Below are 53,500 nucleotides of genomic sequence, written 5' to 3'. Positions count from 1 at the left end.
GCAGGGGCAGGCTGGGCTCGGCGGGAGGGGTGGCCTTAACGGGAGGGGAGGGCTTGATGGGAACAGCTGGTGGGGCGACCGGTTGCACCGCGATGGGAGTGCGGCCCGGGCCTGGGGCGGGAGAGCGCAGCCTCACAAACGAGGCGATGGCAAGCAGTGCCACCCCGGCTGCCACGGCTACTCCGGTAGTTGTGCGGCGCGACGGCCACTGCCGCTGCCGCTGCCACTGCCACTGAAACTGCCAGTGGGGCATGCGCTCCATCCAGGAGGCAGGACCATGGCTATCCCAGGCTTCCCGCAGGTTCTCTAGCCAGGCCGTCCCGTCCCAGTCCCACTGCTCGTCTTCGTCTTCCTGTTCCAGGAAGCCGCCGCTGGGGCTGGCTGGGGCTGCGCTAACCGGGGCTGAGCCCGTGTCCCAGGCAAAGGCGTTTTCGGCGGTCGCTGGCAATCGCTCTGAAGGGCTGTCGTGCTGCTCGACATAGGCCTGTACGTCGCGGTCGGCGAAGTAGGCCTCCAGATCCGGATCAGCCTCCAGATCGCGGTAGCCGGGCAACACATCACGCGCCAGCCAGTCGCGGCAGTAGGCGCAAAGTTGGGCAAGGGAATCGCTGCTTTGCTGCTCCGCCCAGCGCTTCAGTTCGGGGGTTGCTCCCTGATCGAAGGCGCTGCGGGCTTTGTCCACCTGCCCAAGCAGCAGATGCAGGCAGGCCAGCAGCGGTTGTAGTCCGTCTTGACCGCTGGCCTCCAGCCGCTCGCGGGCCGCGGCGATGCGCTCGGGCTTGCGTTGGGCAAAGCCGGAGGCGGTGAGGGCGGTGCTCGCCAAAAAATCTGCAGCCGCAGAGGCTTCTGCCCAGCGACCGAACAAATCCACTTGCTCCTGCACTGTCAGGAAGGCACGGATCTGCTTAAAAAAGGCTTGAAATTCCTCCGGGCCCATGCTCGGGTCACCGAAACCCTCCAGTCCGCCCCGGCGGGCCACCAGCTCTTCAAGCAGGGTCAGACCCTCGGCTCTTTCCGTTTGGGCCGTGAGGTTGCGGCTGAGTAGGTCCAGCACTCGGTAGGGCCGCAAACCATCGAGCTCGTCGCTGAGTTGCTGGCGAATGGCTGGTAATTGGCCCATCCGCTGCAGCAGGTGCTGGCCCTGCTGCAGGGTCTGGGCGGCGGCCTCGTAGCGCCGCTGCTGGTGCAGGTCGATGGCGGCCGCCAGGCAGGCGAGGCCAGCTAACAGGGCCAGGTCGGCCTCGCGAGTGCTTCCCAGCGCTGGCGTCTGAGGTGGCTGTAGGGCCCGGCAGGCGAGCTCGAAGCTTTCGAAGGCCTGACCCGCTTCGAGCAACAGCAGCAGGCCGCCCACCTCCTTGCTGGTGGGCACATCAAGGGCGGGCATCAGCGTTGGCCCGCTGCCGGCCAGCGCCGTCAGGTCGGATTCGTAGGCCTGGCGCCGGCTGCTGTCGCTGAGTAGGTCGGCGCTGGCGCGCAGTAGTTCCTCACGGGCTAGCAGGGTTTCCTGGGTAAATCCCTGATCTGGCGCCCGGTCGATGCGTTGCTGCAGGGTGCGCAATAGGGACTGCAAGTCCGTGGTCGGGTTGACTCCGAGCAACCGGAAATGATCGATCGGCAGTTCCAATCCTTGCCTTCCACTGGTGGCTGACTGTAGGCAGGGTCAGCGGTTGTGGCACAAATTGTCAGCTGCTGCGGGAACAGACCTCGTACAGTTGGTTAATGACGCAGGCGGACATGGGCCACGACATTGCGGCGGCACCTGGATCAGCCTCCGGAGCACCGACCTGTTCAGCCGACGTCACCAGTTTGGTGGGGGCTCACGCTGAGCGCCTCGAGAACCTTTACCCATCCGTGCCTGCCACGGTGAATCGCGACGAGGGCTTGATGCTCTATCGCGACATGACCCTTGGCCGGCGTTTTGAGGACAAGTGCGCGGAGATGTATTACCGCGGCAAAATGTTTGGCTTTGTGCACCTCTACAACGGCCAGGAAGCCGTGAGCACGGGCGTGATCAAGGCGATGAAGCTGCAGCACGACTGGTTTTGCAGCACCTACCGCGACCACGTTCATGCCCTGAGCTGCGGCGTGCCGGCCCGCGAGGTGATGAGCGAGCTATTCGGCAAGGAAACCGGCTGCAGCAAGGGCCGTGGCGGCTCCATGCACCTTTTTTCCAAGGAGCATCACCTGCTCGGTGGCTACGCCTTCATCGGAGAGGGTATTCCGGTGGCGCTCGGCGCAGCTTTTACCAGCCGCTATAAGCGCGACGCCCTCGGAGATGCCTCCAGCGACTCCGTCACCGCAGCCTTCTTCGGCGACGGCACCTGCAATATTGGCCAGTTTTACGAGTGTTTGAACATGGCGGCGCTGTGGAAGCTGCCGATCCTGTTTGTGGTGGAGAACAACAAGTGGGCCATTGGTATGGACCACAACCGTGCCACCAGCGATCCGGAGATCTGGCGTAAGGCCGCTGCCTTTGGCATGGCTGGTGAGGAGGTGGATGGCATGGACGTGCTGGCAGTGCGTGCCGCCGCCCAGCGCGCCGTTGAGAGGGCCCGGGCCGGAGAGGGCCCCACCCTGCTGGAGTGCCTCACCTATCGCTTCCGCGGCCATTCCCTGGCTGACCCCGACGAGCTGCGCGAAGAGGCTGAAAAGGAGTTTTGGGCCAAGCGAGATCCGATCAAATCCCTTGCCAGCCGCTTGATCGAGCAGGGCTTGACTACGGCCGAGGAGCTCAAGTCGATCGAGAAGGAGATCGATGCCGAAGTGGCAGATTGCGTCGAATTCGCCCTTGCGGCTCCCGAACCCAAGCCGGAAGAGCTCACTCGCTACATCTGGGCGGAAGACTGATACCCGTGCCCTAAAGCCCCGTGCCCTAAAGCGTCGTGGGGGTGCGGCGGGTGAGATTGCGCAGCTTGCGTAGAGCTTTGAGTTCTACCTGGCGCACTCTCTCCCGGGACACATCGAGCCGCCGGCCGATCTCCGCCAGGGTTTGACGCTCCTCTCCTTCCAGCCCGAAGCGCAGTTGCAGCACCTGGCGCTCCTGGTCGCTCAAATGGCTCAGCCAGCGCCCTAGCTGCTCTTGATGGATGCCGCGCTCCACCCGGTCGAGGGGCTCCTCCTCGGAGGAATCGGCGATCAGATCGCCCAGGAAGCTGCGGCCTTCATCACCGTTTACTGGCGCATCCAGGCTCGAGGTGGTGAGGGACTGGCGCAACAGGCCATCAAGCTCTTCGATCGGCATGGCCATGGCCTCGGCGATCTCCTGGCGGCTGGGCATGGCGCCGAGCTTGTGGGCAAGGTCGAGGCTCACCTTGCGAATGGCGGTGAGGCGCTCGCTGAGATGCACCGGCAGTCGAATCGTGCGCGACTGGCAAGCGATCGCTCGGGTCATGCTCTGGCGAATCCACCAGAAGGCATAGGTCGAAAACTTATAACCACGGGTGGGATCAAATTTCTCAACAGCCCGCTCCAGTCCCAGTGAACCTTCCTGGATCAAGTCGAGCAGCTCCAGACCCTTGCATTGATATTTTTTGGCAACACTTACGACTAAGCGCAAATTGGCCTTCATCATGCGCTGCTTAGAGCGCTTGCCGATGCGCATCAATTTCTTTTCCAAGTCGCTGAGCTCCCGATCTCCCTCCTCCGTGAGGCGCATCATTGTTTGCACCTGATTGCCGAGTTCGATCTCTTCAGCTGGCGTCAACAGGGGCTCCCGCCCGATCGTGGCCAGGTACCAAGTAATCGGGTCGCTACTTCTACGGCGGCTGCTTTCGCTGACCCTCGTCGGGGATGAGGTCATTGGTACGCCTATCGAAGGAGTCGACTATCGAGGCAAATTCGGCTATATGAGAGTGTTTTCAGCAACCCTTTAGCTTTCACTTGCAAAACAACACAGAAGCAGCCCTGTCCTGGCCTGACATTTACTGATTTCCGTGTTGTGATAAACACAGCTGAGCCAGGTTTTCTGCCACCTGCATTGGTGTGAAACCGCTCTCGGAGTTTCCCCCCGTCGCCCAGTCTGGGCGTGGGCCAGTGCTGCCGCGGCGAGCCAAGCGGCGTCGGCGTTGCCGCTGGCGGCCAGGGCCTTCGCTCCCAGGCCGGCGGCGTAGCCGGCCAGCACGTCTCCGAGTCCTGTTCTGGCACTACCGGGGCTGGCTTCGAGCAATTGCCAGCGGCGACCATCCGGGGCCGCCACGATGCTGCGGGCCCCTTTGAGCAATACGCAGGCCCCACTGCTCATGGCCGCCTGGGCGGCCGCCTCCAGGGCGGTGCTGCCGGCGAGCTCGGGAAAGAGGCGGGCGAATTCGTCGGGGTGGGGGGTAATCCAGGTAGGCCCCTGTCGCTGCTGGAGCCAGCGGCTTGCCTGCAGACCGAGCCCTTGACTCACTGGCCCCGCCAGGCGGTTGAGGCCTTCTGCATCAAGCACCAGCAGCCCTCGCCAGCTCAGCAGCTCACTCCAACTCGGCGGATTGGGCCAGCAGTTGGCCTCGCCCAGGCCGGGCCCGACCAGCAGGGCATCCAGCCGCTGGGGATCGAGTTCGGCCGGGGGATCGAGGCTCACCACTACCTGTGGGTGTTGCTGCCAGATGGTGCCGGCCAGGGCCTCGGGCAGGGCGGCACGAATACTGCCGCAGCCGCTGCTGCTGGCGCCGGCCAGGGCCAGGCTGGCGGCACCCCGATAGGTATCGCTGCCCGCTACCACCAGCAGTCGGCCGCGCTGATATTTCGATGCCGCCGGGTTGAATTTGGGTTTAGGTCTTGCCGCCAGATCCCGCTCCGCCAGAGCCAGGGGCACTTTGAGGGGAAGCTCCTGCAGCAGCGATGGCGGCAGGCCCAGGTCGACCCAGTGCAGCGACCCCACAGCCTCTAGGGCCGCGTCTTGAACCAGGCCGGTCTTGATGAGGCCGATTGCATAGGTGCTGATGGCCTGGGCCGTGTATGAGCCGGTGGCCTGGCCGCTGTCGGCGCAGAGGCCCGTGGGTACATCAATCGCCACTAGCCCATGTGGCCGCTGGCGCTGGCGCTGGTGCAGCAGGGCTTCGATCGCTTCTCCAGGTGCTCGCCGCTGGCCGATGCCCAGCAGGGCATCGATCCAGAGGGCGGCACCGCTGGGATCGGGGCTTGACTCCAGCCGGGGAATGCCAAGCCAAAGGGCGTGGCGTAGGTGGGCGGCGCTGAGCGGCTTGTGGCGCCCAAACGGGCTCCAGATGGCCGTTGAGATGCCAGCCAGGTGCAGTCACCGGGCGATCACCAGCCCATCCCCGCCGTTGTGGCCTGGCCCCACCAGCACCAGAGCCCCATGGCGCCCCAGCCGCTCGCCGTGCTGCTCCAGCAGCAGCCGACTCACCGCCAGGGCGGCCTTCTCCATCAGGGCTTCCACCGGCAGGCCGCTGGCGAAGAGTTGCTCCTCCAGCGCTGCCATCTGGGCGCTGTTGACCAGCAGGTGGCTGCTATTGCGTTCCGGCCAAGGGGCTACTGCGGACGGCTCTCCCAACCCCTTTAAGTCATCTGGGTTTCATGATGGGAGTACTCCCGTCAGCTGTCTGCGCTTTGCCTGCTCCAGTGGCTTCTTCCGCTTTTGTTCCGCCTGCCTCTACGCCCGCTGGCCAGGCCGCTTTAGAGCGGCTGCGGGCCTGGCCCGGGGAGCATCGCGTTGCGGTGGGCCTCTCAGGCGGCGTTGACAGCTCCTTGACGGCAGCCCTGCTGGTGGAGGCGGGCTGGCAGGTGGAGGGCCTCACCTTGTGGCTGATGAGTGGCAAGGGTGCCTGCTGCGCCGAGGGCCTGGTGGATGCCGCCGGCATCTGCGAGCAACTAGGGGTGCCCCACCACGTGGTGGATTTTCGCGAGCACTTCCAGGCCCAGATCGTTGATTTTCTGGTGCAGGGTTATCAGGCCGGCGTTACGCCGCTGCCTTGCTCTCGCTGCAATCGGGAGGTGAAATTTGGGCCGATGCTCCAGTGGGCTGAAAGCGAGCGGAGCATCGGCCGGCTCGCCACGGGCCATTACGCCCGGGTGCGCCATGGCGCCAGCAGCGACAACGGCCGTCACCAGTTGTTGCGCGGCTTAGATGGCCAGAAGGATCAGAGCTACTTCCTCTACGACCTACCCCAGGAGGCCCTGGGCCGGTTGGTGTTTCCCCTCGGCGAGCTCACCAAGGCAGACACGCGGCTGGAGGCGGAGCGCCATGGCCTGCGTACGGCCCAGAAGCCCGAGAGTCAGGATCTATGCCTGGCCGATCACCACGGCTCGATGAAGGCCTTTCTCGATGCCTACCTGCCGCCGCGCCAGGGTCAGATCGTGCTTACCGATGGCACGGTGGTGGGCGAGCACGACGGCATTGAGCATTTCACGATCGGCCAGCGCAAGGGCCTGGGGGTGGCCTGGAGCGAGCCACTGCATGTGGTGCGACTCGATGGGGCGATGAACCAGGTGGTGGTGGCTCCCCGCGCTGGGGCGGCCCGGGGCGAAGCGTTGGTGGGGGCGGTGAATTGGGTGTCGATCGAGCCACCTACGGCGCCCATGGAGCTGGAGGTGCAGGTGCGTTACCGCAGTGCACCCGAGCCGGCCCGACTGATTCCCTTGCCCGCCACCGACGCCGATAGCGCAGCCCTGCGGCCCCACCGGGTGCGGTTGGAGTTTGCCGAGGAGCAGTTTTCGATCACGCCTGGTCAGGCGGCGGTGTTCTACGCCGGTGAGGTGCTGCTCGGTGGAGGCCTGATTCAGTCCTGAGCCCAGGCAGTCCTAAGCCCAGTCAGTCCTGAGCCCAGCCAGTCACCAGTAGGGGTCGCTGGCTAGCTCCACCGTCAGAGAGCCGGAGCGGCTGGCGGGCACCGTGGCAATGCAGGCCCGCACCACCTGGCCGTTGACTTCGATCTCGCAGGCGCCGCAACTGCCGCCCAGGCAGCCCGTGGGGATCAGAAAGCCTGCGGCCTGGGCTGCCACCAGCCAGTCACACCCGGCTTTGCAGCTGCTGGTGTGGCCGTTGGGCCAGTGGATGCTGGTGGAGGAGTCGGCCATTTAGGGGCTCAGCAGGGGGGCGAGGTCTACGTGGGCCTCAAAGGCATCAGCGAGTCGCTCTAGGAGGGCGTCTCGCTGCCGGCTGTGGTGGGGCGGGTTCTCCGGCAGGGCAGCCAGGCCGCGACGCTGGCGAAGTTGGTTGAGCCAACGGCGCCGCCAGGGCCCGCTTTCGAATACCCCATGCAGGTAGGTGCCAGCCACCAGACCACCCGCTTCGCCAAAGCTGTACCAATGGCCCAGGTCGGGATCGGTGGCGAGGGGCTGCAGGGGGCCGGCAGTTTCGATGGGGCTGCTGAGGCCGCGATGCAGTTCGAATCCCTCCAGGCTCAAGCCCTCGCCGGGCCAGCGGGCCGTGCTTTGGCGCTGGCGCAGGGCCTTGCGGCCGCCGAAGCGGGTGCGTAGCGGCAGCAGATCCAGGCCGGCCACCACTTGCCCGGCGGTGCAATCACCGCCCTCAAGGCCCTGCGGATCCAGTAGCTCCCGGCCCAGAAGCTGTAGGCCGCCGCAAATACCAAACACCTGCCCCCCGCCGGCGACGTAGCTGCGCAGCTCCTGCCCCAGCCCAGCTCGCTGCAGGGCCGCCAGATCCCTCAGGGTCTGCTTGCTGCCCGGCACTATTACCGCATCGGGGCGCCCCAATGGTTCCCCCGGCGTGAGCCAGCGCAGCTGCACGCTTGGTTCGGCCTCGAGGGGATCGAGGTCTGAGAAATTGCTCAGTGATGGCAGGCGCAGCACGGCGATCTCCAGCTCGGCGCTGCTTTTGCGGCCGCGGCGCTCCAGCAGATCGAGGGAGTCTTCTGGCGGAAATAGCTCGTCTAGCCAGGGCATCACCCCCAGCACGGGGATGCCGGTGTGGGCCTCCAACCAGCGGCGCCCCTCGTCAAACAGCTCACGCCGGCCGCGGAAGCGGTTGATCAGCAGGCCGCGGATTAGGGGCCGCTCCACCGGCCGCAGCAGCGCCAAGGTACCCACCAATTGGGCAAAAACGCCACCGCGCTCGATGTCGGCCACAAGGATGCAGCGGGCCCGCAGAAATTGGGCTAAGCGCAAATTTGTGAGGTCGCGGGATTGCAGGTTTACCTCCACCGGGCTGCCAGCTCCCTCCAGCACTAGGCGCCCCCCCGGATGGGCCGCCTGCAGCTCGCTCAGGCCGGCGCGAATGGCCGCCCAGCCTGGCCGGAACCAGTCGCGGTAGTAGTGCTCAGCGCGGGCCAGCCCCACCGACTGGCCCAGATGGATCAGCTCGCTGGTGGAGTCGCCCTGGGGCTTGAGCAGCACCGGATTCATGCTGTGGTGGGGCTCCAGTCCGGCGGCCCAGGCCTGCAGCGCCTGGGAGTAGGCCATTTCGCCGCCGTCCTGATCAACCCAGGCGTTGTTGCTCATGTTCTGCCCCTTGAAGGGCAGGGGCGTTTCGCCGCGACGGCGCAGCACCCGGCAGAGGGCAGCGGTCATCAGCGACTTGCCAGCCCCGCTACTGGTGCCAAGCACCATCAGGGGGGTGGGTGCGGCTGGGGCCGGCTGAGCAGCTTTTGCGCTCATAGACGCGGCCGGTGGCGGCGCAACCCGTGCAGCAGGCGATCAAGTCCACTGGCGCCGGGAATCTCGCCAGGCCATTGGGCCAAAACTTCGCGTCCCATGGGCGTGAGCCGCACCCGCTCGGTGAGGCCCTGGCCATCAACTTCCCGCCGCAGCACCCCGAGCTGGATCAGCCAGATCCAGTGGGCTTCAACCCGATCGGCCGTCGGTGCTCCCTGGCAAAGGCTCTGGAGGTCGTTCCGGCGGCAGAGCTCGCCGCCGCTGAGAGCCCGATCGCTCACCTCCACGTAAAACGCCCGCCTAAATGGCAGGCAGCGCATTGCCTGGCTGGCCCTGGACAGGGAGCGTTTGTTTTGAAGCAGGGGGTCGATCGCGGCGGCTTCCCGGTGTTGCATAGAAGGATTCTCCCTGACCCCATGCTCGTGCTCGCCTCCGCCTCCCCAGCTCGCCGGCGCCTGCTGGAGCAGGCCGGCATCGCTCATCAGGTGCAGGTGAGTGGCGTTGATGAGGAGTCGATCAGCGATCCCGATCCCGCCCAGCTCGTGCAGCGGCTGGCCCGGGCCAAAGCCGAAGCCGTGGCACAACAACTGCCCCAGGGCTCCAGGGTGCTTGGCTGCGATTCGCTGCTGGTTTTCAACGGTGAGGTTTATGGCAAGCCCGCTGACGCTGGCGAAGCTCGGCAGCGCTGGTTGCAGATGGCAGGCGGTTGGGGTGAGTTGATCACCGGCCATTGCCTCCTGCCTTGCAATCAAGAAGCAGCTGATGGCGGGCCCCTTTTGGCCGCGGTAGTGACCCGCGTGCAGTTCGCTCTACTCAGCTCGGCGGAGATCGACGCCTATGTAGCCAGTGGCGAACCCCTCCAATGTGCCGGTGGCTTTGCCTTGGAGGGGCGTGGAGGGCTGCTGGTGGAGCGGATTGAAGGTTGCTTCAGCAACGTGATCGGCCTGAGCCTGCCGTTGCTGAGGCGATGGCTCAAGGCCCCATCAAGTTGTTGAGCAGCTGGCCGAAGCTATTGCCGTTAGTGGGGGCAGCAGTGGGTGTCACGGTGAGTACCCGATCAGACCAGGTGAAGATGACACTGCGGCCCTGGTCATTGACATTGACTGGCCAGGAGTTGCCCTTGACATCGCTGAGCTGGTAGCCGCCGCCCCTGGGCTTGCTAACGCTGTAAATGTTGCCGTCTTGAAGACTCACCTCTAGGAGTCGTCCCTTGCCAGTGCGGTTTTCCCGCAGTTCACAGTTGCCGTTGTACAGGGATTTAAACCAGCGGGTCATGCGGCATTGGGCCGCTCGGGTCTGGGTGCTGGCACCGCCAGCGCCAGTCCCATTCGCACTTCCGAATAGTTGGTTGGAGAGAGCAACATTCACCTGCTGACGGTTCCAGCCATCGCTCCAGCAGGTGCGAGCGTTGAGATCACAGGCGCTGCCGTTGCTGAGCCGAAATTGACGTGGCGGTGCTTGGCCGGCGAGGTTGCGCAGGGCGGTTTGCTCGGCAAAGGATCCGAAGTACTCCCGCGTTAGTCCAAGGGATAGGCCGGACTGGTCGTAGCAGACAGGACTGCTGCCGGGGTCGCAGACGATTCCGGCACGGGGGGTTTGCAAACCCTGGAGACCGCCGCCGGATTGATTTGCTGTTGTTGGGAGTGAGCCGAATAGTTGCTGGGTGAGGTTGGGAGCCATTTGGGCCCTCTGCCAGCCATCACTCCAGCAGGTGGCCGCTCGCGAGTCGCAAACAGCTCCGTTGCTCAGTCGGAAGTCATTGGCTTGGGGACGGTTGCCCAGCTCGGAGCTAAGACGGTTGGCAGCGATGCTGCCGAAGTAGGTCTGGGTCAGGCCGATGGAAGGTCCTTGCTTGTCGTAGCAGGTGGGTCCAGCTTGGTCGCAGATCACACCTGCAGCAGGAGAGGTGATAGCTCCTTGGGCCTGGGCTGGCTGGGCCAGTAAAGGAACCATATTCAGACCAGTTGCCACCAGAACAGCCTCCAATAGCCGTGATCTTGAGCTCAGGTTTTGAACTGAATGGCGGGCCATTAACAAAGGTCTTATTTCTCCGAAAGCTAGGCAGATAGGGGCGGGGCGGCAACAAAAAAGCCCCCGCTCGAAAGCGGGGGCCAGCAACGATCACTTTGTGATCAATCCAGATCCGGCATAGCCAAGGTGGGCTCTGCCTTGCGATCAATGCCCTTCTCGAAACCAGCAGCAGCAGCGCGAGCGCGACCTGCATGCCACAGGTGGCCGACCAGGAAGAAGAAGGCGAGGACAAACTGCGTGGACGCCAGCCATTGGCGGATGTTCACGAAGTTCACCGAGTTGGGCTCGGTGATGATGCCGCCAACGGAGTTCAGGGAGGCGTTCGGAGCGTGGGTCATGTATTCAGCCGCGCGGCGCACTTGCCAGGGCTGAATGTCGTTCTGGAGTTTGTCCAGGCTCAGGCCGTTGGGGCCGCGCAGGGGCTCCAGCCAGGGACCGCGGAAGTCCCAGAAGCGCATGGTTTCACCACCGAAGATGATCTCGCCTGTGGGTGAGCGCATCAGGTACTTACCCAGACCGGTGGGGCCCATGGCCGAACCGATGTTGGCGCCGAGGCGCTGGTCACGCACCAGGAAGGTGAAGCTCTGGGCCTGGGAGGATTCGGCGTTTGTGGGGCCGTAAAACTCCGAGGGATAGGCGGTGTTGTTGAACCAGATATAAGCCGAGGCGATGAAGCTCATAAAGCTCAGGGCGCCGAGGCTATAGCTCAAGTAGGCCTCACCATTCCAGATGAAGGCGCGACGCACCCAGCCGAACGGCTTGGTGATTGCGTGCCAGATGCCTCCGAAGATGCAGATCAGGCCGATCCAGATGTGACCGCCGATGATGTCTTCCATCGAGTTGACCCCGATGATCCAGCCCTCGCCACCAAAGGGTGCGCGGGTGAGATAACCGAAGATCACACCGGGGCTGAGGGTTGGGTTGGTGATGATGCGCACATCGCCACCGCCCGGTGCCCAGGTGTCATAAACACCGCCAAAGAACATGGCCTTGAAGACCAGCAGCAGGGCGCCGACGCCGAGAAGAATCAGGTGATAACCAATGATGTTGGTCATCTGATTCTTGTCGCGCCAATCCTGGGAGAAGAAGGTGGAGTAGTTCTCCAGCACTTCTGGACCACGCAGGGCGTGATACAGACCACCAAGGCCGAGCACGGCCGAGCTGATCAGGTGCAACACACCAACGACAAAGAACGGATAGAGATCGGTGACCTCACCGCCAGGACCAACGCCGTAACCCAGGGTGGCTACGTGGGGGAACAGGATTAGCCCCTGCTCGTACATGGGCTTATCGAAGGTGAAGTGACTCACCTCGAAAAGCATCATGGCCCCAGCCCAGAAGACCATCAGGCCAGCGTGGGCGACGTGGGCGCCGAGTAGGCGACCGGAGAGGTTGATCAGGCGGGCATTGCCCGCCCACCAGGCATAGCCGGTGGAGTCGAGGTCTTTGCCCCCGACCACCAGATTGGAATTAAAGGGCGTTTCCACGGGGCAGAACCTCTTCAGGGAAGACGAAGTTTTCATGCGGCTGGTCAGCCGGTGCCATCCAGGCACGCAGACCTTCATTCAGCAAGATGTTCTTGGTGTAGAAGGTTTCAAATTCGGGGTCCTCAGCGGCGCGGATCTCCTGTGACACGAAGTCATAGGCGCGCAGGTTGAGGGCCAATCCGATGATGCCGATGCTGCTGGTCCAAAGACCCATCACCGGCACAAACAGCATGAAGAAGTGCAGCCAGCGCTTGTTGGAGAAAGCGATCCCGAAGATCTGGCTCCAGAAGCGGTTGGCGGTGACCATTGAATAGGTCTCTTCTTCCTGGGTGGGCTCGAACGCCTTGAAGGTGTTCGACTGATCGGAGTCCTCAAACAGGGTGTTCTCAACCGTGGCGCCGTGGATGGCGCACAGCAGGGCACCGCCAAGGATGCCGGCCACTCCCATCATGTGGAAGGGGTTGAGCGTCCAGTTGTGGAAGCCCTGCAGGAAGAGCAGGAAACGGAAGATTGCCGCCACTCCAAAGGAGGGAGCAAAGAACCAGCTGCTCTGACCCAGCGGATACATCAGGAAGACACTGACGAACACCGCAATCGGGCCGGAGAAGGCGATGGCGTTGTAAGGACGGATGCCAACCAAGCGGGCAATCTCGAACTGACGCAGCATGAAGCCGATCAGGGCGAAGGCGCCGTGCAGGGCAACGAAGGGCCAGAGGCCACCGAGCTGACACCAGCGCACGAAGTCGCCTTGGGCTTCTGGGCCCCAGAGCAACAGCAAGCTGTGACCCATGGCATCAGCAGGAGTGCTGACGGCGGCGGTAAGGAAGTTGCAGCCTTCTAGGTAGGAGCTGGCAATTCCGTGGGTGTACCAGGAAGTGACAAAGGTGGTGCCGGTGAGCCAGCCACCCAGGGCCAGATAGGCCGTGGGGAACAGGAGCAGACCAGACCACCCCACAAATACGAAGCGGTCGCGCTTGAGCCAGTCATCGAGGACGTCGAACCATCCCCGTGCTGCTGGCGCGCGCCCTACAGCGATCGTCATGATGATGAAACGGTGCGGGAAACCCGCGGAGGCTGTGGGATTACCGGGCGATCGTAACAACGCTGAAGCGGATCGCGAGACCGGTTGAAACGGGCTGACATGGCTTCCTCTCGCTGGGCTTTCGCAGCTGATTTCTGACTGTCTTTTGCTTCACTTCTGAGCGCTTGGTCTTGATCAGCCCAGCTCCCCCGACGACCGGTCAGGATGGCGCCATTCCTTGCTCCAGGTCATGGCCTCCCCCCAGGCTCCTGCCCCCTTGCTTGAGCTGCCGGTGCTGGGCTCAAGGCGCCTTTCCAATGTGTTGGTTGCCTTGGTGGTGACCACTGGCGGGATCGGCTTCCTACTCACCAGTGTCTCCAGCTATCTCGGCACCGACCTGCTGCCGATCGGCCACCCCGCCGAGCTGGCTTGGCTGCCCCAGGGGTTGGTCATGGGGCTCTATGGGCTGGCCGCCATGGCGCTGTGTGCCTACCTCTGGGTTGTGATTGGCATCGACGTTGGCGCGGGTAGCAACCGCTTTGATCGGGATGCTGGTGTGGCAACTATTAGTCGCCGCGGCTTTCGCCAAGAGATCACGGTGGATATCCCCTTGCGGGAGATTCAGGCTGTGAAGGTAGAGGTGCGTGATGGCCTTAATCCTCGGCGTCGCCTGGCCCTCAAGGTGCAGGGCAGGCGGGATATGCCCTTGACCAGGGTTGGCGAGCCCATGCCCTTGGCCGATCTGGAGTTGTCTGGCGCCCAACTTGCCCGCTTTTTGGGCGTGCCGCTGGAGGGGGTTTGATGAATGCCAATCTGAAGACTGGCAATTTGATGACTGGCAACTGGTGGAGTCGCTGGCTCCTGGGTGGTTTGTTGTTGCTAGCGCCCCTATCTCTGGTCGCCTGTGCGGCTGATGGTGGCAGCAGCCCTGTGGGTTGCAGCACCGCCAGCACCCCCTGCCTCAGCGGTACGGCCACAGTCGCACTGCAGACCAGCAAGGGTGAGGTGCAGCTGCAGCTAGATGGTGCTGCCGCGCCGCTGACGGCGGGCAATTTCGTTGATCTAGTTCAGCGTGGCATCTACAACGGCACCGCTTTTCATCGAGTTGTGCGCGAGCCAGTTCCTTTTGTGGTGCAGGGCGGCGACCCCACCAGCGCTGATCCAAAGGTGCCAGCCAGCCAGCACGGCCTGGGCAGTTTTGTGGATCCAGCCACGGGAATACCCCGTCTGATTCCCTTGGAGATCAAGCGCAGCGACGAACCAGAGCCGCGCTATGGCGAGCCTGTGACGGCCCCAGGAGCTACCCGCCAACTGTCTTTGGCCCATCAACGCGGAGCTGTTGCCATGGCCCGTTCCGCCGATCCCAACTCCGCCAGCGCCCAGTTCTACGTAGCCCTGCAGGCCTTGCCTGAACTGGATGGCCGCTACGCCGTCTTCGGCAGGGTGAGTAAAGGCATGGAGGTGGTCGACCAGATCCGCCAGGGCGACAAGATCGTCAAAGCCACGCTGGTGTCGGGCGGGAAGTTGGTGAAGGGAAATCCCTAGGCGGGTACCCGCTTGCTGGATGCGGTGACCTTCAGGAAAGCCGTGTTGACGCCCGAAGCCCGCTCCAATGCCACCTTGCCGGTGCGGGCGATTTCAAGGATGCCGTAGCTCTCCATCACTTGTTCGAGGGCGACGAGCTTGCCCGGATCGCCCACCACCTCAAGCGTCAAGGCGTCATCGGCCACGTCGACCACATTGGCGCGGAACACCTGCACCAGATCCAGGATGGCGCTGCGGGTTTCGGCAGGAGCCGACACCTTCAGCAGCATCAGTTCCCGCTCCACGGCAGGTATGTGGGATAGATCAATCACCCCCAGCACGTTGACCAGCTTGTCGAGCTGCTTTGTCATCTGCTCGAGGGTGTGATCGTCGCCTGCGACCACCATGGTGAGCCTGGAGATGCCGGCCTTTTCAGCGGGACCCACCGCCAGGCTTTCAATGTTGAAGCCGCGGCGGGCGAATAGGCCGGAAATGCGGCTGAGGGCACCGGATTCGTCTTCCACCAACACCGAAAGGGTGTGTTTCATCTCCTGAGGGACCCGTGGCGCTGGCTGCATTCCAAGTTACCGCCCAGGCCCAGAAAGGGTCTCGGCGGCTGGCAATTGGTCAAGCCATTGAAGTAAGGCGGCATTAAAGGCGTCGGCATGTTCGTCATGGGGACAGTGACCACTGCCAGGCAGCACCGTGAGGGGAAGCTCGGGCCGCAGTCGCCGCACCTGCTGGGCCACCTGAACGGGCACCAGTCGGTCGCGCTGCCCCCAGATCAACAGCAGGGGACGCCCCAGCCTGCGCAGCAGGGCTGGGGCGGTTGCTCCGTAGGGACGGAGGGCCATGGCGATGCTCATCGCCCGCAGGGCCCGCACCGCTCCAGGCCGCCGGGCTGGCCTGGCAATCAGCCGGTGCAGGTCCCTGTCGCCGATCACTGCTTCGCTGTAGGCCGACTGAATGCCTAAATCCAGCAGGGGCGAGTGGGCAATCAGGGGCACCAGTAGCTCCAGGGGTAGCAGCCGGCAGAGCAGGGTCACGAGCCAGCGCTGCAGCCGGCGTTGCCAGGGCCGGCGGCGGGGTGGGCTGCCGCTGCCGGCCAGCAGCAAGGTTGGGTCGGGTAGGGGGGCTGCCACGACTGCTCGCACCAGCTGGGGAGAAAACACGGCACAGCTGAGGGCCACCAGGCCGCCGAGGGAATGGCCTACCAGCACGGCTGGCCCCTGCACCACCTGCTCGAGAAAGGCCTGCAGCTGCCTTGCCCAGAGGCGGTTGTCCAGTCGCAGGGACGGCTGGCTTGAGGCGCCGAAGCCGATTAAATCAATGCCATAAACCCGCCAGCCGGCTGCAGCCAGCACCGCAGCATTGCGGCGCCAGTGGCCGCTGCCGGCGGCGAAGCCATGCACAAGCAGCAGGGCCGGGGCATTTTCTTCCCCCAGCACCCGCCAGTGGCAGCGCTCGCCTCGCCAGAGCCAATCGGCGTGTATGCCCCACTCCGCCCCTGAGCTGCCGTCCGCCGCGGGTGGAGGTGCAGGCTGGACTGTTGCAGCCACGGTTGATCTCCTGAGCCAGCACACCGACGCTCACTATTGCGAAGGACGGGCTCGCCTGTTGCCCGGTGCCGGTTTTTTTAGGCCGGAGTCGCGTCCTTCTCGGGATCTGGGGGTGCTGCTCGCCCGCACGCTGGCGGCCCGTGGGCCCTTGCGGGTGCTCGATGCCATGGCCGGCTGCGGCATCCGGGCCTTGCGCTATGGCCTGGAGGCCGGAGCCGAGGCGGTGTGGGCTAACGATGCTGATCCGGATCGGCTGCCTTTGATGCGTGAAAACCTGGCATCTCTGGCGGGTTTGCGTTGCAGCGCCCTTACTGCCCAGCACCTGCTGGCGGATTGCCTGCAGCGCCAGGAGCGTTTCGAGCTCCTAGACCTGGATGGCTTTGGCTGCCCCACGGCCCTGCTGCCCCTAGCGCTGGAGGCGGTGTCCTTCGGCGGTGTGCTTTACCTAGCCAGCACCGATGGCCGCTCCCCCACCGGCCACGACCGCCCGGCTGCGATCCGGTTGCTGGGGGCGGCGGCCCGGGCCCATCCCGCTAGCTGGGAGCTGGCCCTGCGCCTGCAACTTGGCAGCGTGGCTCGAGCGGCCTGGGCCTTGGGCCGGGGCATCGAGCCCCTTTTTAGCTTCAGTGAAGGGCGCACCTTTCGCAGCGCGGTGCGCCTGCGCCGCCGCAGCGAGCCAGGGGAGGAGCATCACCTCGGCATGCTGGCCCACTGCCATGGCTGCGGCGATCAGCAGGTGCAGCCGTTGATTCGCATACGTCAGTGGCTCCCCTGCCATTGCCCTGCCGGCGAGATTGCGCCGCTGGCGATCAGCGGTCCTCTGTGGATCGGCCCGTTGCAGGAGCCTGAGCTGCTGGCTGAAATGCAGGCGTTCGCTGAGGTTGATCAAGGGGCAAACCTCAGTACGGAGGGGGCTCGCCTGCTTGCCCGTCTGCTTGCTGATAGGGGACTACCGGCCCGCTGCTGGCCGATGGCCGAGATCGCGCGCCGCCTTAAGGGAGGGGCGCCACCGCTGCTCAGCCTGGTGGCGGCCCTGCGGGAGGGGGGCTGGTCGGCCCAGGTCAGTGGGGTGATGCCGGGTCAGCTGCGCAGCGATGCAGCCTGGGGCGAGATCCTGCAGACCGCCGCTCAGTTGGTTGGAATGGCCACTGGCACTGCTAAATAGGATGGACTTCCTCTTACTTCGCCATGGCTGCTGAAATTTTCGGTACCGCAGCTTTGTTTTGGATACTCATTCCCGTTGGTCTTGCCGGCGGAGCCCTGCTGTTGAAGCTGGCCGACAACGACTAAGCCCCAAAGGCCAGTCAGAACCCCCTGCTCCCGGCTCGACCCGTCGGACACCTAGGCTCGGGCCCGCTTGAAGGTTGCTAATGCAGGTTTTGGTGGTTGGCGGAACGGGCACCCTGGGCCGGCAAGTTGCCCGCCGTGCCCTCGATGCAGGCCATCAGGTGCGATGCATGGTGCGCTCCCCCCGTAAGGCCGCTTTCCTGCAGGAATGGGGCTGCGAGCTCACCCGCGGCGACCTGCTCGAGCCGGAAAGCCTCGCCTATGCCCTGGAAGGTCAGGATGCAGTAATAGATGCGGCTACCGCCCGCGCCACGGATTCAGCCAGCGCCTACGACATCGACTGGAAAGGCAACCAGAATTTATTTGCCGCCTGCCAGGCCGCTTCGCTGAAGCGTCTGGTGTTTGTGTCCTTGCTAGATGCGCATCAGCACCGCGACGTGCCCTTGATGGACATCAAGGCCTGCGCCGAAGACTGGTTGATGGCCTCTGATCTTGATTACACAATCCTGCGCGGCGTTGCCTTCATGCAGGGGGTTATCAGTCAGTTTGCGATTCCCGTGCTGGAAAGTCAGACGGTTTGGGTGAGTGGCTCGCCCACCCCAATCGCCTACATGAACACCCAGGACATGGCCCGCTTTGCCGTAGCGGCTCTGGAGCGAGATCAAACCATTCGCCAAGCTTTTCCAGTGGTAGGTCCCCGGGCCTGGACCACCAGCGAAATCACCCAGTTGTGTGAGCGGTTCACGGGTAAGGAGGCCCGCACTTTCCGGGTGCCGCCTGCCTTGCTGGGCCTGATGCGCTCTGTGACCGGCTTCTTTGAGGCCAGCCTCAACGTGGCCGAGCGGCTGGCTTTTGAAGCGGTCACCGGAGGGGGCTCAGCTCTCGATGCACCAATGGAGGCCAGCTACGAGGCCTTCGGGCTAGATCCGGCTGAAACCACCGGCTTGGAGGGCTACCTCAAGGAGTACTACGACACGATCCTGCGCCGCTTGCGTGAGATGGAGACTGACCTCGATAAGGAAGCCAAGAAGAAGCTGCCCTTCTAGGCCTTGGCGCCTACGACCGCGGCCACAAGTTCGCCTGTACTATTATTTGGTTGCTTGGGAGAGTGAATGTCTGTTGCCCAGATCAAAAACTTGCAGCGCCGCTTGGCCAACCTTGAGGCGGAGGCCACCGAAGAACTCAATCGGGCCTGCGGCCACGAGCTATGGCAAACCCTGGGCTTCGATGCTTTCGATGGCCTCGATGATGCTGACCGGCGGGCCCGTGCGAACTACTACTACGGCCAGTTGCAGAGCGTGCGCGAGCTCAAGGACGTGCTCGGCTAAGCCGCCCTATCTGCCCCCAGCGCCCCGCCCTGATTTCCCTCCCCCGGCCCGGCCACCCCGACCAGGTGAGACCCGACCAGGCGAGATTTTTCCCATGGCCCGCGACGGCTTAAGCAGCCGCTCCAGGCGCTGACTTTCGGCTTCGTCCACCTCGCGCCATTGCCCCGGTGCCAGGCCATTGAGCTCGAGCGGGGCGGCGCCGTCCATCAGGTCGATGGCGACCCGCAGCAACCTCAGGGTGGGCAGATTTACGGCGGCCGTCATGCGACGCACCTGACGGTTGCGGCCTTCTTGCAGCTCTAGTTGCAGCCAGCTGGTGGGAATCGCGGCCCGCTGACGGATCGGTGGGGTGCGCTCGGGCAGGGATGGATCGCTGATCGCCTGGGCTCGAGCCGGCAGGGTGCGTTGCCCCTGAATCAAAAGGCCGCTGCGCAGCTGCTCCAAAGCCTCAGGGTGGGTAGCTGCCTCTCCTTCAACCTGCACCCAGTAGCGGCGCCAGTGGCCAAAGCGGGGCTCGGTGAGGCGCTGCTGCAGGCGGCCATTGCTGGTAAGCAGCAGCAATCCCTCGCTATCGGCATCGAGCCTGCCGGCGGCATAAACCTGCGGAATAGGGATGAACTCCGCCAAACAACCCCAGTCACAGCCGGCCTCTGGCGTGAACTGGCTTAAAACCCCGTAGGGCTTATGGAAAAGAAGGGTGGTCAGCGGCCTGGGTTCAGCTGGCTTGACGGGCTTTCCAGAGGTTCACCACACCAATGGAGATCAGCAGCAGCCCCAGATCCAACGAAAGCGGCGGCAAAACCATGGTGGAGCCAAAACGGCACAAGTGAGCCAGACCCTATCGCCTGTCGGGCGGCAATTAAGCTATTCGGAACGATTGAACCTCCAGACAGCGCCCCCGCATGATCGAGACCTCCGGTGTGATTGAAAAAGAACAGGGAAACGGGTTTTACCTGGTGACCCTGGAGCAGCCGGCTGGTCACCAATGTCTCTGCCGGGCGGCAGGCAAGCTGACCAAATTCAGGATCAAGCTGCTGGCGGGTGACAAGGTGCTGGTTGAGATCAGCCCCTACGACCTCACCCGCGGCCGCATCACCTATCGGGAGCGCAACGCGGCCGCCGGCCCCCGTCCCGGCGGCAACCGTCCTGGTGGGCCTAGGCGGCGTTAAGCGCACGCCTCAGACCGCAACGGCTAGCAGGGCTTCAATCGCGGCTTTGAATTCGCTGCGCTGTTTGACGCCCTTAAAGGACTGCTTGAGCTCCTTGTTGATGAACAGCTGCACCGTCGGGGTACCGGTAACACCGGCTTGGCTGGCAATTTCTTGCTCGGCCTCGATGTCGATCTCCACGCCTTGGGCAGCTCCGCCCAGCTCATCGAGCACGCGCTTGAGCTGGGGCTTAAGCACGTGGCAGGGACCGCAGGTCGGCGAGGTGTAGACGACCAGCAGGGGCTTGCTGCTGTCGTGATAGAGCTTGCGCAGGGCAAAACCTCCCTTCTGCCATAGGGCTTCGGCGTCGTAGTTGTCGGCGTCGCTGGTGGCAGTGCGCACCGGTTCGCCGACGGTGGCCGGTTCTATTGGTTCATGGCTCACCGTGACGGCCAGGTCGTGATGGGTGAGCCAGCGCTCAGCTGCCAGGGCAGCCTGGCAACCACTGCCTGCTGCGGTGATGCCCTGACGCCATTCCGCATCGGCCACGTCGCCAGCGGCGTAGACCCCGGCGGCGCTGGTTTCGGGCCGGCCAGACTGGGTGGCCAGGTAACCGTGGCTATCAACCTCCAGTTGGCCCTGCACCAGGCGGGTGTTGGGGGTGTGGCCAATGGCGTAGAAGAGGCCCTTAACCGGCAGCTCCTCGCTGGCGCCGCTGCTGGGATCCCTGAGGGTGATTGCTTCGAGCCAGTCGCCACCGCTGGCATCGGCCACTTGGCGGTTCCAATGCACGGTGATGGCGGGGTTGGCGAGCACCCGATCGGCCATGGCGCCACTGGCCCTCAGCTTTTCGCCGCGCACGATCAGGTGCACCTGGCTGCCGTATTTGGTCAGATAAACAGCCTCCTCACAGGCGGAATCGCCCCCACCCACCACGGCCAGTTCGGCTTGACGAAACTGGGGCGTGGCGCCGTCGCAGATCGCACAGGCGCTGATCCCCTGGCTCCAGAAGCGCTCCTCACTAGGCAGGCCTAGCCGGTTGGCACTGGCGCCGGTGGCCAGGATCACGGCCTGGGTTTCAATGGTTTGGCCTTCGGCAGTGATGCGGTAGGGCCGCTGGGATAGGTCGATCGCCGTGGCATCGGCCTCGATCAGACGGGTACCCCAGCGGACTGCCTGGGCCTTCATTTTGTCCATCAGCTCCGGCCCCATGATCCCGTCGGGAAAGCCGGGGAAGTTCTCAACGTGGGTGGTGGTCATCAGCTGACCGCCAGGGATGCCACCGTCCTGGAAGCCCGTGATCAGCACAGGGCTGAGATTGGCCCGGGCGGCGTAAATGGCGGCGGTGTAGCCAGCAGGCCCTGAACCCACGATCACCAGGTTTTCGACTGAAAGCCCCGAAACCGTCATTGCTTAAGCGGATTGACTATGAGTTGAGCCTAGGAGATCAGCGCGGCGGCGGGAAGGAACGCCAAGAGGGATCGGGCGCAAATAGTCTTTAGATTTGCTTTAGAATTGAGTGCAATTTGCTGCAGATTTGCATCTCAATTCGGCTCAGATTTCCAGTATGCCGTCGCTGGCGGGCCGGATGCCCTGCCCCAGGTCGTTTGGCACCATCAACACACTGGCAGCAAGGAGTTCCGGGTGCTCTTCCAGGCAGAGCAGCCATTCTCGGAATTCCTCCGTGACCGCAAAGCTTTCTTCGAAATGTTCGAGGGCGTCGAGGGTGGCTCGGCGGGCCAGAGCCCAGCTGACAGCAACGGTTAGGCGGCGATTCACTGCGGCATCCATGCTCCCCTCTCCCTTGGATATCACCACGCTGCCGGGCTACGGGCCCTGGGAAGGTATTGGTTGACACAACGTCGCATATTTGCACTTAAACCTTGTATCGCTAAAGCAGTTTTCAGGCCGTTCGCTGCAGAAAACTCGGTAGCTCCGGCCCCATGCTGATCACAGCACCGATCCTTGCTTCTACAGCTTGCAGGGGTAGGGAACCTCCCTGGCCACTGCCTACTGAGACAGGCTCTGTAGCCACTTGCTTCGGCTTGATCAGGTAGGGCTCGCTGAGGGACCAGCTGCGGGCGTAGCTCATCAGCAATGGGTCGGCTGGCGCGAACACATAGGACGGCTGCCGCGGCACGGTCTCCATGGCGGCGCGTTGGCCATCCATGCGCACAGCCCTGGTGATGGCTTGTACAAAGCGGCTGCGAGTTACCACCGTGGTGAGGTAGGCAACTACCCGCAGTCTTGGGGCGTCAAAGCCCTCGGCGCACATATCAATGCTTACTAGCCAGTCCGCCTCGCCGGCCTGGAAGGCGGCCAGGCGGGCGCTGGCCTCCGGGTCCTGGGAATGGACCAGGTGTACCCGGTCGCCCTCCTCCTCCAGCAGCCCGGTGATGCGCCTGGCGTGGGCGATGTCGCGGGCGATCACCAGCCCGCCCGCCTCGGGGTGGTCGGCCCGCACTCGCTCCAGCCGTTGACGGGCCTTGAGCAGTAGCCGCAGGGCGATGCTGCTGGCATCTCCGAGTTGAATGGCGCGGCGCAAGTTGCGGGCTCGCCAGCTCTCCCGCGCTTCAGCTGAAAGGGGCGAGGTTTCGGTGTCGGCGGAGGCCTGGGGCCTGCCGTGCTCGACCCAGCCGTCCTGGAAGCGAAATTCCAGGGGCCGCACATCGCCGGCCAAGATCAGCTGGCGGGGTTCCACGCTCAAATCGGGGGCGATGCGTTCGATCACCTGATCTCCCTCGCGCACTTTTACCCGTCGGGCGGCGCAAAAGGCCAGGTTGTCGGCGCGGAAAGGGGTGCCGGTGAGGCCGAGTCGCAGCTGGGCTGGAGCGGTGAGCTGGCTGAAGGCGAAACCCCAGGCCGCAGCCTCTGGTTCATCCGGATCCAGGCCCAGGTGGTGCACTTCATCGGCAATGGCCAGCCAGCTTCCCAGCGCTATGCGGCGTAGGGCTGCCTCGAGGGCAAGGCGGTGCCGGGCCGTGCACTGATAGCTGAGCAGCAGGCCATCCCAGTTTGAATTTGCTTCGAGGGCTGATAGCCCCTGCTCCGGGTCCCACTCCAGCAGGCGCAGGTTGAGGCGCTCCGCAGCTCCCAGCCACTGACGGGCGATTGAGCTCCGGTGGCAGAAGATCAAAAAGCGATCGAGCCTCCCCTCCCGCTGCAGGGTGATGAAGCTGAGCAGGGCTCCCAGGGTTTTACCCGCACCCGGTCCTGCATGGATCAGCACGTCATGGCCGCCAGGCTGGTGGTTGATCAGGCGGGCCCGCAGCAGCTGAATCAGGCGGCTCTGCCACTGCCTGGGTCGCACGGCGGTTGTTGTGGGCGGCGGGATGCCCAGGTCGAAGGAAGGAAATCCCATCACGCCATTGTGGCCAGAGGTGCCCTGGTGTCAGCAGGCCACCTGCAAATGGGTGATCTGGCCTATGGGCTTATGGCCCAGCGTGCCTAGTTTCAGTTCAACCCCCGGCTCCCCTGTTGTTTTCCCTATGGCGAACTCCTGCCCCGATCCGGATGCCTGGGCCTGGGCTCCCGCCTTGCAGCTTTGGCATCTAAACCGCTGCTGGGCTCTTGAATGCGACATCGATCCGATGATCCTGCGGGCGCGCCAGCTGCGTCACCAGGGCGCCCTGCCGCAGGCCAGCTGCGTTGAACAGGAGTTGCTTCCCCTGTTTTGAGCTCCACCTGGCTTGGATGGGCAACTGCGCACATTTGCCGCAGTTGTGTTGCTCAGGCGAGGGGAGACACCCCCTAATAGATCTATGGCCTCCGGGAACCCACTTGGCTGAAGTATTGATCCTGCGGGAACGCAACCCGGGAGAGTGTCGCGTTGCCGCAACTCCCGAAACCGTTCGCCGGCTGCTGGCCCGGGGGCTGACGCTGCAAGTTGAGCAAAGCGCTGGCTTGGCGGCCGGCTATGCCGACCATGAATTTGAAACGGCTGGAGCCCGTCTTGTTGCCCCAGGCCCCGAGTTAGGCGCTGGCGTCGATGCGGTGCTTTGCGTCAATCCACCCGCTGCCGAGGTGCTGGATCAGCTGCGGCCTGGCACCCTGCTGGCTGGTTTGCTCTCCCCCTATGGCGCCATCGCCCTAGTGGAACAGCTTCAGTCCCGGCGGGTGTCGGCCTTGGCCTTGGAGCTGCTGCCCCGGATCAGCAGGGCCCAGTCCATGGATGTGCTGTCGTCCCAGGCCAACATCGCCGGTTACAAGGCGGTGCTGCTGGCGTCTGCAGCCCTAGATCGCTACGTGCCGATGTTGATGACAGCGGCGGGCACAATTCAGCCGGCTCGGGCCCTGATACTCGGGGCAGGGGTGGCGGGGCTGCAGGCTTTGGCAACGGCCCGGCGTCTTGGCGCGGTGGTCTACGTGAGTGATGTGCGGCCTGCAGCTAAGGAGCAGGTTGAGTCTCTAGGTGGCAGGTTTATTTCCCCTCCCGAGCAGGAAGAGCGCCCAGCTGAAGCCGGTGGCTACGCCAAGGCGGCTAGCGAAGCCTTTCTGGCTGCCCAGCGCCAGCAGTTGGCCGATCAGCTGGCCCTGGCCGACATGGTGATCTGCACCGCCCAGGTGCCGGGCCGGCGAGCACCCATGCTGATTTCCGATGAGATGCTGGCGGGTATGCGCCCCGGCTCAGTGGTGGTGGATTTGGCCGTGGCCCAGGGCGGCAACTGCGCCGGCACGGTCTGCGGCCAAACCGTGGAGCGCCACGGCGTGCGCCTGATTGGTGGCGATGGCCTGCCCAGCTCCGTTGCTAACCACGCCAGCGCCCTTTACGCCCGCAACCTGGCGGCCCTGGTGGAGCACGTGCTGGGTGAAGACGGCTTCCAGCTCGACCAGGAGGACCCGATCGTGGCCGGCTGCCTGTTCACTCACGATGGCGCCTGCCGTTTCCCTGACCTCGTTTCCGGAGCTAACTGATGAGTGCCTTGACCCAAGCCCTCTGGGTGCTCTTGCTGGGCAGCCTTTTGGGACTCGAACTGATCGGCAAGGTGCCTCCCACCCTGCACACCCCGCTGATGAGTGGTGCCAATGCGATCAGCGGCATCACCGTGCTGGCTTCGCTCACCCTGATCGCCCAGGCCAATGACCAGCTGCCCCTGCTGGTGCTCGGCTCGCTTTCCCTGGGCTTTGCCCTGTTCAACGTCGTTGGCGGCTTCCTGGTCACCGACCGCATGCTGGCCATGTTTTCGCGCAAATCACCCCGCACCGGAGGGACCCGCTGATGGCTGGACTTGATCTTTTGCCCGCCCTGATCGATCTGGGTGCCGTGCTGTTGCTGGCCCTCGGTATCAAGGGCCTCTCCAAGGTGAGCACCGCTCGCTCCGCCAATGGTTTGGCGGCTCTGGCCATGGGCCTGGCCGTGCTTGGCTTGCTGATTCAGCAACCCCTCTCCCCCCAAGCCTGGCTTTGGGTAGCGATCGGCACTGGCCTTGGCGGTGTGCTCGGCCTGATTACGGCCCAGCGGGTGCCGATGACTGCCATGCCCGAAACCGTGGCGCTGTTTAACGGCTGCGGCGGTATGGCGTCGTTGCTGGTGGCTCTTGGGGTGGCGCTGTTTAGCCCGGGGGAGGGCTCCTCCGGCCTGGTGGAGCAGATCTCGATCGTAATTTCGGTGTTCGTTGGTGCGATCACCTTCAGTGGCTCGATCGTGGCGATGGGCAAGTTGCAGGGCTGGATTGATACCCCCAGCTGGACCCAGAGCACCATGCGCCACGCAGTGAATATTTCACTGGCGGTGGCCTGCCTGGCAGGTGCGATTGCCCTCCCTGGCGATATGGCGGGAGCCCCTCTTTGGGTGCTGGTGGTGGCTTCTTCCTTACTGGGTATCGGCGTCACCCTGCCGATCGGCGGTGCCGACATGCCTGTCGTGATCTCGTTGCTCAACTCCTATTCCGGAGTAGCCGCAGCTGCAGCAGGTTTCGTCGTTGGCAGCCAACTCCTAATCGTGGCTGGCGCCATGGTGGGTGCTGCGGGCCTGATCCTCACCCAGGTGATGTGCACCGCCATGAACCGCTCCCTGGTGAGCGTCTTGTTTGGAGGCGCCCTTGGTGGGGCGGCACCGGTGGGCGGTGGCGGCGAAGAGGCCGGCTACACCCGCATCACCAGCTGCAGCGCTGAGGAATGCGCTCTTGCCCTGGAGGCTGCTGAGCGAGTGGTGTTTGTGCCCGGCTATGGCCTGGCGGTGGCCCAAGCCCAGCACGCCCTGCGCGAACTTTCCAAGTTGCTGGAAAACCACGGCGTGGAGGTGACCTATGCGATCCACCCGGTGGCTGGGCGTATGCCTGGTCACATGAATGTGCTGCTGGCAGAGGCCGATGTGCCCTACGAGCAACTGCTGGAGATGGACACGGTCAACCCTGAATTCCCCCGCACCGATGTGGTGATTGTGCTGGGCGCCAACGACGTTGTTAACCCAGACGCCAAGACCGATTCCACCAGCCCTCTGTATGGCATGCCCGTGCTCGAGGTGGACCAAGCCCGCCAGGTGTTTGTTGTTAAGCGCAGTCTTGGAGCTGGCTACGCTGGCATTAAAAACGCCCTCTTTGAGCTGCCCCAGACCGCCATGGTGTTTGGTGATGCCAAGGCCGTGCTCAACGGCCTGCTCACCGAGCTGCGCAGCATGGGGGTGGGTAAGAAGGTGGCCGCCTGAAGCAGCCCGCCTCGACACCCCCTGTCTTTAAGCAACGCTGGCCCTGGATCGGCCCCGATCTCCAGACCCTGCGAGACACCCTCAGGCCGCCAAAGCTGCCCCTAGATCGCGGTGAACCGCTCCCCATTGCGGTGGGCGGTGATGCCTCCCTGCTGGCGCTAGTTGATTCGCCAGTTGCTGGGGCACCAAGGGCACTTGTGCTTTTACTGCACGGTTTGGGTGGATCGAGCGAACGGGAGGGGTTGCGGCGCATGGGCCTCAGCCTTCAAGCCGCCGGCTTCGCGGTGTGGCGCCTTAATTTGCGGGGTGCCGGACCGGGCCGGCCCCTGGCTCCGGGCACCTATGCAGCCCGTTGCGATAGCGACCTGCTGCCCGTACTGAAGTTGGCCCAGCAGCGGGCCGGTGGCCTGCCTCTTTTTGGTGTGGGGATTTCGTTGGGCGGCACGATGCTGCTCAATGCCTGCCTGGCTAGTCCGGGGGTGCTGGATGGTGTGGTGTGCACCAGCAGCCCGCTTGATCTGGCCCTTTGCTCGCAGCAGATCGAGCTGCCCCGCAACCGGGTGTATCAGCGCTGGCTGCTGCGCCGGCTCTGCGCCCAGACCCTGGCCGATCCATTTGGGGTGAGCGACGCTGAGCGTCAGGCCCTGCAGGGGCCAGAGCGGCCCCGCTCGATTCGCAGCTTCGATGCTGCTATCACTGCCCCTCGCTGGGGCTACGCCTCCGTTGACGATTACTACCGGGAGGCTTCGCCCCTGCCGTGTCTGCTTTCAGCATCGGTCGATTTGCCGCCGAGCCTGCTGCTGCACTCCCTCGACGACCCTTGGGTGCCGGCCAGTGGCGCCCAGTTCTTGGCCCAGCAGCACCTTCCTGGCCTTGATGTGGTGCTCACGGCCCATGGCGGCCATAACGGCTTCCATGGGGTGGGTGATGAGCCACTCAGCTGCTGGGGTGATCAGCTGGTGGCGAGCTGGCTTAGGCGGCAGCTTTGAGGCTCATGCGCTTGATGATCCACTGCTCAATCGGCTTGCCCCCGATCACGTGCTCCCGCAGGATTGGCTCGATGCGCTCGGGGCTGACGCCGCCATAAACGGTGCCTTCGGGCCAGATCAGCAGGATGGGGCCCTCGGCGCAAATGCGCAGGCAGTCGGCCTTGGTGCGCAGCACGATCCCCTCGGGCCGGGCCGGATCCTCGAGGCCCAGCTCGCGCACTAGGCGCTTGAGGGCCTCCCAGCTGGCGACGCCTACGGCGGGATCGGGGCAGCAGAGCGCCTTGCTGGGAGTGGCGCAGAGCAGCAGGTGATGCGAGATCACGCCGGCAACGCAGCTGGTGCCTTGGCCTGGAGCCGGGCTGCAGCCTCATGCACCGCTTGACGGGCCCAAGCGTCTACGGCCAGCACGTCGTCTAGGGAGGGATTGGCCATGAGATCGACTTGGTGGCGATCACACACCCCGTCGATCAATGTCGGGATATCGAGGAAGTGGACCCTCTCCTCGAGGAAGAGGGCCACGGCCTGTTCGTTGGCGGCGTTCATTACCGCCGGCATCGTGCCGCCGGCGCGGCCTGCCGCGTAGGCCAGCTGCATGCAGGGGTATTTGGCCGGGTCGGGGGCGCGGAAGCTGAGCTGGCCCACCTCGGTGAGATCGAGCCGGCGCCAGGGGGTGCTCAGGCGCTCGGGCCAGCTGAGGCAATAAAGAATGGGCAGCTTCATATCCGGCCAGCCGAGCTGGGCCAGCACCGAGGAATCGGCCAGCTCCACCATCGAATGGATGATCGATTGGGGGTGGATGACGATCTCGATATGGTCGTAGTCGAGGCCGAACAGGTAGTGGGCCTCGATCACCTCCAGGCCCTTGTTCATTAAGGAGGCCGAATCCACGGTGATTTTGCGGCCCATGCTCCAGTTGGGGTGGCTGGTGGCATCGGCCACGGTGGCCTTGTGGAGGTCTGCCGGAGCCCAGTCGCGGAAGGCGCCGCCGGAGGCCGTGAGCTGAATGCGGCGCAGGCCCGGGGTGGGGCTGCCGGTGGAGAGCCGCGCCGTCTCGGCGTAGGGGGTGCCTTGCAGGCACTGGAAGATCGCCGAGTGCTCGGAATCAGCCGGCAGTAGGCGTGAGCCGCTTTTCTCCAGCTCCGGCAGCACCACGGGTCCGGCGGCAATCAGGGTTTCCTTATTGGCCAGTGCCAGATCCTTGCCGGCGCGTATGGCGGCCAGGGTGGGCAGCAGGCCAGCGCAGCCCACGATCCCCGTAACCACCAGGTCGGCCGTGGACCAGGCGGCGGCGGCGCAGAGGCCCTCAGAGCCCCCCAGCAGCTCCGGCATCCGGGCGGGCCTGGCGGCGGGTTCCAGGGCCTGCAGCCGCTCGCCCAGCTCCCTGACGCGCTCGGCATTGGCCAGGGCCACCACTTCGGGCGCATGGCGCTGGATCTGACTCACCAATAGATCCAGGTTGTTGCCGGCCGTGAGGGCCACCACCCGGAAGCGGTCCGGGAATTCCTCGGCCAGTTCAAGGGTTTGGGTGCCGATCGAGCCGGTGGAGCCGAGCACGGAGAGGGCTTTCACGGCGGCAACTCAAGTGGTATCAAGTCTCCCATTGACCCTGCAGGATGCCCCGCAGTGATCCCGGCTGTTGTGTGCTTTATGCCGATCCCTGGCTGCTGGCCCTGCTGAAGCCCTCGGGCCTGCTTAGCCAGCCGGGGCTTGGGCCCGAGCTGGCCGATTCCCTAATCAGTAGGGCCCAGGAGCGGTGGCCGGAGGTAAGGCTGGTGCACCGACTCGATCGAGATACCTCGGGGCTGATCCTGCTGGCCAGAGACGCCACCACCCATAGGGCCCTAAGTGCCGCTTTCGCCGAACGGCGCGTGCGCAAGACCTACCTGGCCGTGGTCCAGGGGCTGCCTGCGGATCGGGGCGGGGTAATCAACCAGCCGCTAGCCCGAATCGCCACTCGGCCGCCCCGCTATGGGGTGGTGCCGCTAGAGCAGGGGGGCAAGCCGGCCCTCACCCGCTGGCGAGTGCTGAGGCGCTTCGAGGGCTCGAGTTTGCTGTTGCTGCAACCCCGCACCGGCCGCTCTCATCAGTTGCGGGTGCACCTGGCGGACCTTGGCCATCCGGTGCTGGGCGATCCGATCTACGGCGACCCCCTCTACGGAGACCCCGTACCAGCGCCACGGCTGCAGCTTCATGCCGCCGGTCTGCAGCTGCTGCATCCGGCCACGGGCAAGCCGCTGCATCTGCGCAGCCGTTGCTTTGACGATGGGCTGGTGGGGGTGGATCCCCTTAACTGATCCCAGTTGAACTTTTCCCATGGCGGCACTGCCCGTGTGGCTGCAGCGCTGGAACTTCATCGACCGGGCCAAGCTCGAGCGCCAGCTCTGGGATGCCTTCGAGCGGCAAGAGGACCTGCAGGCCCTGGTGGATGGCTGTGAGCCGGGCTTTCAAAAAGAGGTGTGGACTACCACCCTGGAGCGGATTCGCAAGATCGAGCGGATGATGCAGGGCCGCCAGGCACCCGAGCCGAGCGAGGACTGAGTAGGGGCTTGCCCTGCAGAGAGATACTCAGCCCCGCAGCCATTCAGTGATGCCGCCAGGCCTGTCGATCAGCTCGATGCCCTGGGCCCTCAGGCCATCGCGGATGCTGTCGGCAGCAGGGAAATCCTTGGCGGCCTTAGCGGCCTGACGCTGATCGATTTGGGCCTGGATCTCGGCGTCGCTGGGGCCGGGGCTGGTGCTGCTGGTTATGGCCTCGGTTTCGCTCTCGAGGCCAAGCACTCCGGCCAGTTCCAGCAGCAGCTGGCCTTGCTCCACCAGCTCTGGCGCCCGGGCCTCAGCGGCGGCGCTGCTGTCACCGCGCTCCAGCCGATTGGCGAGGGCTCGCAGGGGCTTGGCCAGCTCAAACAGCACCGCCAGGGCGGCGGAGGTGTTGAGGTCGTCGTCCATGGCGGCGGCGAAGCGCGCACGGGCGGCGGCGAACTCTGGGGTGGCGCCTGGGTCGGGGCTTGAGGTAGCGGCGGCGAGGACCAGGGCCGCATTAAGGCCCTTCCAGCCGGTGGCGGCGGCCTCAAGGGCGTCGGCGCTGAAGTCGAGCGGCTTGCGGTAGTGGGCCTGGAGGGTGAACAGGCGCAATGTCATCGGCGTGATGCCGGAATCGAGCAGGGCGCGGATGGTGGTGAAGTTGCCCAGGGATTTGGACATCTTCTGGCCGCCCACATTGACCATGCCGTTGTGCAGCCAATAGCGGGCCAGCTCCTGGCCGCTGGCCGCCTCCGACTGGGCAATTTCGTTTTCGTGGTGGGGAAAGATCAGGTCGGCGCCACCGAGGTGGATGTCGATCGTGTCGCCGAGCTCCTCGCGCACCATCGCTGAGCACTCGATATGCCAGCCGGGCCGGCCTGGACCCCAGGGCGACTCCCAGCTGGGTTCGCCGGGTTTGGTCCCCTTCCAGAGGGCAAAGTCGAAGGGGTGTTGCTTGCGGGCCTCCTCTGCAGTGGCCACTCGGCCGGCGGCGTTGTCCTGCTGCTCGGCTAGGTCGCGGCCGGAGAGCTTGCCGTAGCCGGCATGCTTCATCACGGCGAAATAGACATCACCATCGGCGCTGTAGGCGGCCCCCTTGGCTTCCAGTTCGGTGATCAGGCTGCGAATGGCGTCCAGGCTTTGGGTGGCCCGCGGCATACGGTCGGGCGGCAAGATATTTAGCCGGGCCATGTCGGTCACGAAGGCCTCGATGTTGCGCTCACTCACCGCCTGCATCGAGCTGCCCTCCTCAGCTGCGCGACCCAGGATCTTGTCGTCGATGTCGGTGTAGTTCTGCACAAACGTCACCCGGTAGCCGTTCCAGAGCAGATAGCGCCGCAGCACGTCCCAGGCGATGTAGCTGCGGGCATGGCCCAGGTGGCAAAGGTCGTAGACCGTTACGCCGCAGCAGTAGATACTCACCTGGCCCGGCTCGAGCGGCTGGAATTCCTCGATGCGGCGCGTGAGGGTGTTGGTGAGGCGCAGGGTCATTGAGCTGCTGGTTACTTGGCTTCCATCCAGTTAGGACCCACGCCCGTCTCCACCACCAGGGGCACCGACAGGGCCACGGCCCGCTCCATGGTTTCACGGGTCAAGGTGAGCACCGCTTCGAGGGCCTCGGGAGCCGCTTCGAGCACCAGTTCGTCGTGCACCTGCAGCAAAAGTCTTGCGGGTAGCTGGCCATGGTGCAGCTCCCGGTGCAGCTGCACCATGGCCAGCTTGATGATGTCGGCGCTGGATCCCTGGATCGGTGCGTTGGCAGCAGCCCGCAACTGTTGGGCCTCCATGCCACCGCGGCGGGCCACCTCCAGGTCGATCTCGAGGGGATCCTTTCCCCGCAGGCGGCCCAGGCCATTGGGGTCGAAGTGGAAGGGGCGGCGGCGGCCCAGGATCGTTTCCACGTAGCCCCGGCTCAGGGCCAGCCGCTCTTGCAGCTCAAGGAAGGCGAACACCTTCGGGTAGCGCTGCTTGTACTTACCCAGAAACTCTTTGGCGTCGGCCTGGCTCACGCCCGTTTCCCGGGCGAAGCGCTGGGCGCCCATGCCGTAGATCACGCCGAAGTTGATCGTCTTGCCCAGGCGGCGTTCATCCGGCGTCACGGTGTCCTTCTCCAGCAGCAGCCTGGCGGTGAGGGCGTGCACGTCGTCGCCGGTGCGGTAGGCCTCCACCAGCACCGCTTCGCCAGAAAGGTGGGCCAGGATGCGTAGCTCGATCTGGGAGTAGTCGGCGCTGATTAGGCTCCAGCCCGCTTCCGGCAGGAAGGCCTTGCGGATTCGCCGCGAAAACTCGGTGCGGATCGGGATGTTCTGCAGGTTGGGGTTGCTGCTGCTCAGGCGCCCGGTGGCGGTGACGGCCTGGTTGAAATCGGTGTGCACCCGCCCGGTTTCCGGCTCCATCAGCGCTGGCAGCGCATCCACGTAGGTGCTCTTGAGCTTGCTGAGGGTGCGGTGCTCCAGCACCAGGGGCACCACTGGGTGATCGGTTTCGAGCTTCTCGAGCACGGTGGCATCGGTGCTCCAACCGGTTTTGGTTTTGCGCGATTTCTTGCGATCCAGCCCAAGGGTGTCGAACAACAGCTCGCCCAGTTGTTTGGGGGAGGCGAGGTTGAAGTCCACCCCGGCGGCGGCCTTGGCCTCGCCTTCGAGGCGATCCAGGGTGATTTTGAGCTCGGCGCTGAGCTCGCCCAGGTAGGCGGTGTCGATGCGGATGCCGGTGGCCTCCATCAGGGCCAGCACCGGCTCGAGGGGCAGCTCCAGTTGGTCGAGCAGCTGGGGCAGGGCAGCGCCCATGGCGGTGAGCTCGCGGCGCAGCAGCTGGGCCAGGCGCCAGGTGAGGTGCACATCCATGCCGCAGTAGAGGGCGGCTGCGTCGATCGCCACGGCGGCGAAATTGGCGCCCTTGGGCACTAGCTCGCTGTAGCTGGTGGGGCTGAAGCCGAAGTTGCGCTCGGCCAGGGCATCGAGGCCGTGCTTCTCGCCGGCATCGCGCAGGTAATCGGCCAGCATCGTGTCCATCACCACCCCCTCCAGGGGCAGGCCGTGGCGCAGCAGGATCAGCCGGTCGTATTTGGCGTTTTGCAGGGCCTTGGGGTGGGAGGCGCTGGCCAGCCAGGGGGCTAGGGCGGTGAGCACCGCAGCGAGGGGCAGTTGCTGAATCTGTTGAGGAGCTTGTACAGATGTACAACCTCCCGGAGCGCTTTCTGTTGAGGTTCCAGAAGGGATCTTCAGAAGCTCCTGGATGTCTCCGCTGGCTTGGCTCTGCTGCGCTGGTAGCTGCTCGGGAAGATGGTGGCCGATCGGGATGTAGGCCAGTTCCCCCGGGCCATCTCCCCAGGCCACGCCCACCCCCACCAACTCAGCCTGGAAGGGGTTGAGGCTGGTGGTTTCGGTGTCTAGGGCCACGGGGCGGCCCGGATCTGTGCAGCCGTTGAGGCGCTGCACCAAGGCGGCCAGGCCCTCGGCGCTGGTAATCAGTTGGGGCTCGAGGGCAGGCAGGGCTGGGGCTTCTTCAGGGGGTTTCGCCTCTGGGCTGCCGCTAGTGGCGGTTTGGGCGGTGGCTGGGCTGGGCGTGCCGCTGCCAGGGCTGGATCCCTCGCTGGGCTGCGGCGGCACGGCCGAGAACAGCTGGGCGAAGTTGGGCACCTGTTTCACCAGGCTGTACAGCTCCAGCTCCTCCAGGCTGCCGGCCAAGGCGTCGGCCTTCACTGCCCCCAGCTCCAGCCGGGGCTCGCTGGGCAGGGGGATGTCGATCAGGATTTCGGCCAGCATCCGCGAGCGGTAGGCGTTGTCTTTGTCGGCGCGCAGCTTGTCCACCAGGGCTCCCTTAAGCACTCCCTTGGGGTCTTTGGCCTTGGGGCCCGCCTGTTCGAGCGCCTCCAGCGCCGCGTAGATGCCGTCCACATGTTCAAACTCTTTGAGGAGGCTGATGGCAGTCTTGGGGCCCACTCCCTTGACGCCCGGGATGTTGTCGGAGCTGTCGCCCGTGAGCGCCTTGAGGTCGACCACCTCTTCGGGGGTGACGCCGAGCTTGGCGATCACGCCCTCGCGGCGGATCTCGCTGGGGCCGCTGTTTTTGGCGTAGGGGCCGCCACCCATGTAGAGCACGGCGATGTCGCGCTCGTCGTCGACCAGTTGGAACAGGTCGCGGTCGCCCGAGAGGATCCGCACCCGCCAGCCGGCGTTGGCGGCCCTGTTGGCTAGGGTGCCGAGCACGTCGTCGGCCTCGAAGCCCGGTGCCATCGCGAGTGGAATGTCGAGGCTCTCGGCCAGGATCTGCTGCAGGTTGGCCAGATCGGCGAAGAAGTGCTCCGGCGCCACATCCCGGTGGGCCTTATAGGCCGCATCGGCCTCGTGGCGGAAGGTGGGTTCGGCCGTGTCGAAGGCCACCACCAGGCCATTGGGCTTGAGGCCTTTGCAGTTGTCGAGCAGGGCCTTTAAGAAGCCGTAGGTGACGCTGGTGGGCACCCCCGCCTTGGTGCTCAGCCCCCCTTCGCCCCCCTTGGCGAAGGCGTAAAAGCTGCGGAAGGCCAGGGAGTGGCCGTCGATCAGCAGCAGCAGGGGCTTGGTGCCAGGGGCCACGGTGCTGCCAGGGGTGATGGGTCGGGTCAGCCTGCCAGAGCTCAGGCTTGCAGTTGGGCCATGGTGATACGCACCACGGCCTCCGCGGTGCCCAGGGCGGTGGTGCTGTCGTTGGCATCGAAGAGATCAGCCGGTGCCTCATCGCCTTGGGGGTAGCGGCTGGCGCTGTTCATGCGCGTGAGCGCCTTGAGATGCAGCTCAGCCAGGGCAGGTAGATCCAGGCCCTGCTGTTGCAGCAGCTCCACCAGTTTTTCGAGGGAGTGGCTGTAGGGCGGGGTGATCCCGGCTGCCAGCACCAGGGCCTTGAGCGCCTTTTCGGCGGCCTGACCCGCCAGGTAGCAGGCCTGGGCATGGAACCCCTGGCCGGCCGTGAAGCGCGCTGCCTCCAGATCGTTTTGGGCCTGGCGGATCCAGGCCTCAACCCTGGGAGTCACGGCTGATCCAGGCGCAGGGCGTCGCGGCCGATGGCCCGCCAGTAGGGATCGTCACCCTGCTTCAGTTGCTGCCAGCGCTCCTGGGTCAGCGCAAGCACGTCGTCTCCCAGACGGGCGCCAAGCAGGGCATCGGCCAGGGCATCCGCCTCCGGCTGGCTGGGGGCGATGGCCAGCAGGTCTACGTCGGAATAGGCGTCCCAGTCACCGCGCGCCAGCGAGCCGAACAGCCAAATCTCAGCGTTTGTCCAGGCGGCAGCTGTGGTGGCTGCTCCCTGGCGTAGGGCGGAGAGCCGCTCCTGGCGGCGTGCGGTGCGAATAGCGGCCAGGCTTGCCATGGACCCAGATTAGGAGCTTTGACGGATCCGGTCTTGGCGACCACGCTGGCAGCCGCCTTCAGCCCCTGCGGCCAGTACCGCTGGTGGCTGGAGCGGCTGTGGCAGCCGGCGGCGCCAAGGCTGCTCTTCATCGGCCTCAATCCGTCGCGGGCCGATGGGCAGCGCGACGATCCCACCCTGCGGCGGTTGGTGGGTTTTGCCCAGCGCTGGGGCTACGGCAGCCTCGAGGTGCTCAACCTGTTTGCGCGCATCAGCCCATCGCCGGCGGTGCTGCGCCGCGTAGCTGATCCGGTGGGGGCAGAGGCTGATTCCTGGATCCAGCGGCGCCTGGCAGCCCAGCCTGAAGCCACCCTCTGGCTGGGCTGGGGCAACCAGGGCACCTGGCGGGGGCGCGATCAGGAGGTGCTGGCCTTGGTGCAGGGGCGTGGTCTCTGGGCCCTGGGTCTCACCGCCGCCGGCCAGCCCCGCCATCCCCTCTATTTGGCCAGCGATGTTGCGCTGCAACCCCTCACCTGGCACAACCAACAGACCCTGGGGCATCCTGTGGGCACCTCCGTTTCGCTGCCTGGCGCGCACCCATGTCCCGCATCCCCCGCCGCTACGCCGTGCATCTGCATATGAGCGGCGGCCAGACCGAAACCGTCCATTTCCCCACCCTGGAGGCGTTTCAGCAGTGGTATGGAGGGGTGCTCACCGCCTCCGCCCCAGACGCCTTCGTGAATGTGCCGATCGGCGACCTGGAGGGCGAGTATCTGGTGGTGCGACCCAACGGCGTGATTGGTATCCATGTGGAGCCCAAGTTCAACGCCCTCGATGAATGACGCCTGAGCGGCTGGGTCTGCTCTGGGGGGTCACGGTTTTTGCCGGGGCCACAGCTCAGGCCCTGGCCTGGCTCACCGGCTTGCCTGGCGTGGTGCTGCTGCTCAGCGCCGGCCTGGTGATCGGCCGCTCCGGCTTTGGCCTTGTAGAACCCCTCGACCTGGGTGCGGGTCTGGGCACGGTGGTGGGCCTGCTGGTGAGCCTGGTGCTGTTTGACGGTGGCATCAACCTGCGCCTGCCCGGTGATGCCACCAAGCAGGCAGTGCTGCGCATCGTGCTGGCTACTGGCCCCACCGTGGTAACCCCGCTGGTGCGGCAGATCCGCCTGGCGCCGCCCCTGGGCGAGGTGTTGGAGGGGGAGGGCCTGATCCTGGAGCCGATTGGTGCCGTGCTGGCGCTACTGCTTTTGGAGCTGGCCCTCGGCGACCTCCATGGCTGGCGGGAGCTGGCCCTGGGGCTGTTGCAACGGCTTGGCGGCGGTGTGGTGATCGGCGCGCTCTGCGGCTGGCTGCTGGCCGAAGCCCTGCGCCGCATCCCCGCCCAGCCGGCCGGGGCCCTGCGGCTCCAGCTCACCTTGGGCACTTTGTTTCTGATGTTTAGTGGCTGTGAGTTGCTGCTGCCCGAATCGGGGCTGCCAACGGCCGTGGCTGCTGGTGTGGTGGTGGGTCGCCGGCCCGATATCGATGCCGCCGAGCTCGATGAGTTGATTCGTCAGTTGGCCCAGCTGGCGATCACGATGCTTTTTCCCCTCCTGGCTGCAGATGTGAGCTGGGCCGAACTCAGCCCCTTGGGCTGGGGAGGGGTGGCCTGTGTGCTGAGTTTGATGCTGCTGGTGCGCCCCGTGGCCATCGGCCTGGCCACCTGGGGCCTCGATTTCAGCCTGCCCCAGCGGGCCCTGATGAGCTGGCTGGCGCCCCGCGGCATTGTTACCGCGGCGGTGGCCGGCCGTCTGCAGGGGTTGGTGTTTTTGACGATCCTGCTCACCGTGGGGCTGCAGGGCCTAAGCGCCGGCCCCCTGGCCCGCTGGCTTGGCCTCTCAGAGGCAGCGGGCGATGCGGGGGCGGTCGTCGCCGCATCGGTGCAGCAGCAGCCAGGTGGCAAGTAGGTCTGGGCCCTGGAGGCTGCCGAGTAGCGCTGCCCGCAGGCTCTTCATGATCACGCCCTTCTTGACGCCAGCGGCAGTTGCGGCCTCGCCAAGCAGCGCCTGGGCCTGATCGGGCTCCAGGGCACCAGGCGGCAACTGCTCCAGTAGGGCTGCCAGAGCTGGGCGGGCACCCTCGAGTTCGAGCTGGGCGCTGGCAGCTTCGTTGAGGGCTGGGGTTGCAAAGAACGGCCGGGCCATGTCGACACCGTCGGCCAGCAGGGTGAGGGAGGGGCCGAGCAGCTCACATAGCTGTAGCTGCCAGGCGGGATCTGCGCTGATGCCGCTGGAATCAGCCGGCCAGCCCGCGGCGGCCCAGAGGGGCAGCAGCTGCTGCCGCAGGGCCTCGGGGCCCAGCTCGTGCAGCACCTGGCCGCTTAGCCAGTTGAGCTTGTCCCAGTCGAAGCGAGCGCCGGCGCGGTTGACCCGCTCGAAGGAAAACGCTGCCGCGGCCTCAGCCAGGCTGAAGCGCTCGCCCATCCCCTCCGGCGGCGACCAGCCCAGCAAGGTCATGTAGTTGGCCAGGGCTTCAGCCGTGTAGCCCATCTGCTGAAAGTCGCTCACCGAGGTGACGCCGTCGCGCTTGGAGAGCTTCTTGCCCTCCTGGTTGAGGATCAGGGGTGTGTGGGCAAACACCGGGGGCTCGGCGCCAAGGGCTTGATAAAGCAGCAGCTGTTTGGCGGTGTTGGCAATGTGGTCTTCGCCGCGGATCACATGGCTGATGGCCATGGCGGCATCGTCCACCACCACCACGAGGTTGTAGAGGGGGTCGCCGATTTGGTCGGCGGCGGCGCGGCGGGCTATCACCATGTCGCCACCTAAATCGGCGCCGGCCCAGCGCATTTCGCCCCGCACCAGGTCACTCCAGGTGATCGTGGCGTCGTCGTCGATGCGGAAGCGGATGGTGGCTTGGCGCCCCTCGGCGATGAAGGCCTGTTGCTGCTCGGCGGTTAGGTCGCGATGGCGGTTGTCGTAGCGGGGGGCCTGCTTGCTGGCCGCCTGCTGCTCCCGCATGGCGGTGAGTTCCGCCTCGCTGGCGTAGCAGCGGTAGGCGTGGCCGGATGCAAGCAGTTGCTCGATGGCGGCCCGGTGCTCGCTGATGCGAGCGCTCTGAATTATGGGTTCGCCATCCCATTGCAGCCCCAGCCACTGCAGCCCTTCGAGGATGTTGGTGGTGTATTCGGGCTTGCTGCGCTCTTTATCGGTGTCTTCAATGCGCAGCAAAAACTGACCGCCCAGGCGGCGGGCATAAAGCCAGTTGAATACTGCTGTGCGGGCGGTGCCTATGTGCAGCGTGCCCGTTGGGCTCGGGGCGAGGCGAACACGCACTTGGCGATCTGAAGAAGGTTGCCCTGCTACGGACTGCGCAGCATCCACAGGGGCAACTCCAAATTGAAATGGAACGGGACTGACGGGATTCGAACCCGCAACTTCCGCCGTGACAGGGCGGTGCTCTAACCGGTTGAACTACAGTCCCAGGCAGCTTTTTAGGCTAACTGTGTCGCGGAGGCGACTTTGAAAGTATCCGTGATGGCCGGTCCGCTCGTCAACCAATTGGTTTAGGGCAGACCGGCATTGCGGATAGGCATTTAAAGCCGCATGAATCTCAGGGCCTAAACCCTGCTGGCTCAATCAAACGAACCTGATTGCCTCGGGCTGTGAATTCACGACCTTGGTCGCTCTGCACAACCACCCTGCCACCGGATTTCACCCGGATCACCCGAGCTCGAACCCAGCCCAGAGCGGCTGATTCGAGCACCTTGACCACATCCCCGGGTTGTAAATCCAACTCCATGCTCAAACCAGCAAACTGCAAATTGGGGCATCGAACGCGCCGTGGAGGACTTGAACCCCCGACATCAGGTTTTGGAGACCTGCGTTCTACCAACTGAACTAACGGCGCATGGCCGATGCCCCGTAAATAGGAGACCGCAGCTAATCAGCCAGCTGTCTAGAGGAATCTCAAGACGGCAGGCTGACGTTGCGTTGGCAACCTCAGCGGTCGAAGCGTTGCTTGACGCGCGTGGCTTTACCCACCCGGTCGCGCAAGTAGAAGAGCTTCGCCCGACGCACCTTACCCCGGCGCTCCACATTGACGGAGGCAACTTGAGGACTGTGAAGCATGAAGACCCGCTCCACGCCAATGCCCTGGAAGATCCGGCGCACAGTGATCGTTTCGTTGAGGCCGCCATGGCGCTTAGCGATCACCACGCCCTCATAGGGCTGCACGCGCTCCTTATTGCCTTCGCGGATGCGCACACCCACCTTGACCGTGTCGCCGACGTAAATGTCGGGCAGCTCGTCTTTAAGTTGCTCAGCCTCAAAGGCCCGGATCAGCTCTTGGGCGCTGAGTTTGCCGGCTTTGGCCTTCGTGGCGGCGGGTTTTTCTTGCACCGCGGTAGCCGCAGGAGCTGCCGTGCTCGCGGTGGCGTCTACCACCTGATCAGCCGCTTGATTTTCTGTCGACTCCGTTGCCATCTCAGCTCCGCTACGCCTGGCCAAAGATCAAGTGTACCGGCTCGTGGTGCCCCGTTTGCTATTCCGGCTTTGCCACAGCGGTCCACTCCCATTGGTAGCTTTCAGTTCTGCCCTACATCGCTGCCGGATAGCTGCCGGTGGGTCATTGCATGAATTTGTTTGCCGACCTACTGGCCAGCACCAAGGGCGCGCCGGTTGCCTCCCCCACCGTTGAAACCGGTCCACGCATCCAGAAGGGACGGCGCGGCGTTGAAATCAAGTCGGCCCGCGAGATCGACACCATGCGCAAGGCCAGCCGGATTGTGGCCACGGTGCTGCGCGAAATTCTGGAGCTGGCGGCTCCCGGCATGAGCACCGGCGACCTCGATCGCCATGCCGAGAAGCGCATCCGCGAGATGGGTGCTACTCCCAGTTTCAAGGGGTATCACGGTTTCCCGGCCAGCATTTGCGCCTCAATCAACAACGAAGTAGTCCACGGCATCCCGAACAGCAAACGGGTTATTCAGGCCGGCGACCTGGTGAAGATCGACACCGGTGCCTACTTCGACGGCTATCACGGCGACAGCTGCGTCAGCCTTTGTGTAGGTGAAGGCGCCACCGAGGAGGCCCAGACCCTCTGCCGGGTGGCCCAGGAATCGCTGATGCAAGGGCTGCGCCAGATAAAGGCGGGCAACACCTTGCTCGACATCGCTGGAGCGGTCCAAGACCACGTCGAGGCCCACGGTTTTGCGGTGGTGGAGGACTACACGGGCCATGGAGTGGGCCGCAATCTGCACGAGGAGCCCTCGGTGTTCAACTTCCGCACCCGAGATCTGCCCAACATGAAGCTGCGCCCGGGCATGACCCTGGCGGTGGAGCCGATCCTCAACGCCGGCAGCAAGGCCTGCCGCACCCTCAAGGATCGCTGGACCGTGGTGACCGTTGATGGCAGCTGGTCGGCCCAGTGGGAGCACACCATCGCCGTAACCAGTGACGGTTGCGAAATCCTCACCGACCGCGATTTCTAGGGCTGGCCGGGGCTTGGCCGCGTCAGCAGCTTGAAGTAGCCCCAACGCGCCAGGGTGCTTAGCGGCATCAACACATAGGTGAGGGGGTTTGGGGTCACGATGATCAAACTGAGCCCTAATCGGGCCTGGGCAATTACCTGATTGGCCACGAATCCCGGCCCCATTACCCCGATTGGGTTGAGGCTTGAGCGGAATGGCCCCAGCACCAGCCTGCGGATGCGCAGGGGCCCGCTGGCACCAGAGAGATCCAGGGCACGCAGGCTCACCAAACTGCCTAGCAGCCGTTTGCTCAATTCATAGAGAGGGCTGAGGGCTGGCTGGATCTCCGCCTCCGAGGTGTTGATCCACACCTCGGGCTTGGGCCGCTCTGGGCGGTGGCTTTGTTGCACCACCTCGGCAAACAGCTCCAGCAGCCGCCAGCTGCTAAGGGCATTCACCTCCAGGGCAAGCGCCGTGGCAGAGCGGCTGCGGCGCTGTTGCTGGTTGATGCCGTGGTTCAGCACCAGGATGTCTACCCGCTCCAGTAGCCCACGTAGCTCCTGCTCCTGGCCGCATTGCCAGCAGACCTGCTCTAGGGGAATCGCTGTGCCAGCAGGATCCAGCAGGAGCAGGGGTTCGCTTCTGCTGGTGAGGGCTACCAGCGAGGCGCCCTGCTGGGCTAGCTCCTGGAGCAGGGCCCGACCCAGGCTGCCGCTCGCACCAGTAACCGCGATCCGGCATCCATCAAAATTGGTCATCTGCCTGGCATAAACGGCGGCCGACGCGTCAGCATGGCTGGAAATAGTTGACGTATACGCCGCCTTGATGCCCACTGGCATGTTCCCTGAGACTGTTGCACCCTTAGTGCCCCTATTTGCTCCTTACTGCGGGGGGCTAGGGCGGCTGATGCCTTTAGAGAGTGCTTTGGCGATCCTGTTGGCGGGCGATTGGGCCGGTAAGCGCCTGCTGCAGGGGGGGCGTAGCCACATGCTGCGGCTTAGCTGGAGTGGTGAGACGGCACCCCAGGAAATTCTCCACTGCGATTTGACTTTTCCTGATTTACCAGAGGTGAAGTACAGCTTTGACCTGCCCTGCCACCAGTTGGTGCAGTGGTTGATGGATCGGGAGGGGGAGCAGTTGCCGGCGAGTTTCTGGCAGTGGCTGTTGCTGGGTCAGCAGCCCCTTGCTACCGAAGCAGTGGGCAGCGCCGCCTAAATTTCGCTTCAAGACACCCCCAAGCGAGGTTGACCGATGGCCCCCACCTTGCTGATCGGCTCCTGCGAATCCTTCAGTGGCAAATCGGCGGTGGTGCTTGGCATGGCCCGCCAGCTGGCTCGTCAAGGGGTACCGGTGCGTTTTGGCAAGCCCCTAGCCACCAGCCTCGATAGCCCGGTGGATGCTGCCAGCCAGGTGCCTTTGCTGGATGCCGATGTGCGTTTCATCGGCGCCACCCTGGGGCTTCCGGAAGCCAACCTGATTCCCTCCCTGCATGTGCTCGATCCGGCCACGGCAGAGCGGCGGCTGCTGCAGGGTGACTTGGATCCCGGCTCGGGTTTTGAGCAGCTGCGTGAGCAGCTGGCCGCCGCCAGCGACGGGCTAACCCTGCTGGAAGCTGCCGGCAGCCTGCATGAGGGATTGCTTTACGGCCTCAGCCTGGCCCAGCTGGCCCGGGGCTTGGAGGCATCGGTGTTGCTGGTGCATCCCTGGATCGATAGCTGCAGCATCGACCCGCTCCTGGCGGCTCAGGCCGAGTTGGGTGAGCATCTGGCGGGGGTGGTGCTCAATGCAGTCAAGCCGGGGCTTGTGGCCCAGCTGTGCGCCGAAGTGGTACCTGCCCTGGAGCGCCTTGGTTTGCCGGTGCTTGGCGTCATGCCCCAGAGCCCCCTGCTGCGCAGTGTCACGGTGGAGGAGCTGGCCCTGCGTCTCGGTGCCCAGGTGCTGTGCTGCCCGGAACGGCTCGATCTCCTGGTGGAAACCCTCTCGATTGGCGCCATGAACGTCAACTCGGCAATGGAGTTTTTCCGGCGCCGCCGCAACATGGCGGTGGTGACGGGCGCTGATCGCACCGATATTCAGCTGGCAGCCCTGGAGGCCTCAACCCAGTGCCTGATTCTCACGGGCGCTGGAGACCCGCTGCCCCAGCTGCTCAACCGGGCCGAGGAGCTCGAAGTGCCCCTGCTCAAGGTGGAGCACGACACCCTCACTACGGTGGAAGTGATTGAGCAGGCCTTTGGTCATGTGCGTCTGCACGAAGTGGTGAAGGCAAGCTTTGCCTTCCGGCTGGTGGAAGAGCATTGCAATTTCGAGCGCCTGTTTGCTCGGTTGCAGTTGCCCGCGTTAATGAAATAACGCTGCTAGTTTCAAAGGACTGGCAGGTGGCTACTGGTGTCGCGGTCCCTTGATCTTCCGTCGATTGATCGTATCGACACCCTGGCCCAGGAACTGGCGATGCTCCAGGACCGCAGCAAGCGTCGGATTGCAATTTTGGGCAGTCGCCATGTGCCCGTGGTTTCGATCCATCTGGTCGAATTAGTGGCCCGCTCCCTGGCCCAGGAGGGTCACAATCTGATCACCTCTGGATCCCAGGGCGTTAATGCGGCGGTGATTCGCAGCGTGCTGGAGATTGATCCGGCCAGGCTCACCGTGCTTTTGCCCCAGAGTCTTGATCGCCAACCTGGAGAGTCTCGCGATCAATTGGAGCGAGTGCTGCATCTGGTGGAGAAGCCAGAGCACGATGAGCTGCCCCTGCCGATGGCAAGCAGCCTCTGCAACCAAGACATCATCAGTCGTTGCGATCAGCTGATTTGTTACGCCTTCCACGACAGTGAGACCTTGCTAGCCAGCTGCCGGGTCGCGGAGGACATGGGCAAGGTGGTGAGCGTGATGTTCTTCGATTAAATCTGTGGCTTAGGAGCCCAGCAGCGCTTTTAGGCCTTCTACGTAGAGCAAGCCGCTGCAGGTGAGAGCGCCAGCCCAGCAGAGGCCTCGCAGCGGTGGCACGTTGCCTACGTACATGCCGATGTAGGCCAGGCGCAGCAGGGGATGGATCCAGGCCGCGGCGATTGCTACCGGGCTGCTCACACCCGCCACCAGGCACAGCAGGGAAGCGGGCGCGTGCAGGGTGAAGGCCTCAAAGCAGTTTTGGTGGGCCCAGGCCGCCCGCTTGCCCCAGGCCGGCAGCCGCTCAAACATCGCCCGCGGGGCGCCCAGGTCGGCCATTTGGAAATTGGCCTGGGAGCGGGCGGCGCCCAGGGGCACAGTGCTGAATACCACCACACCAGCTGCCAGCAGCAACGACCAGGCGAAAGGGGCGAGGGTGGAGGTCATGAACTGCAGGCGCAATCAGTGCTTGTTCAGGCTGACAGGCCGCCCCTACGATCCGTGAACGCCTCCGACCTCCAAACTGCGCCCCATGGCCGACACCTATTCCTTCGATGTGGTGAGCGATTTCGATCGCCAGGAGCTCGTCAACACAATCGATCAGGTGCGCCGCGACGTGGGCACCCGCTACGACCTCAAGGATTCCAATACCGAAATCGAGGTGGAGGAGGCGAGCCTCACCATCACCACCGCCAGCGACATGACCCTTCAGGCCGTGGAGGACGTGTTGCGCCAGAAGGCAACCAAGCGCAACCTCTCGCTGAAGATTTTTGACTTCCAGAGCCCCGAGCCCGTGGGGGGCAACCGGGTGAAGCAGGTGGTGAAACTGCGCAAAGGTTTGAGCTCTGAGCTGGCCAAGCAGCTGAGCAAAACCGTGCGCGACGAGCTCAAGAAGGTGACCGTTTCGATCCAGGGCGAAAGCCTGCGGATCACCGGCAAAAACAAGGACGACCTGCAGCAGGCGATCAACCTGCTCAAGGCCCAGGACGTGGAAGTGCCTTTGCAGTTTGAGAACTACCGCTGAGCCGGTGCAGCCGGCTTGTTCCGCCCCTGGTTGGCGGTTCTGGGTTGATCGGGGTGGCACCTTCACAGACGTGGTGGGCTGCAGCCAAGCTGGCGAGCTGCTGGTGCGCAAGGTGCTGTCGGTGCAGCCGGAGTGCCCGGGGGACCCGGCCGTGCGTGCCATAGCTGCGCTGCTGAGCATGGAGCCCGGCGTTATGGCCGGCAGCCCCCTGCCGCTGGGATTGGTGCGGGAGGTGAGGCTCGGCACCACCGTTGCCACCAACGCATTGCTGGAGCAGCGCGGCGCCGGGGTGGTGCTGCTGATCAACCGCGGCTTTGCCGACCTGCTCAGCATCGGCGACCTGCACCGCCCCGACCTCTTTGCCCTGGCCATTCAGCGGCCCAGCCCCCTGCGGGTGCGGGTTCTGGAGGTGGAGGGGCGCCTGGACGCGGAGGGATTCGAGCTTGAGGCGCTGCAGTGGGGAGAGGATTTGCAGCAGCTGCTGCGGCAAGCCCAGGCCGACGGCTACAGCAGTTGCGCGGTGGCCCTGCTGCACAGCACCCGCAATCCCAGTCAGGAGCTGCAGCTGGAGCAGTGGCTCGCACCCCTGGGCTTCGAGGCCGTGGTGCTCTCCCATCGGCTCAGTGGCCAGCCAAGGCTCGTGCCCCGCGGCCAGACCGCCCTGGTGGAGGCGGCGGTGGCGCCGGTGCTGGGCCGCTACCTGCGCCAGGTGCAGCTGGCCTTGGGGCCAGCAACTCGGCTGCGGGTGATGCGATCCAGTGGGGCTCTGGCAGCGCCTGAACTGCTGCTGGCCAAAGACACGATCCTCTCGGGGCCGGCCGGAGGCATGGTGGGCGCCGTGGCAGTGGGCAGGAGGGCCCTTGCTGCCGCTGGGCTGCCGTCGCGGCCGATCGTTGGTTTCGACATGGGTGGCACCTCCACCGATGTGTTCCATTTCGATGACCGCTGCGTGTCAAACGCTGGTGGTGATCTGGCCTGGGAGCGCAGCCCTGCCACCGAGATCGCTGGGCTGGAATTGCAAGCTCCGATGTTGCCGATTCACACCGTGGCTGCTGGCGGCGGCTCGGTGCTGCGCTTTGACGGCAGGCGGCTGCAGGTTGGGCCTGTTTCTGCAGGAGCTGATCCAGGTCCGGCGGCTTACCGCCGCGGCGGACCGCTAACCATCACCGATGCCAACGTGTTGCTCGGCCGCCTGCCGCTTGCCGCCCTGCCGGCTGTGTTTGGCCCCAAGGGCGACCAACCCGCTGATGGGGAAGCGGTGCGGCGAGGGTTTGCGGAGCTGGCGCTTGAGATGGCCGCGGTGGCCCCTGGGATCAGCCCGGAGCGGCTGGCGGCAGGTGCCCTGCAGATCGCCATTGAAACGATGGCGGAAGCCCTGCGCCGCATCTCGATCCAACGCGGCCACGACCTGCGCGAGGCCCTGTTGGTGAGCTACGGCGGGGCTGGCGGTCAGCATGCCTGCCGCCTGGCTGAGGTGCTGGCTGTGACGCGGGTGTTGCTCCACCCCTTGGCGGGGGTGCTTTCCGCCTATGGCCTCGGCATGGCCGAGCAGAGGTTGCTGCTGGAATGCTCGCCGCGGTTGCCACTGGGCCCCGCAAGCCTGCCCCTGCTGCGTCAGCGCTCCGCCGAGCTGGAGCAGCAGGGGTTCGCCGACCTGCGCCGGCTGGGGGATTTGGCCGAGGGCGCCACAGGCCGGATTGGGGTGCAGCTGGAGCTGCGGGCCGCCGGCAGTGAGCGGGGGCTGGAGGTGGCGTGGTTGCCCAACGAGCAAGGAGTTGAAGACCTGCAGCGAGCTTTTAGCGCCGCCCATCTGCAGCGCTTCGGCTATCGCCCGGTGGGCGAAGACTGGATCGTGGAGCGGCTGCTGGTGGAGCTGGCTCCCCCGGCGGTGGTTCCAGAACAGGCAGTGCTTCCAGAACAGGCAGTGGCTGAAGCCCCGCTTGCCCCAACCACTCCCCTGTGGCTGGGCGAGGCGGCTGGCTGGCGGCCGGTGCCGCTGTGGCAGCGCTCCCAGCTGCAGCCCCAGCAGAGGCTCGCGGGGCCAGCCCTGGTTGTCGATGCGACCACCACCACCGTGCTGGAGCCTGGCTGGCGTGCCCTGGTGCTGGCCGATGGAGCCCTGCTGTTGGAGCGGGACGGCGCGGCAATTGGCCAGACTGGTGATAAGAGTGTTGAACATGTGGAGCAGGGGCCCGATCCCACCCTGCTTGAGCTCTACAACCACCGCTTTGCAGCCATCGCCGAGCAGATGGGTGGGCGGCTGCAGCAGAGCGCCCGCTCGGTGAACATCCGTGAGCGGCTCGATTTCTCCTGCGCCCTCTTCGATTCTGCGGGTCAGCTGGTAGCCAATGCCCCCCATATCCCGGTGCACCTCGGTTCTATGGGCGACAGCGTGGTCAGCCTGCTTGCCGCCATCGCCCGGGGCGAGCGCCAACCATTGGCTTCTGGCGATGTGGTGTTGTCAAACAATCCCTACAACGGCGGCACCCACCTACCAGACATCACTGCCATTACGCCGGTTTTTGTCCCTGGTTTGGGCGACTCCCAGGCTGGGGCCCCTTTGTTTTTTGTGGCCTGCCGCGGCCACCACGCCGATGTGGGCGGCATCACCCCGGGCTCGATGCCGGCCTTCAGTCGCAGCATCGATGATGAGGGCCTACTACTCGACAACGTGCCCTTTTTGAGTAGTGGCAACTTTGATGAGTCGGTGTGGCGGCAGCGACTAGCTGCAGGTAGCCATCCAGTACGCAACCCCGACCAGTTGCTTGCCGATCTGCAAGCCCAGGCGGCGGCTAATCGGCTGGGTGTTCAGGAGCTGGGGCGCTTGATTGAGCGCCACGGCCTCGACGAGGTGCGGGCCTACATGGCCCATGGGCAAGCCCACGGTGCCGAGGCGGTGGCTCGGGCGCTTGCGCACCTCAGCGACGGGTCTGCCCGGGTGGAGCTCGACCACGGCGCATTCATCCAGGTAGCTGTTCGCATCGACGCTGAGGCTCGCCGGGTTCAGGTTGATTTCAGCGGAACCTCGCCCCAGCACAGCGGCAATCTCAACGCCCCTTTAGCCGTAACCAAGGCTGTGGTGCTCTACGTGTTTCGCTGCCTGGTGGGCGAACAGATCCCCCTCAATGCCGGCTGCTTCGAGCCGATCGAGCTGATTGTGCCGCCCGGCTCCCTGCTGCATCCCAATCCGCCGGCGGCGGTGGTTGCCGGCAATGTGGAAATCTCCCAAGCGGCAGCCAACGCTCTGTTTGCGGCGCTGGGGGTGCAAGCCGCCGCCCAGGGCACGATGAACAACCTCAGCTTTGGTAATGGCCAATGCCAGTACTACGAAACGATCGGTGGGGGCAGCGGTGCTGGCATCCGCCCCGGTGGTGCGGGCTTTGACGGGGCGGCCGCTGTGCAGAGCCACATGACCAACTCCCGTATCACCGACCCGGAAATTTTGGAAACGCGCTTTCCGGTGCGGCTGGAGCGCTTTGGGATCCGGGCCGGATCGGGCGGGGATGGGCGGTTTCGGGGAGGCGCTGGGGCGGTGCGGCAGTTGCGTTTTTTGGCCCCGATGACCGTTGCCCTGATCTCTGGTGCGCGGCGGGTGGCTCCCGCGGGGTTGGCCGGCGGGCTGCCGGGCGCCTGCGGCCGCAACACCTGGATCGGGGTTGATGGCTCGAGCCGGCAGCTCGACGGCTGCTGCGAGCTGGAGCTCCAGCCCGGTGAAGCCCTGCGCATTGAGACCCCCGGAGGTGGGGGCTACGGCGCCCCCAGTAGGCCATGAGCGCTTTTGCCATCAAATGGTTTGTCGCTGGTGACGACGGTGTTTGGTTCACCAGCCCAAAAACCGAGGCGATAGTGGAGGCGATTGGCAACTAAGTTGTTAAGGCTGGCTAGGTGGGGCCGTGAGCAGGTTGATGGCGGAAAACGCCATGCCAATGCCAAACAACATGCCGATCGCCCAGATGCTGTCTGAGGGCCATTCGGCAATCAGCATGCCGCCGAGTACGGCGGTGACGATGCCGTCAATCAGCACCAAGCCACGAGCCGCTCCCTGGCCGGTGGCCGCGGCGGCTAGCTCCATCACGCCCTCGAAAGCAAGCAGGAAGCCGACAAACAACGTCAAGCTCACCTCACTGGCAACTGGGAATGCCAGCACCCAGACGCCGCCGCCCAAATAAAGCAGGCCGGAGAACAGGCGGAAGATTTTTCCTTTGATATCGGCTTCGCCAGTGAGACGAAGTATTTGGGATACCCCGGCAATCACTGATACGGCCCCAACGGCGATGGTGAGCAAGGTGGCCGAGACAAATGGCAGCACCACCGACAGCCCGGCCGCAGCAAACAGCAGGGCTGCGGTGACCCAGCGCAGGGCGGGAGAAGCAGGAACTGTCACCGGTATAAAAGCAATTAGCTTTCAACTTTAATCGCCGCGCCATAAGGTCCCGCTGTCAGGAAATGCTCACGGCTGTTTAGCAACTCATCACAGCTTTCGGCGTTGCTGGTTGGCTCTCTCCAGCGTGGAGATCAATCGTGTTTGGTATGGGCGCCATGCTTGAGCTGCTACCGCCGCTCAACGACCACAACCTCCCTTGGATGGACGCTATCCCGTCCGATCGTTTTGAACTTTCTGATCGCCATGGGGTTGATTACTTTTGTATTTGATCTCATTGCAGATGCAACCCGCAGATTGCGGCTTTTTGAGGTTAGCTTTTGGAAACTTCTATTTGCCACAGACGCCATCTTTGTGGCGAGCATGTTTCGCATCTCGCGGCAGTTTCATCAACCAGGACTGGCTATTGTGAGTGTCTTGCTGATCAGTCGTTACACCCTGCAGTCTGAACAGCAGAAGGTCAGGTAGTGGTTGTCGGCTGTACCAGTCCCACCTCCACATTCAGGTGCTGATTCGGACGACCGGTGATCAGCATCGAGGCCCGCTGACGGGTGGCGATCGCCCACAACCATTTGGTGAGCAGGGTCAACCGATTTTCATTGGCGGGCATGAACATCAAGTGGGCCAGGCCCCAGAGGATCCAGCCCGGCAGGCCACTCACCTTGAGGCCGCGGAGGTCGGCGACGGCATGGAGTGGACCGACCACCGCCATGGTGCCGAAATCGTTGAACTGGAAGGCTTTGTGGGCTCGGCCTTGAATTTTTGCCACTATGTCGGCCGCCACCCAGCCGCCCATTTGCACGGCTGGCCCTGCCATGCCGGCCAGGGGTTTGCCATCGCTGGTGTGGCTATATGAGCAGAGGTCGCCGATGACGCGGATCTCTGGATGGCCTGGAATCGAGAAGTCGGGCTCCACCACCACCCGTCCGCCCCGGTCGACGGTGCAACCGCTGGCATCGGCCAGCACCTGGCCTAGAGGGGAGGCCTTCACGCCGGCGGTCCAGCAGATGGTGGCGGCTTCCAGGGTGCGGGCACCTTCGCTGGTGTTAACAACCACTTTCTCCGCTTCGATTGTCTGAACCCGCCCACCTAGCAGTAGCTCTACCCCTGCGGACTGCAGATAGCTGCCGGCGGCGGCCGAGAGGCTCGGATCCATCGCCCGCAGCACTCGATCGCCCGGGTCCACCAAGGTGACCTTGCACAGGCGGGGATCGAGCTGCTTGAAGTCGCGGCCGAGGGCATGGGCCATCAGCTCCATCAGGGAGCCGGAGAGTTCGCAACCCGAAGGTCCGCCACCCACGACGACGACCGATTGCAGAAAGGCCCGCCGCGCCGGATCGGGGGTCTGTTCGGCCTCCTCAAGGGCCAGCAGCACCCGCCGGCGGATCTCATCGGCGTGCTCGAGAATCTTCATCGGTGGCGCTGCTTCGCACCATTCGTCGTGGCCGAAGTAACTGCTACCGGAGCCGGCCGCCAGGATCAGGTGGTCGTAGGCCAGCTGCCGGTCGTTGAACACGATCTGCTTCGCCTGGGTGTCGATCTCTTCCACTTCACCCAATAAGACCTGCACATTGGGTGCCTGCCCCACCAGCTGCCGCAGGGGTGAGGCCACATCCCCCTACGCAACCAGCCCTGTTGCTACCTGATAAAGGAGGGGTTGGAACAGGCTGAAGTTGCGTTTATCGATCAGGGTGACGCGCACCGGCTTGCCAATCAGGGCATGGCAGGCCTTGAGTCCGGCGAAGCCCCCGCCAACCACCACCACGTGGGGCAGGCTTTTGAGACTGCTATCTGGTGGATCGAGCTCAAGGAAGAAGCGTTCGCGGGCCATTGCTGCCTTGACACTCGCCTCAACGTATCGAGCTCGCCATGGTTTGGCCTGCTAGTAGTAGCTCTGGTTACTGAGTCAGTCATGTCTGTTGCGTCTATCCAGGCCTTTGTGGCCCGTGTTGCTGGTGATGCCGCCCTCCGCGACAAGCTGCATGCCGCTGCCGGGGTAGACGACATCGTGGCCATGGCGGCTGAGCATGGACATGCCATCGATAAGACAGTGTTGCTGCGCGAGCACGCCAAGGCCTTGGGCAGCGCCAAGGACCACGAGCTAGCGGCAATCAACAGCTGGGGCGATGCCCTAATGCATTGCTTTGGAGCTACCGAGAACGATTGAGCTGCAGCTGCTCAGTTCTCCCCCAGATAGGAAGCCTGGAGGCTGTTGTCGGCCAGGAGTTGTTCTGAGCTGCCGCCGGCGCTGATGCTGCCCGCCTCCAGCACTAGGCCACGATCGGCAATGGTCAGGGCGGCCTGGGCGTTTTGCTCTACAAGCAGAATCGTCAGCCCGTCTCGGTGCAGCTGGGACAGAGCGGCCATCACCTCGGCTACGAGCCGGGGCGCTAATCCCAGACTCGGCTCATCCAGCATCAACAGGGTGGGCCTGGCCATCAGGGAGCGGCTGATGGCGAGCATCTGCTGCTCTCCTCCGGAGAGGGAGCCGGCCAGCTGGCTGCGGCGCTCGGCCAGGCGGGGAAATAAGGCGTAGCAGCGCTCCAGATCTGTGGCGATAGCGGCTTTGTCCCGGCGCAACCAGGCGCCCAGGGCCAGGTTGTCGGCTACCGACTGGCGGCTGAGCACGCGCCGGCCCTCCGGGCAGTGGCTGATGCCCAACTTCACGGTGCGCTCGGTGCGCAGGCGATTGATCAAGCCGCCATGCCAGAGGATTTCGCCGCCGACGGGGTGAATCAGGCCGGAGATGGCCCGCAGGGTGGTGCTTTTACCGGCGCCATTGGCCCCTAGCAGGGTCACCAACTCGCCAGCTTGCACCCTCAGATTGATGCCATGCAGGGCCGTGATGCTGCCGTAGCGCACCACCAGGTTGCGCAGCTCGAGCAGGGGCGCTTGGGGGCCGTTCATGCGCCACCGCCCAGATAGGCCTCGATCACCGCCGGGTCGCGCCGCACCTGGTCGGGGCTGCCCAGGGCGATGCGTTGGCCGAAGTTGAGCACCACCAGCCGGTCGCACAGGCCCAACATCAAGGGCACATGGTGCTCAATGATCAGCACCGTCAGCTTGAACTGGTCCCGGATGCGCCGAATCAGCTCCCGCAGCTCATCTTTCTCTGAGGGGTTCATGCCAGCGGCCGGCTCATCGAGCAGCAGGAGCTGGGGACGGCTGGCCAGGGCCCGGGCCATCTCCAGCCGGCGCCGGTCTCCATAGGAGAGGCTGGCGGCGTCTTGGTGGGCAGTGGCTTCCAGTTGAAATAGGTCAAGCAGCGCTAGAGCCTGTTGCTGCAGCTGGGATTCGCGGCGGCGAAAGGACTGGGTTTGCAGCAGGGCTGCAAGGGGCGGCTGACGGGCGTGCTGATGCATTCCCACAAGCACATTTTCAAGGCAGCTCATGCTGCTGAATAGCCGCAGATTCTGGAAGGTGCGAGCGATGCCGAGGCGGGCAATGCGGTGGCTGCTGAGCCCATCAAGGCTTGCCCCTCGCCAGCGCACGGTGCCGCTGCTGGGGGCGGTGAGGCCAGAAATCACGTTGAAAAGGGTGGTCTTGCCGGCACCGTTGGGGCCGAGCAGGCCAAAAATCTCGCCCTGCTTCACCTCAAGATCGACACCCTGCAGGGCCCGCAGGCCACCAAAGCGCACCCCCACATCCTCAAGCTGGAGCAGGGTCATTGCTTTACCCCCTGCGCTGCTGCCGTGGGGATGCCTCGTATTCGCGGCTTGAACGACTTGAACAGCTCCGGGGTGATCACTCCCTGGGGAAAGAACAGGGGACCCACCAGAATCACGGCGCCAAACACGATTAGGCGCAGGTCGCCGACCGGGCGCAGCAGCTCTGGTAGGGCGGTGAGCAGCAGCCCGCCAAACACCGGCCCCAGCCAGGTGCGCGAGCCGCCGAACACCACAAACGCCAGGGTGGTGATGCTGGCGTCGAAGTTGCCCAGCTTGGCGTTCCAGGAGTTGAGGAAGTGGGCCGCAACCACGCCGGTGATTCCAGCCACCAGGGCACTCAGTACAAAAGCGAGCAGTTTGGTGTCGGCGGTGTTGATGCCCTGGCTGGCGGCGGCCAGTTCGTCGTCGCGGATGGCGGCCATGGCCCGGCCGGGCCGGGTCTTTTCGAGCCGGTCGCATAGCCAGCAGATCAGGGCCAACAGCGCCAGGGTGAAGGCGGCGTAGCCAGCGGCGCTATTGAAGGGCTGGGGGATGCCGAAGATGCCCAGGGCTCCGCCAGTGAATTCCAGGTTGAGGGTGACAACCCGCAGAATCTCGACCAGGGCGATCGTGGCGATGGCTAGGTAGATGCCCCGCAGCCGCAGCACCACCCTGCCCAGGCCCAGGGCCAGCACGCCTGTGAGC

57 protein-coding genes, 2 tRNA genes and 3 pseudogenes (2 of these 62 running past the window's edge) are annotated in these 53,500 nt (G+C 64.6%); 28 read left to right on the top strand and 34 right to left on the bottom strand.

Translation table 11 applies throughout. The features are described 5' to 3' along the window. Positions 1–1,570, bottom strand: the 5' portion of a protein-coding gene (locus KBY85_RS00930) for an IMS domain-containing protein (RefSeq protein ID WP_254959693.1). The gene continues 389 nt to the left of window position 1, outside the view; only the first 1,570 of its 1,959 coding nucleotides appear in the window; its start codon is at positions 1,568–1,570; its stop codon lies beyond the left edge, outside the window. Positions 1,571–1,719: 149 nt separating this feature from the next. Here KBY85_RS00930 and pdhA point away from each other — a divergent pair, with 149 nt between their 5' ends. Next, positions 1,720–2,847: a pyruvate dehydrogenase (acetyl-transferring) E1 component subunit alpha gene (gene pdhA / locus KBY85_RS00925; RefSeq protein ID WP_106502205.1), complete on the top strand. Its 1,128-nt coding sequence runs from the start codon at positions 1,720–1,722 to the stop codon at positions 2,845–2,847. Between the two features lie 25 nt (positions 2,848–2,872). Here pdhA and KBY85_RS00920 read toward each other — a convergent pair whose 3' ends face one another. The 3 genes and pseudogenes from KBY85_RS00920 to KBY85_RS00910 form a co-directional block, all read right to left on the bottom strand. Then, positions 2,873–3,799 (bottom strand): sigma-70 family RNA polymerase sigma factor, encoded by a 927-nt coding sequence (locus tag KBY85_RS00920; RefSeq protein ID WP_254959691.1) that lies wholly within the window; start codon positions 3,797–3,799, stop codon positions 2,873–2,875. Positions 3,800–3,868: 69 nt separating this feature from the next. Further along, on the bottom strand, positions 3,869–4,702 hold the full coding sequence (locus tag KBY85_RS00915; protein ID WP_254959758.1) for an ADP/ATP-dependent (S)-NAD(P)H-hydrate dehydratase: 834 nt from the start codon (positions 4,700–4,702) through the stop codon (positions 3,869–3,871). Between the two features lie 246 nt (positions 4,703–4,948). Continuing rightward, positions 4,949–5,368 (bottom strand): annotated as a pseudogene (locus KBY85_RS00910) (NAD(P)H-hydrate epimerase); the annotation flags it as partial. Between the two features lie 257 nt (positions 5,369–5,625). Here KBY85_RS00910 and mnmA point away from each other — a divergent pair. After that, positions 5,626–6,729, top strand: coding sequence for a tRNA 2-thiouridine(34) synthase MnmA (mnmA, locus tag KBY85_RS00905; RefSeq protein ID WP_396121791.1), 1,104 nt, complete (start codon positions 5,626–5,628; stop codon positions 6,727–6,729). Between the two features lie 42 nt (positions 6,730–6,771). On the opposite strand, the gene KBY85_RS00900 is transcribed toward mnmA, so the two are convergent. The 3 genes from KBY85_RS00900 to KBY85_RS00890 are packed head-to-tail and all read right to left on the bottom strand — an operon-like array spanning position 6,772 to position 8,948. Continuing rightward, positions 6,772–7,017: a 2Fe-2S iron-sulfur cluster-binding protein gene (locus KBY85_RS00900; RefSeq protein ID WP_254959689.1), complete on the bottom strand. Its 246-nt coding sequence runs from the start codon at positions 7,015–7,017 to the stop codon at positions 6,772–6,774. Beyond that, positions 7,018–8,508, bottom strand: a complete 1,491-nt coding sequence (locus tag KBY85_RS00895; RefSeq protein WP_254959757.1) for a cobyric acid synthase — start codon at positions 8,506–8,508, stop codon at positions 7,018–7,020. It lies immediately after the preceding gene. A 44-nt stretch (positions 8,509–8,552) separates the two neighbouring features. Then, positions 8,553–8,948, bottom strand: a complete 396-nt coding sequence (locus tag KBY85_RS00890; protein ID WP_254959688.1) for an Npun_F0494 family protein — start codon at positions 8,946–8,948, stop codon at positions 8,553–8,555. Between the two features lie 21 nt (positions 8,949–8,969). On the opposite strand from KBY85_RS00890, the gene KBY85_RS00885 reads away from it, so the two are divergent. After that, complete coding sequence (locus KBY85_RS00885) at positions 8,970–9,548, top strand: nucleoside triphosphate pyrophosphatase (protein WP_254959687.1); 579 nt, start codon at positions 8,970–8,972, stop codon at positions 9,546–9,548. Here the strand turns inward: KBY85_RS00885 and KBY85_RS00880 are convergent. From KBY85_RS00880 to psbD, 3 genes are all read right to left on the bottom strand, one after another. Next, positions 9,526–10,524 carry a YcgJ family protein gene (locus KBY85_RS00880; protein ID WP_254959686.1) on the bottom strand — a complete coding sequence of 333 codons (999 nt, stop codon included), beginning with the start codon at positions 10,522–10,524 and terminating at the stop codon, positions 9,526–9,528. The genes KBY85_RS00885 and KBY85_RS00880 overlap by 23 nt on opposite strands. 161 nt (positions 10,525–10,685) lie before the next feature. Continuing rightward, positions 10,686–12,107 carry a photosystem II reaction center protein CP43 gene (gene psbC / locus KBY85_RS00875; RefSeq protein ID WP_261354064.1) on the bottom strand — a complete coding sequence of 474 codons (1,422 nt, stop codon included), beginning with the start codon at positions 12,105–12,107 and terminating at the stop codon, positions 10,686–10,688. After that, positions 12,055–13,113: a photosystem II D2 protein (photosystem q(a) protein) gene (gene psbD, locus KBY85_RS00870; RefSeq protein WP_254959685.1), complete on the bottom strand. Its 1,059-nt coding sequence runs from the start codon at positions 13,111–13,113 to the stop codon at positions 12,055–12,057. The genes psbC and psbD overlap by 53 nt, the downstream gene beginning before the upstream one ends. Before the next feature lie 229 nt (positions 13,114–13,342). On the opposite strand from psbD, the gene KBY85_RS00865 reads away from it, so the two are divergent. Together KBY85_RS00865 and KBY85_RS00860 are read left to right on the top strand one after the other, a co-directional pair. Then, positions 13,343–13,894, top strand: coding sequence for a photosystem I assembly protein Ycf4 (locus KBY85_RS00865; protein WP_254942912.1), 552 nt, complete (start codon positions 13,343–13,345; stop codon positions 13,892–13,894). Continuing rightward, a complete protein-coding gene (locus tag KBY85_RS00860; protein ID WP_396121789.1) occupies positions 13,894–14,637 on the top strand; it encodes a peptidylprolyl isomerase in 744 nt (247 codons plus the stop codon). Before KBY85_RS00865 ends, KBY85_RS00860 begins: the two co-directional genes overlap by 1 nt. Here KBY85_RS00860 and ilvN read toward each other — a convergent pair. Both ilvN and KBY85_RS00850 read right to left on the bottom strand, forming a co-directional pair. After that, positions 14,634–15,164 carry an acetolactate synthase small subunit gene (gene ilvN / locus KBY85_RS00855; protein WP_106633134.1) on the bottom strand — a complete coding sequence of 177 codons (531 nt, stop codon included), beginning with the start codon at positions 15,162–15,164 and terminating at the stop codon, positions 14,634–14,636. The genes KBY85_RS00860 and ilvN overlap by 4 nt on opposite strands. A gap of 36 nt (positions 15,165–15,200) precedes the next feature. Next, positions 15,201–16,175: an alpha/beta fold hydrolase gene (locus tag KBY85_RS00850; protein WP_254959684.1), complete on the bottom strand. Its 975-nt coding sequence runs from the start codon at positions 16,173–16,175 to the stop codon at positions 15,201–15,203. Between the two features lie 112 nt (positions 16,176–16,287). On the opposite strand from KBY85_RS00850, the gene KBY85_RS00845 reads away from it, so the two are divergent. The 4 genes from KBY85_RS00845 (at position 16,288) to KBY85_RS00830 (ending at position 18,790) form a co-directional block, all read left to right on the top strand. Beyond that, positions 16,288–17,340 carry a N2,N2-dimethylguanosine tRNA methyltransferase gene (locus KBY85_RS00845; protein WP_396121788.1) on the top strand — a complete coding sequence of 351 codons (1,053 nt, stop codon included), beginning with the start codon at positions 16,288–16,290 and terminating at the stop codon, positions 17,338–17,340. Positions 17,341–17,363: 23 nt separating this feature from the next. Beyond that, positions 17,364–17,465 (top strand): cytochrome b6-f complex subunit PetM, encoded by a 102-nt coding sequence (petM, locus tag KBY85_RS00840; protein WP_106633132.1) that lies wholly within the window; start codon positions 17,364–17,366, stop codon positions 17,463–17,465. 80 nt (positions 17,466–17,545) lie between these two features. Then, the gene (locus KBY85_RS00835; RefSeq protein ID WP_254959683.1) at positions 17,546–18,508 is read left to right on the top strand and encodes an NAD(P)H-binding protein; all 963 of its coding nucleotides are present in this window, start codon (positions 17,546–17,548) and stop codon (positions 18,506–18,508) included. A 66-nt stretch (positions 18,509–18,574) separates the two neighbouring features. Further along, positions 18,575–18,790, top strand: a complete 216-nt coding sequence (locus KBY85_RS00830; protein WP_254936629.1) for a hypothetical protein — start codon at positions 18,575–18,577, stop codon at positions 18,788–18,790. A 6-nt stretch (positions 18,791–18,796) separates the two neighbouring features. On the opposite strand, the gene KBY85_RS00825 is transcribed toward KBY85_RS00830, so the two are convergent. Further along, positions 18,797–19,495: a pseudouridine synthase gene (locus KBY85_RS00825; RefSeq protein WP_254959754.1), complete on the bottom strand. Its 699-nt coding sequence runs from the start codon at positions 19,493–19,495 to the stop codon at positions 18,797–18,799. 197 nt (positions 19,496–19,692) lie between these two features. Between KBY85_RS00825 and infA the strand changes: the two genes are divergently transcribed. Next, complete coding sequence (infA, locus tag KBY85_RS00820) at positions 19,693–19,959, top strand: translation initiation factor IF-1 (RefSeq protein WP_094560946.1); 267 nt, start codon at positions 19,693–19,695, stop codon at positions 19,957–19,959. A 9-nt stretch (positions 19,960–19,968) separates the two neighbouring features. Here infA and trxB read toward each other — a convergent pair whose 3' ends face one another. The 3 genes from trxB to KBY85_RS00805 form a co-directional block, all read right to left on the bottom strand. Continuing rightward, complete coding sequence (gene trxB, locus KBY85_RS00815; protein WP_254959682.1) at positions 19,969–21,348, bottom strand: thioredoxin-disulfide reductase; 1,380 nt, start codon at positions 21,346–21,348, stop codon at positions 19,969–19,971. A gap of 144 nt (positions 21,349–21,492) precedes the next feature. Beyond that, the gene (locus KBY85_RS00810) at positions 21,493–21,756 is read right to left on the bottom strand and encodes a hypothetical protein (RefSeq protein ID WP_254959681.1); all 264 of its coding nucleotides are present in this window, start codon (positions 21,754–21,756) and stop codon (positions 21,493–21,495) included. Between the two features lie 85 nt (positions 21,757–21,841). Next, positions 21,842–23,299: a DEAD/DEAH box helicase gene (locus KBY85_RS00805; protein ID WP_254959680.1), complete on the bottom strand. Its 1,458-nt coding sequence runs from the start codon at positions 23,297–23,299 to the stop codon at positions 21,842–21,844. A 127-nt stretch (positions 23,300–23,426) separates the two neighbouring features. Here KBY85_RS00805 and KBY85_RS00800 point away from each other — a divergent pair, with 127 nt between their 5' ends. The 5 genes from KBY85_RS00800 (at position 23,427) to KBY85_RS00780 (ending at position 27,573) form a co-directional block, all read left to right on the top strand. Beyond that, positions 23,427–23,615, top strand: a complete 189-nt coding sequence (locus tag KBY85_RS00800; protein WP_127432044.1) for a hypothetical protein — start codon at positions 23,427–23,429, stop codon at positions 23,613–23,615. 103 nt (positions 23,616–23,718) lie between these two features. Continuing rightward, positions 23,719–24,852, top strand: coding sequence for an NAD(P) transhydrogenase subunit alpha (locus tag KBY85_RS00795; RefSeq protein ID WP_254959679.1), 1,134 nt, complete (start codon positions 23,719–23,721; stop codon positions 24,850–24,852). Continuing rightward, on the top strand, positions 24,852–25,157 hold the full coding sequence (locus tag KBY85_RS00790) for an NAD(P) transhydrogenase subunit alpha (RefSeq protein WP_106633123.1): 306 nt from the start codon (positions 24,852–24,854) through the stop codon (positions 25,155–25,157). Before KBY85_RS00795 ends, KBY85_RS00790 begins: the two co-directional genes overlap by 1 nt. Beyond that, a complete protein-coding gene (locus KBY85_RS00785; RefSeq protein WP_254959678.1) occupies positions 25,157–26,584 on the top strand; it encodes an NAD(P)(+) transhydrogenase (Re/Si-specific) subunit beta in 1,428 nt (475 codons plus the stop codon). Before KBY85_RS00790 ends, KBY85_RS00785 begins: the two co-directional genes overlap by 1 nt. Next, complete coding sequence (locus KBY85_RS00780) at positions 26,581–27,573, top strand: alpha/beta fold hydrolase (RefSeq protein ID WP_254930269.1); 993 nt, start codon at positions 26,581–26,583, stop codon at positions 27,571–27,573. Before KBY85_RS00785 ends, KBY85_RS00780 begins: the two co-directional genes overlap by 4 nt. On the opposite strand, the gene KBY85_RS00775 is transcribed toward KBY85_RS00780, so the two are convergent. Together KBY85_RS00775 and KBY85_RS00770 are read right to left on the bottom strand one after the other, a co-directional pair. Next, positions 27,557–27,895 (bottom strand): ferredoxin, encoded by a 339-nt coding sequence (locus KBY85_RS00775; protein ID WP_254930250.1) that lies wholly within the window; start codon positions 27,893–27,895, stop codon positions 27,557–27,559. The genes KBY85_RS00780 and KBY85_RS00775 overlap by 17 nt on opposite strands. Then, complete coding sequence (locus KBY85_RS00770) at positions 27,892–29,142, bottom strand: 1-deoxy-D-xylulose-5-phosphate reductoisomerase (RefSeq protein WP_254930251.1); 1,251 nt, start codon at positions 29,140–29,142, stop codon at positions 27,892–27,894. The genes KBY85_RS00775 and KBY85_RS00770 overlap by 4 nt, the downstream gene beginning before the upstream one ends. Before the next feature lie 44 nt (positions 29,143–29,186). On the opposite strand from KBY85_RS00770, the gene KBY85_RS00765 reads away from it, so the two are divergent. Beyond that, a complete protein-coding gene (locus KBY85_RS00765; protein WP_254959677.1) occupies positions 29,187–29,867 on the top strand; it encodes an RluA family pseudouridine synthase in 681 nt (226 codons plus the stop codon). Between the two features lie 19 nt (positions 29,868–29,886). Further along, complete coding sequence (locus KBY85_RS00760) at positions 29,887–30,111, top strand: hypothetical protein (RefSeq protein ID WP_106633117.1); 225 nt, start codon at positions 29,887–29,889, stop codon at positions 30,109–30,111. Positions 30,112–30,138: 27 nt separating this feature from the next. Here the strand turns inward: KBY85_RS00760 and cysS are convergent, their stop codons facing one another. The 4 genes from cysS to KBY85_RS00740 are packed head-to-tail and all read right to left on the bottom strand — an operon-like array spanning position 30,139 to position 35,439. Continuing rightward, entirely contained in the window at positions 30,139–31,584 is a 1,446-nt protein-coding gene (gene cysS, locus KBY85_RS00755; protein ID WP_254930253.1) for a cysteine--tRNA ligase, read from the bottom strand. A gap of 11 nt (positions 31,585–31,595) precedes the next feature. Next, positions 31,596–34,670, bottom strand: coding sequence for a DNA polymerase I (gene polA, locus KBY85_RS00750; RefSeq protein ID WP_254959676.1), 3,075 nt, complete (start codon positions 34,668–34,670; stop codon positions 31,596–31,598). Positions 34,671–34,711: 41 nt separating this feature from the next. Further along, entirely contained in the window at positions 34,712–35,104 is a 393-nt protein-coding gene (locus KBY85_RS00745) for a HEPN domain-containing protein (protein WP_254959675.1), read from the bottom strand. After that, positions 35,101–35,439 carry a nucleotidyltransferase domain-containing protein gene (locus KBY85_RS00740; RefSeq protein ID WP_254959674.1) on the bottom strand — a complete coding sequence of 113 codons (339 nt, stop codon included), beginning with the start codon at positions 35,437–35,439 and terminating at the stop codon, positions 35,101–35,103. Before KBY85_RS00740 ends, KBY85_RS00745 begins: the two co-directional genes overlap by 4 nt. 33 nt (positions 35,440–35,472) lie before the next feature. Between KBY85_RS00740 and KBY85_RS00735 the strand changes: the two genes are divergently transcribed. From KBY85_RS00735 to KBY85_RS00725, 3 genes are read left to right on the top strand one after another with little or no spacing between them, the layout of a single operon-like run. Then, complete coding sequence (locus tag KBY85_RS00735; RefSeq protein WP_254959673.1) at positions 35,473–36,060, top strand: DUF1643 domain-containing protein; 588 nt, start codon at positions 35,473–35,475, stop codon at positions 36,058–36,060. Beyond that, entirely contained in the window at positions 36,018–36,260 is a 243-nt protein-coding gene (locus KBY85_RS00730; RefSeq protein ID WP_254959672.1) for a hypothetical protein, read from the top strand. The genes KBY85_RS00735 and KBY85_RS00730 overlap by 43 nt, the downstream gene beginning before the upstream one ends. Beyond that, positions 36,257–37,363 carry a cation:proton antiporter gene (locus tag KBY85_RS00725; RefSeq protein ID WP_254959671.1) on the top strand — a complete coding sequence of 369 codons (1,107 nt, stop codon included), beginning with the start codon at positions 36,257–36,259 and terminating at the stop codon, positions 37,361–37,363. Before KBY85_RS00730 ends, KBY85_RS00725 begins: the two co-directional genes overlap by 4 nt. Here KBY85_RS00725 and gltX read toward each other — a convergent pair. The 5 genes from gltX to rplS all read right to left on the bottom strand — a co-directional run bounded on the left by gltX (position 37,295) and on the right by rplS (position 39,877). After that, positions 37,295–38,728, bottom strand: a complete 1,434-nt coding sequence (gltX, locus tag KBY85_RS00720) for a glutamate--tRNA ligase (protein WP_254959670.1) — start codon at positions 38,726–38,728, stop codon at positions 37,295–37,297. The two genes, KBY85_RS00725 and gltX, sit on opposite strands and share 69 nt — an antisense overlap. 74 nt (positions 38,729–38,802) lie before the next feature. After that, positions 38,803–38,876 (bottom strand) — tRNA-Asp (locus tag KBY85_RS00715). 129 nt (positions 38,877–39,005) lie between these two features. Then, on the bottom strand, positions 39,006–39,194 hold the full coding sequence (locus KBY85_RS00710; RefSeq protein WP_006043540.1) for a hyperconserved protein Hcp: 189 nt from the start codon (positions 39,192–39,194) through the stop codon (positions 39,006–39,008). Between the two features lie 35 nt (positions 39,195–39,229). Continuing rightward, positions 39,230–39,302, bottom strand: a tRNA-Trp gene (locus tag KBY85_RS00705). Between the two features lie 92 nt (positions 39,303–39,394). Beyond that, positions 39,395–39,877: a 50S ribosomal protein L19 gene (gene rplS, locus KBY85_RS00700; protein ID WP_254959669.1), complete on the bottom strand. Its 483-nt coding sequence runs from the start codon at positions 39,875–39,877 to the stop codon at positions 39,395–39,397. Between the two features lie 149 nt (positions 39,878–40,026). Between rplS and map the strand changes: the two genes are divergently transcribed. Further along, positions 40,027–40,884: a type I methionyl aminopeptidase gene (gene map, locus KBY85_RS00695; protein ID WP_254959668.1), complete on the top strand. Its 858-nt coding sequence runs from the start codon at positions 40,027–40,029 to the stop codon at positions 40,882–40,884. On the opposite strand, the gene KBY85_RS00690 is transcribed toward map, so the two are convergent. Continuing rightward, positions 40,881–41,621, bottom strand: a complete 741-nt coding sequence (locus KBY85_RS00690) for an NAD-dependent epimerase/dehydratase family protein (RefSeq protein WP_254959667.1) — start codon at positions 41,619–41,621, stop codon at positions 40,881–40,883. The two genes, map and KBY85_RS00690, sit on opposite strands and share 4 nt — an antisense overlap. A gap of 79 nt (positions 41,622–41,700) precedes the next feature. On the opposite strand from KBY85_RS00690, the gene ebsA reads away from it, so the two are divergent. Genes ebsA through KBY85_RS00675 form a run of 3 tightly spaced genes read left to right on the top strand, consistent with a single transcriptional unit; the run spans position 41,701 to position 43,761 of the window. After that, positions 41,701–42,078: a type IV pilus biogenesis protein EbsA gene (gene ebsA, locus KBY85_RS00685; RefSeq protein ID WP_254959666.1), complete on the top strand. Its 378-nt coding sequence runs from the start codon at positions 41,701–41,703 to the stop codon at positions 42,076–42,078. Positions 42,079–42,114: 36 nt separating this feature from the next. Continuing rightward, positions 42,115–43,212, top strand: a complete 1,098-nt coding sequence (locus tag KBY85_RS00680; RefSeq protein ID WP_254931241.1) for a phosphotransacetylase family protein — start codon at positions 42,115–42,117, stop codon at positions 43,210–43,212. 36 nt (positions 43,213–43,248) lie between these two features. Further along, positions 43,249–43,761 (top strand): DNA-protecting protein DprA, encoded by a 513-nt coding sequence (locus KBY85_RS00675; RefSeq protein ID WP_254931240.1) that lies wholly within the window; start codon positions 43,249–43,251, stop codon positions 43,759–43,761. Between the two features lie 9 nt (positions 43,762–43,770). Here KBY85_RS00675 and KBY85_RS00670 read toward each other — a convergent pair whose 3' ends face one another. After that, positions 43,771–44,190, bottom strand: coding sequence for an MAPEG family protein (locus tag KBY85_RS00670; RefSeq protein ID WP_254931239.1), 420 nt, complete (start codon positions 44,188–44,190; stop codon positions 43,771–43,773). Positions 44,191–44,275: 85 nt separating this feature from the next. Between KBY85_RS00670 and KBY85_RS00665 the strand changes: the two genes are divergently transcribed. Beyond that, positions 44,276–44,767: a YajQ family cyclic di-GMP-binding protein gene (locus KBY85_RS00665; protein ID WP_106502775.1), complete on the top strand. Its 492-nt coding sequence runs from the start codon at positions 44,276–44,278 to the stop codon at positions 44,765–44,767. Next, positions 44,751–48,539, top strand: a complete 3,789-nt coding sequence (locus KBY85_RS00660; protein ID WP_254959665.1) for a hydantoinase B/oxoprolinase family protein — start codon at positions 44,751–44,753, stop codon at positions 48,537–48,539. The genes KBY85_RS00665 and KBY85_RS00660 overlap by 17 nt, the downstream gene beginning before the upstream one ends. Positions 48,540–48,638: 99 nt before the next feature. Here the strand turns inward: KBY85_RS00660 and KBY85_RS00655 are convergent, their stop codons facing one another. Continuing rightward, positions 48,639–49,151 carry an HdeD family acid-resistance protein gene (locus tag KBY85_RS00655; RefSeq protein ID WP_254931237.1) on the bottom strand — a complete coding sequence of 171 codons (513 nt, stop codon included), beginning with the start codon at positions 49,149–49,151 and terminating at the stop codon, positions 48,639–48,641. 155 nt (positions 49,152–49,306) lie between these two features. Here KBY85_RS00655 and KBY85_RS16030 point away from each other — a divergent pair. Further along, positions 49,307–49,517: pseudogene (locus tag KBY85_RS16030) on the top strand (DUF2231 domain-containing protein); the annotation flags it as partial. 91 nt (positions 49,518–49,608) lie between these two features. On the opposite strand, the pseudogene KBY85_RS00645 reads toward KBY85_RS16030, so the two are convergent. Then, positions 49,609–50,979, bottom strand: a pseudogene (locus tag KBY85_RS00645) (NAD(P)/FAD-dependent oxidoreductase). Between the two features lie 81 nt (positions 50,980–51,060). Here KBY85_RS00645 and KBY85_RS00640 point away from each other — a divergent pair. After that, entirely contained in the window at positions 51,061–51,315 is a 255-nt protein-coding gene (locus KBY85_RS00640; RefSeq protein ID WP_254936568.1) for a Nif11-like leader peptide family natural product precursor, read from the top strand. An 11-nt stretch (positions 51,316–51,326) separates the two neighbouring features. Here the strand turns inward: KBY85_RS00640 and KBY85_RS00635 are convergent, their stop codons facing one another. The 3 genes in view from KBY85_RS00635 to KBY85_RS00625 are tightly spaced (each overlapping or abutting the next) and all read right to left on the bottom strand, a layout consistent with a single transcriptional unit that may run on beyond the window. Further along, a complete protein-coding gene (locus tag KBY85_RS00635) occupies positions 51,327–52,055 on the bottom strand; it encodes an ABC transporter ATP-binding protein (protein ID WP_254959664.1) in 729 nt (242 codons plus the stop codon). Next, positions 52,052–52,816 carry an ABC transporter ATP-binding protein gene (locus KBY85_RS00630; protein ID WP_254959663.1) on the bottom strand — a complete coding sequence of 255 codons (765 nt, stop codon included), beginning with the start codon at positions 52,814–52,816 and terminating at the stop codon, positions 52,052–52,054. The genes KBY85_RS00635 and KBY85_RS00630 overlap by 4 nt, the downstream gene beginning before the upstream one ends. Next, positions 52,813–53,500, bottom strand: partial view of a branched-chain amino acid ABC transporter permease gene (locus KBY85_RS00625; RefSeq protein ID WP_254959662.1) — the 3' portion only. 221 nt of this gene lie beyond the right edge of the window; 688 of the gene's 909 nt are visible here — the last part of the coding sequence; the start codon falls outside the window, past its right edge; its stop codon occupies positions 52,813–52,815. The genes KBY85_RS00630 and KBY85_RS00625 overlap by 4 nt, the downstream gene beginning before the upstream one ends.

It is taken from the genome of Cyanobium sp. BA5m-10 (assembly GCF_024346255.1).
GTDB lineage: Bacteria > Cyanobacteriota > Cyanobacteriia > PCC-6307 > Cyanobiaceae > Cyanobium_A > Cyanobium_A usitatum.
Note: the sequence above shows the minus strand (reverse complement) of the source record. Positions and strands in the feature narration are given on the sequence as shown.

What these genes read in the sequence shown, in the direction of transcription:
- pdhA (WP_106502205.1), top strand. Translation starts at nt 1,720, where the DNA reads ATGACGCAGGCGGACATGGGCCACGACATTGCGGCGGCACCTGGATCA.
- KBY85_RS00920 (WP_254959691.1), bottom strand. Translation starts at nt 3,799, where the DNA reads ATGACCTCATCCCCGACGAGGGTCAGCGAAAGCAGCCGCCGTAGAAGT.
- KBY85_RS00900 (WP_254959689.1), bottom strand. Translation starts at nt 7,017, where the DNA reads ATGGCCGACTCCTCCACCAGCATCCACTGGCCCAACGGCCACACCAGC.
- KBY85_RS00895 (WP_254959757.1), bottom strand. Translation starts at nt 8,508, where the DNA reads ATGGTGCTTGGCACCAGTAGCGGGGCTGGCAAGTCGCTGATGACCGCT.
- KBY85_RS00890 (WP_254959688.1), bottom strand. Translation starts at nt 8,948, where the DNA reads ATGCAACACCGGGAAGCCGCCGCGATCGACCCCCTGCTTCAAAACAAA.
- KBY85_RS00885 (WP_254959687.1), top strand. Translation starts at nt 8,970, where the DNA reads ATGCTCGTGCTCGCCTCCGCCTCCCCAGCTCGCCGGCGCCTGCTGGAG.
- psbC (WP_261354064.1), bottom strand. Translation starts at nt 12,107, where the DNA reads ATGAAAACTTCGTCTTCCCTGAAGAGGTTCTGCCCCGTGGAAACGCCC.
- psbD (WP_254959685.1), bottom strand. Translation starts at nt 13,113, where the DNA reads ATGACGATCGCTGTAGGGCGCGCGCCAGCAGCACGGGGATGGTTCGAC.
- KBY85_RS00865 (WP_254942912.1), top strand. Translation starts at nt 13,343, where the DNA reads ATGGCCTCCCCCCAGGCTCCTGCCCCCTTGCTTGAGCTGCCGGTGCTG.
- KBY85_RS00860 (WP_396121789.1), top strand. Translation starts at nt 13,894, where the DNA reads ATGAATGCCAATCTGAAGACTGGCAATTTGATGACTGGCAACTGGTGG.
- ilvN (WP_106633134.1), bottom strand. Translation starts at nt 15,164, where the DNA reads ATGAAACACACCCTTTCGGTGTTGGTGGAAGACGAATCCGGTGCCCTC.
- petM (WP_106633132.1), top strand. Translation starts at nt 17,364, where the DNA reads ATGGCTGCTGAAATTTTCGGTACCGCAGCTTTGTTTTGGATACTCATT.
- KBY85_RS00835 (WP_254959683.1), top strand. Translation starts at nt 17,546, where the DNA reads ATGCAGGTTTTGGTGGTTGGCGGAACGGGCACCCTGGGCCGGCAAGTT.
- KBY85_RS00830 (WP_254936629.1), top strand. Translation starts at nt 18,575, where the DNA reads ATGTCTGTTGCCCAGATCAAAAACTTGCAGCGCCGCTTGGCCAACCTT.
- infA (WP_094560946.1), top strand. Translation starts at nt 19,693, where the DNA reads ATGATCGAGACCTCCGGTGTGATTGAAAAAGAACAGGGAAACGGGTTT.
- trxB (WP_254959682.1), bottom strand. Translation starts at nt 21,348, where the DNA reads ATGACGGTTTCGGGGCTTTCAGTCGAAAACCTGGTGATCGTGGGTTCA.
- KBY85_RS00805 (WP_254959680.1), bottom strand. Translation starts at nt 23,299, where the DNA reads ATGGGATTTCCTTCCTTCGACCTGGGCATCCCGCCGCCCACAACAACC.
- KBY85_RS00800 (WP_127432044.1), top strand. Translation starts at nt 23,427, where the DNA reads ATGGCGAACTCCTGCCCCGATCCGGATGCCTGGGCCTGGGCTCCCGCC.
- KBY85_RS00790 (WP_106633123.1), top strand. Translation starts at nt 24,852, where the DNA reads ATGAGTGCCTTGACCCAAGCCCTCTGGGTGCTCTTGCTGGGCAGCCTT.
- KBY85_RS00785 (WP_254959678.1), top strand. Translation starts at nt 25,157, where the DNA reads ATGGCTGGACTTGATCTTTTGCCCGCCCTGATCGATCTGGGTGCCGTG.
- KBY85_RS00765 (WP_254959677.1), top strand. Translation starts at nt 29,187, where the DNA reads ATGCCCCGCAGTGATCCCGGCTGTTGTGTGCTTTATGCCGATCCCTGG.
- KBY85_RS00760 (WP_106633117.1), top strand. Translation starts at nt 29,887, where the DNA reads ATGGCGGCACTGCCCGTGTGGCTGCAGCGCTGGAACTTCATCGACCGG.
- cysS (WP_254930253.1), bottom strand. Translation starts at nt 31,584, where the DNA reads ATGACCCTGCGCCTCACCAACACCCTCACGCGCCGCATCGAGGAATTC.
- KBY85_RS00740 (WP_254959674.1), bottom strand. Translation starts at nt 35,439, where the DNA reads ATGGCAAGCCTGGCCGCTATTCGCACCGCACGCCGCCAGGAGCGGCTC.
- KBY85_RS00730 (WP_254959672.1), top strand. Translation starts at nt 36,018, where the DNA reads ATGTCCCGCATCCCCCGCCGCTACGCCGTGCATCTGCATATGAGCGGC.
- KBY85_RS00725 (WP_254959671.1), top strand. Translation starts at nt 36,257, where the DNA reads ATGACGCCTGAGCGGCTGGGTCTGCTCTGGGGGGTCACGGTTTTTGCC.
- KBY85_RS00710 (WP_006043540.1), bottom strand. Translation starts at nt 39,194, where the DNA reads ATGGAGTTGGATTTACAACCCGGGGATGTGGTCAAGGTGCTCGAATCA.
- rplS (WP_254959669.1), bottom strand. Translation starts at nt 39,877, where the DNA reads ATGGCAACGGAGTCGACAGAAAATCAAGCGGCTGATCAGGTGGTAGAC.
- map (WP_254959668.1), top strand. Translation starts at nt 40,027, where the DNA reads ATGAATTTGTTTGCCGACCTACTGGCCAGCACCAAGGGCGCGCCGGTT.
- KBY85_RS00690 (WP_254959667.1), bottom strand. Translation starts at nt 41,621, where the DNA reads ATGACCAATTTTGATGGATGCCGGATCGCGGTTACTGGTGCGAGCGGC.
- ebsA (WP_254959666.1), top strand. Translation starts at nt 41,701, where the DNA reads ATGTTCCCTGAGACTGTTGCACCCTTAGTGCCCCTATTTGCTCCTTAC.
- KBY85_RS00680 (WP_254931241.1), top strand. Translation starts at nt 42,115, where the DNA reads ATGGCCCCCACCTTGCTGATCGGCTCCTGCGAATCCTTCAGTGGCAAA.
- KBY85_RS00670 (WP_254931239.1), bottom strand. Translation starts at nt 44,190, where the DNA reads ATGACCTCCACCCTCGCCCCTTTCGCCTGGTCGTTGCTGCTGGCAGCT.
- KBY85_RS00665 (WP_106502775.1), top strand. Translation starts at nt 44,276, where the DNA reads ATGGCCGACACCTATTCCTTCGATGTGGTGAGCGATTTCGATCGCCAG.
- KBY85_RS00640 (WP_254936568.1), top strand. Translation starts at nt 51,061, where the DNA reads ATGTCTGTTGCGTCTATCCAGGCCTTTGTGGCCCGTGTTGCTGGTGAT.
- KBY85_RS00635 (WP_254959664.1), bottom strand. Translation starts at nt 52,055, where the DNA reads ATGAACGGCCCCCAAGCGCCCCTGCTCGAGCTGCGCAACCTGGTGGTG.
- KBY85_RS00630 (WP_254959663.1), bottom strand. Translation starts at nt 52,816, where the DNA reads ATGACCCTGCTCCAGCTTGAGGATGTGGGGGTGCGCTTTGGTGGCCTG.